We start from the raw sequence: 57,570 nt of genomic DNA on the forward strand, positions 1-57,570 counted from the left end.
GACGGTCCGTCCCTCGGCGGTTTCGTCTGCCCCGCGGTGGTCGCCAGCGGCGAACTGTGGAAACTCGGCCAGCTCCGCCCCGGCGACACCGTCCGCTTCGTACCGGTCAGGGAAGCCGAGGCGGCCGCCCTCGATGCCCGCCGCTCCTCCCCCACGCTGATCAGCACGGGCGGAGACGGCGACGACGGCGTACTCGGCCGCCTGGAGGCCACCGATGCCCGCCCCGCCGTCACCTACCGCCGGGACGGCGACGACAACGTCCTGGTCGAGTACGGCCCCATGGTCCTCGACCTCGGCCTGAGGATGCGGGTCCACGCCCTGCAGGAGACTCTCGCCGGCCACGCGCCCGACGGCATCCTCGACGTCACCCCGGGCATCCGCTCCCTCCAGATCCACACCGATGCCCGGCGGCTGAAGGCCCGTGACCTCACCGCCCTGCTGCGCGAGCTGGAGGACGAAGTCCCGCCCAGCGACGAACTGGTGGTCCCCTCCCGCACGGTGCGGCTGCCGCTCAGCTGGGACGACCCGGCCACCCGGCTCGCCATCGAGCGGTACATGGCCGGGGTGCGCGACGACGCCCCGTGGTGCCCGTGGAACATCGAGTTCATCCGCCGCGTCAACGGCCTTCGGACCGCCGACGACGTCTACCGCACCGTTTTCGACGCCTCCTACCTGGTGCTCGGCCTCGGCGACGTCTATCTCGGCGCCCCCGTCGCCACCCCGCTCGACCCACGGCACCGCCTGGTGACCACCAAGTACAACCCGGCCCGCACCTGGACCGCGGAGAACTCCGTCGGCATCGGTGGCGCCTACCTCTGCATCTACGGCATGGAAGGTCCCGGCGGCTACCAGTTCGTCGGCCGCACCGTGCAGATCTGGAACCGGTTCCGCAAGGGCGGCCTGTTCCAGGACTCGCCGTGGGCGCTGCGCTTCTTCGACCGCATCGAGTGGTATCCCGTCACCGCGGAGGAACTGCTCGAACTGCGGGCCGAGACGGACGCCGGGCGCGGTGACTTCGCGACCGAGGAGGGCACCTTCTCGATCGCGGAGTACAACGCCTTCCTCGCCGCGGAGGCCGACTCGATCGCCGCGTTCCGCCGGCGGCAGAGCACCGCCTTCGAGGCCGAGAAGGAACGCTGGCGAGCCGCGGGAGAGTTCGACCGCGTCGACGATCCCGAACCCGTGACCGCCACTGCTGACGTCACCCTGCCGGACGGGGCGGTCCCCGTCACCGCGCCGTACACCGCCACCGTCTGGCAGATCGCCGCCGAGCCGGGCGCCACCATCGCGAGCGGCGATGCGATCCTCTCCCTGGAGGCGATGAAAATGGAGTCCAAGGTGAACGCCCCCACCGCCGGGACACTGCTGGAGATCTACGTCAAGCCCGGTGAACAGGTCGCCCCCGGCCAGGTCCTCGCGGCGGTGCGGGCATGAACGCCATGACACCGGCCGCACGCGTCCAGGCCGCCTACGACCGGATCAAGGACATCGGCCGGCCCGAGATCTGGATCCACCTCAGGCCGCGCGAGGAGGTGCTCGCCGAGGCGGCCGGTATCGACCCGGCGCTGCCGCTGGCCGGCCTGGTGGTGGCCGTCAAGGACAACATCGACGTCGCCGGGCTCCCCACCACCGCGGGCGCCCCGTCGTACGCCTACGAACCGCAGGCCGACGCGCCGGCGGTGGCGCGGCTGCGCGCGGCCGGCGCTGTGGTGCTCGGCAAGAGCAACCTGGACCAGTTCGCCACCGGCCTGGTCGGCACCCGCAGCCCCTACGGCGCGGTGCGCAACGCCTGGGACGCGGCCCGCATCTCCGGCGGGTCGTCCTCCGGATCCGCCGTCGCGGTGGCGCTGGGCATAGCTGACATCGCGCTCGGCACCGACACGGCCGGCTCCGGGCGGGTGCCCGCCGCCCTCAACGGCATCGTCGGCGTCAAGCCCACCAAGGGTCTAGTGCCCGTGACCGGGGTGGTCCCCGCCTGCTACACCCTCGACTGCGTGACCGTCTTCGCCCGCGACCTGCAACTCGCCCGCACCGCCGCGGAGTTCGTCGAGGGCCCCGACCCGGCCGACCCGCTCTCCCGCACCGGCACCCAGCTTCCGCCGCCCCCCGCGCGCCCGCGGATCGCCGTACCGGCCGGGGAGCATCTGAAGGGCATGGCCGGCGGCTGGCGCGAGGCCTTCGACGCCGCCGTCGCCCGCCTGGCGAGCACCGGGGCGGAGATCGTCGAAACCGACATCACCCCGCTGCTTCAGGCCGCGGAACTGCTGTACGGCGGCGCGTTCGTCGCCGAGCGGTACGCCGCCGTGGGCGCGCATCTGGAGAAGCACCGCGACCTGATCGGGGCGGACCTCGATCCGACCGTCGCCGCCATCGTGCTGGCAGGCCGGGAGAGGACCGCCGCCGACTGGGCCGCCGACGCCGCCAGGCTCGCCGCGCTCGGTGCCGCCGGACGCGCGGTGCTGGACGGCTGTGCAGCTCTCCTGACCCCGACCACCACCTGGCATCCCACCCTTGAGGAGGTGGCGGCCGACCCGGTCGGCGCCAACGCCCGGTTGGGGCGGTTCACCAACTTCGCCAACCTGCTGGACTGCGCCTCGATCGCCGTTCCCGCCGGGTTCGTGGACGGCCTGCCGTTCGGCGTGATGTTCACCGGACCGGCCTTCTCCGACCGCGCCCTGGCCGCGCTGGCCGAGCGGTTCGCCAACCCGCGGCTCGACCTGTTCGTGGTCGGCGCCCATCTCACCGGTCAGCCCCTCAATGCCCAGTTGGTGCAAGCCGGCGCCACACTGGTCGGCCCGGCCCGCACCGCAGGCGGCTACCGGCTGTACGCCCTGGCCACCGAGCCGCCCAAGCCCGGCTTGCTCCGGGTCACCGAGGGCGGCCGGGACGCCGGCGCCGGGGCGGGTCACGACACGGCGTCAGGCGGCGACGCGCGGCCGGGCGTCGAGGGCGAGATCTGGCGGCTGCCCGCCGCCGGTTTCGGGGCGTTCACCGCCGCCGTGCCCGCGCCGATGACCATCGGCACCGTCGAACTGGCCGACGGGCGGCACGTCTGCGGCTTCCTCGTCGAGCCGTACGCCGTCGAGGGCGCGCCCGACATCACCCGCTTCGGTGGCTGGCGGGCGTACACGGCGTCCGCGTGACCGAAGGCCGCAGGGCGGACACCTGGTGGCAGGATGGGGTCATGACGACGACGCGTCCCCGTCAAGGCAGGCCCCGGCACACGCCGCCGTCCGACCCCGGCACCTCCGCCCGGGAACAGATCCTCGACGCCGCCGGGGCGCTCTTCGTCGACCATGGGATCACCAGCACCAGCACCCGCATGATCGCCGAGCGGGTCGGCATCAGGCAGGCCTCGCTCTACTACCACTTCGCCACCAAGGAGGAGATCCTCGCCGAGCTGCTGGCGACGTCCGTGCGGCCCAGTCTGCAGATGGTGGACCGGATCCGGGCACTGGTGCCCGAGCGGGCGAATCCGGCCGCCGCGCTGTACGCCGTGGCCGCGATGGACGTACGCACCCTCTCCCGCACTCCGTACAACATCGGCACGCTCTATCTGCTGCCGGAGGTGCAGGCCGAGCGGTTCGACGCCTTCCGGGCCGAGCGGGGCCGTCTGCAGTCGAGCTACGGCGCGCTGGGCGCCCTGGCGGCGACCGAGGACGTCGCACGCGGCCTGCCCGCCGAGCGGCTCGGTGAACTGCTGATCCAGCTGGTGGAGGTCGTGATCCAGATACGGCGGTCCCGTGAGCCGGATGCGGCGGACACCGAGGCCATCGCGTCGTCGTGCCTGCGCCTGTGCGGGCTAGGAGAGCCGGCGGTGGCCGCCGCCCGGGAGGAGGGCCGAACGCTGCTGAGCAGCCTGGACTGACTGCCGGCCCACCGCACACCCTCCAGCGCCGCCATGCAGCACCCTCGATGCCCTCCGCGTCCACGACGGTCACACCGCCGACGCGGCCGCTTCCTGACGCGCCGCTGGAAAAAGGTTGCGGGCCGCTGTCGATTCGGCCACGTCCCGTTCGACGTCATGATGTGCGGCGCCTCGCCACACGATGACGCGACGGGACCTGAGGAGGACACACGTGGATCAACTGCTGAGAGTCATGAACTTCAACGTCTCGTGTGACGGAATCGGTGCCGGTGAGCACCAGAGTCTCGAGCGGCCGTTCGGCCTCGACCATCCCGAGAGGCTGTTCGCCTGGGCCGGGGCCACGGCGAGCTGGCCCATGCGCACGGATCCCGGGGGTAGCCGGGGCCTGGACGACTACTTCACGCGCGACTTCGCACACAACATCGGTGCCGAGATCATGGGCCGCAACAAGTTCGGGCCCCAGCGCGGGCCCTGGCACGATCATGAGTGGCGCGGCTGGTGGGGGGAGGAGCCGCCGTTCCGCACTCCGGTGTTCGTCATGACCCACCACACGCGTCCTTCGTTCACGCTCTCCGACACCACGTTCCACTTCGTCGACAGCGATCCGGCCACCGTCCTCGAACGGGCGCGGGAAACGGCGCAGGGCAAGGACGTCCGGCTCGGCGGCGGGGTCACCACCATCCGGCAGTTCCTTGACGCCGGCCTTGTCGACACCATGCATGTGGCGGTCTCGCCGGTAAAGCTCGGGTCCGGGCTACGGCTCTGGGAGGCCCCCGATGAGCTGCTCGACCGGTTCCACCTGGAGGTCGTGCCCAGCCCGAGCGGCGTGACGCACCACCTGTTCTGGCGAAGGTGAGGCGAGGGGCCCAGTTGAGTTCAGGCTGCGGCTGGGAGGGGGCGTCCGCCCCATCGGATGCCCTTCTCGCTGCGGATGCGCCGCGTTCCTTGCGCTGGGCGGCGAGTGTGGCGGGGCGGCGGCCGTTGGCGTTGCGCCAGCGCAGGCAGCGGTGCAGGCCCTGGGTCTGTGCGGGGGTGGCGGGGGTGGTGAGAGTTGGCCAGGGTGAACTGGCGCAGCGGGCCGAAGTGGGCCTCGATCGGGTTGGTCCAGGAGGCGTAGGTCGGGGTGAAGCACAGCTCGACCTTGTTCTTCTTCGCCCAACGGCGGATGTCGGCGCCGGTGTCGGCGGAGAGGTTGTCCAGGATGATGTAGATCGCGGCGCCGTCGGGTCGGGCGGCACGAATCGACTTCAGCGCGGCCAGGGTGGTGGCGGTGCCCTTGCGGCGGCGGCTGACGCCCCACAGACCGTCGTCGCCGACGGAGCAGCAGCCGTGGAAGTAGGTGACGCCGTGGATGCGCTGGTAGGTCACCGGCAGGCGGTTGTGTTTGCCCTGCTTCGCCCAGCAGGAGCCCGCGGTGGGCCGGATCCCCAGCGGCCCGAACGCGTCGAAGTCGAAGACGGGGTCGGGGAACGCGGTCCGGCACTTGCTCAATCTGGTCGAGCTTCGCGCAGCGTTCGGGCTCGGGGGATTCGTTCCAGGTCTTGGTGTGCTGGAAGGTGATGCCGCGGCGCGACAGCAGGCATCGCGGCGAGTGTGCCACCGTGCACGACCGCGACCACAACGCAGCACGTAACGTCCTGTTCGAAGGACGGCGAATCGTCGCCACCGGACGGGTGGAGACGCCGAACGCCTGTGGAGCCGGTAAGACGGGCACACGTGCCCACCCAGCGCGTCGAAGCAGGAAGCCCCCGGAAGGGCACACGACTCAGGCCCCGCCGCACCACATCGGCGACGGCCATCCGCACACTCGGACCAGGAGGCACCGCGGCCTCGGACACCTGCGCACGCATCGGCCAGCCCCGCCCGCCTCTGCCCAGCGACAGGCCGCAGATGGCGACCGTGACCGGGACGCCGGTGTCGATCGAGCTCACCCTGCCCCGGTGGCTCGGGCCCGGTCGAAGGCCATGTCAACCCGATCGCGATGCTCAAGAGCCAGATGTTCGGGCGCGTCGGCTTCCAGCTCCTCCGCGAGCGCGTGGTGGTGCACTCGTAGCGCCCAGGGGAACCGCCCGGTGCGTCGCCGCGGAAACGAGCCGGCAGGCATCGAAGAGCTCTTGGGTCTGCTCGGCCAGGCGCTGGTCTAGGTGGTGGAACTCGCCTGGCGCTTGCACGTACTGGGCGGGCGGGTACGCCTTCGCTGGGTGAAGCTGAAAGCGTGAGCATCAGTAGCGAGCGCCCGGTAAGTACTGAGCAGATCTACGCAGCGCTGGCCGCTCTGGCGGCTGAGCCGGTCGCGGATCAGGAGAAGCGACCCGAGGGGCCGCAGGAAGAAGACCGCCTGCACCTGCTGGGCAGTCTGCTGGCGAAGACGGAGCTCGAGATCACCGCCGCAACCCGCCTGACCGAGGAAGGGGAGATCGAGGACGTGCTTGAGACGTTGCTCGGCTGGGGGGAGCAGGTAGGAGATCCCGGCCTCGCGGTCAACGTCCTGACGAACCGGCTGCAGCGCACGGCGGTGCAGGTCTCCGAACCCGAGGCGGAAGAACTGCCACCCGGCCGGGAGGCCGCCTTCGCTGCCGTCATGACTGCGGTGTACACCCTCAGCGCTCAGCTGCACGCCGAGCGCGGCGATACGGAGGGAACACGAAGCGCTCTGAGCGGGGCGGAAGAAGCCCTCATCGACATCCTGCAAGGCATGCATGACCTGCGCGTCGCCATCGGCGACGCGGCCGGACCGGAGGACCAGGCCGACGACTGATCCGCAAAAGCGTGCGCCACAGTGGTAGGAAGACTGCCGCTACCTGGCTTGTGAAGTGGCCTCGCTCCTGGTCGTGGGCGCCAATCGTGAGGACGACTGACCCACAAGAGCCGCCTCACCCGCGACGTCAAGAGGCGGGCCGACGATGACGGAGTCGCTCGAGCCGGCTCCTTACCAGTCGCTGACGTGCCGGTCATCGGCCGGCCCTGCGCTGTACGCGCCTGCCATAGTGGTGCAGTGCCGGGCCGTCCTGCCACGGCACATCCGCCGCTTCCCGCGTGAACACAAGGCCGGGTCCAGGCTGGTCTCGGCAGCAAGGATTGTCGGCGTGGGCCGGGACGGGGTGGTCAGTGGTCCTGCGGTCCGCCTGGCCGGACAAGAAGCCGTCGCTGCGGCACAGGAGAAGCGGCTGCTGCAGTGACAGGGCGCCCCGGGCTGCTGCCCGGGGCGCCCGCATCGCCAGCGGCATCCCCTCAATTTTAGGCAGCGTTGCCCTATCTGCACCTGGGATGGAGAAGGGCCTGGGAGCGGGCAGCGCCGGGGCTGGGCCGTGTCTGATGGTTCGAGTCGCTCGACCTGGCACCCCAGGCGCCGGCAGCGAGGCGCCGGCGTGCTCGGTTGCCGAGCAACTGAACCGGGTGAACCATGACATAGGTACTGTTTCTCACCCTTTGAGCAATAGGGATGGGACTTTCGTCGGGGCTTGCACGTGCGACCCGTGGAGGATTCATGGACACGACTCGATCCGCTGCCCGTTTCACCGTCGTTTGCGCCGCCGCTTTGTCCCTCATGGGCGCCGCGTCGCTCCCGGCTCTCGCTTCGTCGACGGCCTCGCCGTCAGCGGTCTCCGCTCTGGACAGGCAACTCCTCACAGCAGCCCACCAGGGCAACCTGTGGGAGATCGCCGCCAGTCAGCAAGCTCAGAGCGCCGCGACCACCGCCTGCGTCAAGCGGGTCGCCGCCGACTTCATCCGCGACCACCGCGCCCTCGATGCCGGTGTCGTCAAGACCGCGAGACAACTCGGGGTGACACTGCCGTCCGGGCAGACGGCCGCGCAGCTGAGGCAAACCGCCGCCCTCAAGTCCCTCGCCGGGACGCGCGCGTACGATGCCGCGTGGCTCAAGGCCCAGTACCCCGCCCACGTACAGACCCTCGCGCTCATCGACAAGGAGATCGCCTCGGGCACCAACCCGCTCGTCAAGTCCCTGGCGAAGAGCGCGCGCCCGGTCGTGGCACGCCACACCCAGATGGTCAACCACGGCGTGTGCCACGCATAGCGCCCGCCGACTCACGAACGTGATCCCGGCCCACTGATGTGTGCCTTGTGGAGCGTGCCGGTTGGAGCGGCTCGTCCGCAGCCACTTGCCCCTCCACGTCGGTCTCGGAATCGCTGTGCATGATCCGGGACGCTATGGAGGGCGCGCTGCGCTGCCGTTACTGCGGCACGACCGAGACGTGACATCGACTCGTCCTCCTCCCCGGGGTGTGTCTGATGTGTGACTGCGCATCAACCGGCATGCGTCCAAGGGGCGTTGGAGGCCCTGTTGCCCATCGGCGACAGGGCCTCCGGCCTACCTGCACACCGCTCAGTGACCGGCAGAACCCTCGGGGCGCGCGTGCCGCGGCAGGAGGAAGGAGAGCAGGAACGTCAGGGCCAGCATGCCGTCGACGATCCACAGCACCGTCTTCATCACGGCGCCGAAACCGCTGCGGAAGGCCGACGTCGCGGTGGTCTCCAGCGCGCCGGGTATCCGGGCGCCGGCCTGCGGCGATGTCACGGCGGACCGAGTGTCCTTCTCCAAGCGGGCGCAGGTCGCCGGGGTGGCGGCAGGATCCTTGGCCACGGCACGGTCGGAGGCGCACCTCCGCAGGTCTGCCACGACGCGGTCCTGGGCGGCCGGTGCCACGTGCGCGGCGCTCAGCTGACCCCGCAGGCCGGCCGAGTGGTGGTCGACGGCGGTGGCGATACCACCGCCCAGCAAGCCGAAGAACACGGTGCCGAGGAGCGCCACGCCGAAGGCGCCGCCGAGCTGCTGCATCGCGGTCATCGTGCCGGACGCCGAGCCCGTCTCGTGCTGCTCGACGCTGGCGAGCACGATGTCGAAGAAGGGGGCCATGAGCAGGCCCATCCCGATGCCGGTGAAGAGCAGGGCCGGCACGAGCTGCCAGGGGCCGACGCCGCTGCCCACCGTCTCGAGGGTCAGCCACACGCCGAACACGCCGAGCGCCATGACCACCGTGCCCGCCTGGAGCACGGCCCGGCCGAACCGGGCGACAGCCTGAGCGACACCGAAACCGACGATCATGCCGGCCGACCAGGGCACCATCACCAGGCCTGCCTTCAGCGGCGAATAGCCGAGGCCGATCTGGGTGTAGAGGTTGAAGACCAGCATGAAGCCCTGCATGGTCGAGAAGAAGACCAGTCCGAGCGTCATGCCTCCGCTGAACCCGCGCTTGCGGAAGAGGCTGGGCACGACCAGCGGGTCCCGGCCTGCCTTGCTGCGGCGCGACTCGTAGATGGCGAAGGCGACGAAGACGGCCACCGAAGCGGCCATCATCGCGAACGTCCACCCGGGCCAGTCGTACTCACGGCCCTGCACCAGCGGGAAGATGATGAGCAGCGCGGCCAGCGAGACCAGAAGCATGCCGGGTATGTCGAGGCGCGGCCTGTCGCCGGACCGGCCCCTGGGCAGGTAGCGCAGGGCCCCGAGGAAGGCCGCGGCACCCAGCGGCAGGTTGATCAGGAAGATCATCCGCCAGCCGGTGCCGAAATAGTCGGCGTCCACGAGCCAGCCCGCCAGGATCGGCCCGCACACCGCGGACAGCCCCATGATCGGGCCGAACATGCCGAAGGCTTTCTGTGACTCCTTCGGCGGGAACATCTCCTTGATCATGCCTAGGCCCTGCGGCAGCATCACCGCGCCGAACAGGCCCTGCACGACACGTGCGGCGATCAGCATCTCGGGCGACACGGCGACCGCGCACAGCAGCGAGCCCAGGGTGAAGCCGGCGGCACCCACCAGGAACATCCGGCGTCGCCCGTGGATGTCCCCGAGCCGGCCGCCGGTGACGAGGCCGACGGCCATCGAGAGGGTGTACGCGGCGGCGAGCCACTGGAGGGTGGAGGCGCCGCCACCGAGGTCGGCCCGCATGGAGGGGCCGGCGATGTTCGTGACGACCGCGTCGAGGAGATCCATCACCTCGGCCGCGAGGATCACGAAGAGCGCAGCCCAGCGCCACCGGTAGGGCGCTGGCGAGTCGGTGGGCGTCTCGGCGGACGCTACACCGGTGGTGGACATCGGAAACTCCTCGCAGAAGGCCGCGTCGCGTCGATGTTCCGCGGGCGCGGTGGATGGCTGGACGAAAACTGCCGGGCTCGCTGGTGCGGTCCAGAAAGACAGGCGGCCGGACGCCTGGAGAACGATGTTCAACCTAGCAGAACACTGCTCACCACGAGAACGGCGTTCATTAAGATATAGCGCAATTCCTCGACATCTACAAGATATATCGCGTCTGAGCCAGTGAGAGGCCCTGACCCCAGCAGAACGCTGTTCTCCGTATCCCTAAACTGGTCCCATGAGCGACGCGGCCGCCGGTCCCCCAGCACCCCCTCCGCCATCCCCGTGGCAGCGCGAGCGTCCCGCTCGCAGCCACATCGCGCCCGTACGCACGCCGCTGTCGCGCGAGCGCGTCGCCGAGGCCGCCCTCACCGTGCTGGACCGGCACGGGCTCGACGGCCTTTCGATGCGTCAGGTGGCGGGCGAACTGGGGGTCGCGGTGTCCGCCCTCTACGCCCACGTCAGCTCCAAGGACGACCTCCTGGAGCTCATGTACACGCGGCTCTTCGACGACTACGCATTGCCCGCGCCCGATCCGGAGCACTGGCAGGAGCAGCTGCGGGACTTCGCCCGCGCCTGGCGTCGACGTCTGCTGTCCCACCGGGACATGGCCAGGATCTCCATGGGGCACGTCCCCTTCACCGCCGAACTGCTGCCGCATGTCGAGGCGTTGGTCGCCATCTTCCGCACCGCCGGGCTGCCCGACCGCATTGCTGCGGAGGCCGGTGACCTCATCTCCACCTACATCGACGGGTTCGTCCTGGAGGAGGGCATGTGGCGAGACCGGGCCGCTCAGCACGGCGGTCACGATGCCTCGCCGGCCCGGCCCGACTGGCGCGAGATGACCGACGAGATGCAGAACTACTTCGCGTCCCTGCCCGCGCAGGACTTCCCCCACCTGCGCGCCCTGGCCGGGCTGATGGTGACGGACTCCTCCGACGAGCGGTTCGGCATCGGCCTGGAGATCATCCTGCGCGGCCTGGCGAGTTACCTGCCGGACCCTGCGGCCGGCCCGGTCGCGGAAGCCGACTGAGTCCGGAAGCCGAACGAGTCCCGGGGTCCGGCGCAGCCCGGGAAGCCGACGTCACACGTGGCACGGCCGGATCTGATCGCAGGGGACGGCTCAGCCGCTCGTGACCAGACGCCACTGGCGTTCCAAAAGGCATTCGCCGCACGCTGGGCGACCGCAGCAGCCGACCGCACCATCCGAACCCTGGAGGGCCGGCGACGGAATGCAGCGTGTCCAGCGACGGAATGCGTTCGAGGAGCACCCCACCTGCCGAGGCGAGAACCAAGGCCACCAGCAGGTCAACGAATTGGCCACCACGAGACTGCCATCACCGCCAGTACCCGCCGCCTGCAACCGGACCGCAGGCCGGTACGGGGCCACCGCAACACAGACCTTGACCGGCGGCTGCCACTTCGTGAGCCGCTACGCGGCGATCATGCTCCCGCAGGAGCACCTCACCCCTGCGGACACGGCATCCCCGGCAACAGTGCGGGGTACGTGCGGCCGAGCCTCGTTCGCCCTGCTCCGTGCACCTTTCGCCAGGGTAGGAAAGAACGTACTGAGTACGAGAACTCATGTGCGTCAGGACGCGGGCTGGCAGGCTCCGCGGCATGACAAGCGGCAGACGGGCGCTGACTGCCCTGCATCTCTTCTTGGTATGGGCGACGATGGCGGCCGCACTGCCGGCGCTCGGCTTCGAGTTGGTGGTGACGGCCTGGAGCGGTGGCGCCGGGGCGGCGGTGCCGGTCCTCGGGTTGGGCGTGCCGCTGATGGTGGGCCTATTGGCGTTGGCGGGCATACCGGCGAAGACCGTGGTGCCGCTGTGCGGCTCTGTGCGCCGGCGGCTCGGTTGGGCGGCCCTGGTCTTCGTCCTCGGCACGCTCGGCGTGCTGGCGGGCCTGGCCGCGTACGACGGGAACGTCTACCTGGGGAGCGCCGGCACACGGGTCGCGCTGACCGGTGTGCCGTACGCCGTCGCCGCAGCGCTCTTCGTGCCGAGCCGGTGGGTACGGCTGGGGGCGGTGGCCGTGCTGGCGGCCGGTGTGGGCTACGGGGGCTTCATCGGCCCGGCGCAGGCGCAGCAGGGCCGGCACGCGGCGGAGATCGCGCGGTACCGGGAGCATCCGGAACTGCTCTATCTGGGCGCTGCGCCACCTGGAATGCACGTATCCCGTGCCGTGGTCGGGCCCGCCTACTTCAGCGTCGACTACCGCCCCGTCCGGGAGGGATACGAGTTGGGGTACGTGGGCCTCGTGGTGCGTTCACCGCTCACACAGACGCCACGATGCCCGGAGCCCGCGGACAAGGGCGCGACCTGCACGGTGGACGTGCACGGCGAGATGCGCATGATCCGCCGCCTCCCCGGTGGCACCCGCGACATCACCCTCACCCGCCAACACCACGACGCGGAGGTGGAGGTCACCAGCCAGTCCCTCGGTGAACCCGGCCTGCGGCACCTCCTGAACACGCTGCACCCGCTGTCGAACACGGAGTTGGAAACGCTGATGCGGGAAAAGGCGATCGCCCAGGGCTACTGAGCCATGCCCGCTCGGGCCAGGTAGCCAACCCCTGCCCGGCGGGTTCTGGCCGCGACGCCGTGAAGGGTCCGCTCAGTGAGACCGGCGTACGAAGCATCGGTTGGCTGTGGTGTCTCGGACCTTGGTTATACGCGAAGTCCTGGAGGATGAGCTGCTGCGGGATGTCCGCGAGTGGTTGGGGCGGCTGGTCGAAGAGGATCCAGTAGTCGCTCCCGGCGGTCCGGCTGGTGGGCGGTCGGTCGCCGAGCGCGGCGTGCGGCCGCTGGTGGTTGTAGTTCACCAACTCCGCGAGTGCGACGCGGCGTTCACGCTCGGTTGTGTAGTCGCGGACGCACGCCGACTCGTGGGAGAGCATCCCGTTATACCTGTCCACCTCCCCGTTCGTGCGCGGCGGGTACGGCCTGGTTCGCGGGCGGACTCGGTGCCGACGCGGTGCATCCGCCAGCCGCCGCCGGTCGGGATGCGTCCGAGCTTCTTGGTGTCGACGTGGACCAGGTCGCCGACTCGGTCGTGCTCGTAGCGGATGACCTCGCGCAGCTGCTCGCCGGTCGGTGGGTCGAGGTCCCGGAGCCCGGGCCGGCCCATGCTTGGTCTGCCGCCGCAGCGCCTCCACCAGGTCAACGATGTCCTCGGGGGTGCGGGTGGGGCTGGTGGAGGGGCGGGAGGGGGGTCGAGCAGTGAGGCACAAGCGCAGACGTCCTTCGGGGGTCAGCGGTGCGTTCCCGTGTCCCCTGCTGGTGGCGCTCCTGGATCCGGCCGTCGCGTTCAGCGGGAGCCCTGGGATCTCAGGGCTCCCGCGTGAGCGGCTGTGCGTGGCGTCAGCGTGCGAACTTCGCGATGGCCGCTGGGGTGACGGGGGTGAAGAAGTTGACGAGGTTGCCGTCGGGGTCACGGAACAGCAGCGACCGGTTGCCCCAGGGCATCGTGGTGGGCTCGTTGACGAAGTCGGTGACGAAGCCGGTCAGGTTCTGGTGCACGCGGTCCACGTCGTCGACGAGGAACTCGGTGATCACGCTGTGGTTGTCCGCCGGGCGGGCAGATCCCGGGGCGAACAGCGGGACGGTGCGGGTGTCGGCGATGGCGAGGGTGGCGCCCGCGGTCTTGAGTTCGGCGAAGTCCTTGGTGGCCCAGGTCGCCCGCGCCCCTGTGGCCCGCTCGTAGAACTCGACGAGGCGTGCGACGTCGCTGGTGATGATGCGGATCGAGACGAAGTCCATGGAGATCTCCTTGGCTGTGCTGGAGGCGTGCGCGTCGCAGGCTAGGACAAATAGTGGACAGATTTGGTCCGGTATTCGCGTTAGGCTGCGAACATGCCTCGACCCACCGCCCGCGTGCTGACACTCCTGGAACTGCTGCAGTCGGGCGGCACCCGGACGGTGGCCGAACTCGCCGACCGGCTCGGCGTCGAAGGGCGCACCGTGCGGCGGTATGTGGACCAGCTGATCGACCTGGACGTGCCCGTGGAATCGGTGCGCGGCCGCTACGGCGGGTACCGGCTCGCCCCCGGGTACCGCTTGCCTCCGCTCATGCTCAGCGACGACGAGGCACTGGCCGTGCTGCTCGGCCTGGTCGCCGGCCGCCGAGCAGGCTTGACGACGACGGAGCACACGGCAAGCGAGACGGCATCGGCGAAGATCCGGCGGGTGCTCCCCAAGCGCATCGCCCGTCGGCTCGACACACTCCTGGAAGCTCTCGCCTTCACGGATCAGCCCGGCGAGTTCGACACCCCGGACGCCGAGGTCCTGCTCACCATCGCCGATGCGGTGCGCCACCGCCGACCGGTCTCGATCCGCTACAGCGACCGCGACGGACGGCGCAGCGAACGCACACTGCACGCGTACGGGATCGTCGCCCATGCGGGCCGGTGGTACGTCTCGGGCAAGGACGCCCGGATCGGCGAGGACCGAACCTTCCGGCTCGATCGCATCGCAGACGCGCGGACCCTGCCCGGCTCATTCGAACCGCCCGTGGGTACCAGTCCGGCACAGCGCCTGTTGTCAGCGTTCGCCACGGCCGAGTACCGGCACGAGGTGACCTTGCGGATCCACGGGACGGTCGGGCAGATCCGCGCCCACCTTCCCGCCAGCGTCGCGAGCCTGGGGGAGTACGAGCCCGTGGTAGGCGAGGACCGGGCGACCGAGCGCTGGCTGCGCGTCGAACTGCGGGCGGAGCGGCTCGATTGGTTGCCTCCGGTACTTGCGTCGCTTGACCGGCCGTTCGTCATCGAGCGCCCCGATGAGCTGCGCGACCTGGTCAACGCGCTCGCCGATCGCCTCGCGTCCTACGCCCGCCAAGTCTGACCGCCGCCCGCCAAGCCTGAACGCGAGGAACCAATGGCATGAGATGGCACAGTTAGCCATCGCGGATGCGCGGCTAGAACCTGTAGTCGGCCAGCGAGCGATTGACTTGGGCCGGCAGCGCGGTGTGGCTGGAGAAGCTGCTGGGCGAAGGCTCGCTCTGTCGGCCGAGCTGACGCATGCCCGGTCGAGGGAGTCCTGCTCACGATGAGCCTACCCAACGTCCACCTCGATGTCGTGGGGATCGGCACGAGGCACTTGCTGGACGAGGACGGGATGGAACCGTTCGATGACGACGAGATCTACGGGGAACGCTACCCCGACGACGCCTCTCCGCCTACGAACTTCTGCTTCACCGCGGCCAACCAGGTACGACCAGCACCTGATGCTCGACGCGGTGAACGAAGGCATCACCCACTACGCCCCCAACAGATGTGATCACGGGCCCGTTGGATCGTCACGCCTCGCGATCGAGTACGCCAAGCCGGACTTGGTCGTGATCGGCCCGCTGCTCAGTCCGTCCCGGCCTGCCGGGAGGGTTCCCGGCTTGGCCGTCCACCACCGGAACCGAGTCCACCGCCATTGGCACCTCCCCGTGCGCCCCCGAGCGCCGGGCCTGCCCAGGGGGCTCACGGCATGGCGGGTTATGCGTCCGTCCGGCACAGCGCGTACAGAACGGCCATGGTGTGCGTCGTCGTCCGGCAGGGCGTTTCGGCGGCAAGCGCACGGCCGGCTGCCAGCAGCAAGTCCGCCGCGTCGCGCACCGTGCAGCACGCCTGGAACTCCCCTGCGATGCCGAGCTGTTTCGCCAGGTGGCGGACCTCTTCCTCGTGCGTGACGAGCTGACTGCGGAGGGCTCCGGTATCGAGAGGCCGCAAACTCTCTGTATCCATCCGACCACGGTAGCGATCCGGCTGCGCCGATTGCGCCCCTTTCTAGATATATCTGGGAAGGTTTTTGGTCGCCGAAGACATGTGAACACCGGTCCAGTTGGGCCATGTACACATGTACGTGCAGATGACGACCACTGCAGGCATCCGGCGTCCAGCGTCCCGAAGGAGTGATCTGCGGCACCGGTGGCGGCTTGCGTGCGGTGTTGTTGACGGCGGCCAACGCCGATATCGGCTTCGCCTGTTTGACATCGGCCTCCTGCCCGGGCGAGACCGCGCCGACGACCTGGACGAAGGCGGGGCGCCTGGCCTGCGCTTCACCAGAACGAGGGCAGCTCAGCTCACGCAAGACCATGACCAGGCCGCCCCCACGCCGCTCACCCACCGCTAACTCAACGAGCAGCTAGGGGGCGACAGTCGCGCGGGCGCGCCGGCTGCCCCCGCAAGTACTGCACGAGTCCGTGACGGCGAGTGGTCGTTCGTCCAGGCCCTGCGCCGCCTCGCGTTCGCGACCGCTTCGGGGGTCGGGCGCTGCATCCTGGCAGATCCCAGTGCGTGGCACCCGCTGTCCCTGCCGTGGGACCACAAGGATCCTCGACAGGAACGCGCGGCCGTCACTCGACGAGGCACTCACCTTGCGGCCGGCTGCGATGGCGCTGATGCGACGGCGGTCGACGGCCTGACCGACGAGCAGATTGACAGCAGCACCGGACCACTGGGCGGCGGCTCATGGACCGACGGACAAGCGGACCAGACGGCCTACCTCCACATGCCTGCCACGCACGAAGACACCAGAGTGGGATACGACAGGCCTGTTGGAAGGGAGTGTCCGCCCGTGGGGATACCGAGATCGCTTCGCTTCCTGAGGACGGGCCCAGACACTGGGCGGCGCCGGTCAAGGCGCCCCCGATTGCGTGCCACAGCGGTCACCGTCGCGCTCGCCGCGGCAGCGGCGGGCTCTCCCGCCTCCCGTCCGTCGGACCGCACCGGGACTCTCCATGCGGCGGAGGACCGGCACCTGGATTCCGCTGTGATCACGCTGAATCACGCCTACCAGGTACCCGATCGGCTGCCGAGCGCAGAACCGGGCACGCTGATCGCGGCTACAGACCATGGTCCTGATGCGCGGATGGGGAGCGCGCGGCGCTGGACGGTGCTGTACCAGTCCACCAACGCACGCGGCGCGAACCTTGCCGTAAGCGGCACCGTGCTGCTGCCGTCGGGCCGCGCTCCGCAGGGAGGGTGGCCGGTGGTGTCCTGGGCGCATGGAACCACCGGCGTGGCCGACGCGTGCGCACCCTCGCAGTCGGCGAACCTGGGTTCGGAGGCCTTCGCTGAGGAGCTGCGGGCGCTCCTGCGCGCCGGGTACGCGGTCGCTGCCTCGGACTACCCCGGGCTGGGCACCCCGGGCCCGCACACCTACCTGGTCGGCGCGGACGAGGGCAACGCCGTGGCCGACATCGTCACCGCGGCTCGCCGACTGATACCCAGCCTGGCGCCGGTGTGGTTCGCGGTCGGGCACTCACAAGGGGGGCAGGCGGCGCTTTTCGCCACCCACACCAAGCGCCGGACGGGCGCCCAGCGGCTTGGTGCTGCGGTGGCCGTTGCGCCGGCCAGCCACCTGGAGGCCATGCTCGCGGGCGTGAAGGCCTCGCATGTGCCCAGCGAGCTGTCCTTCGCCTTCTACTCGCTCGTCGGCCTGGCCGCGACCGATCCCGGTGGCCCTGGGACGGATCTGCGTTCGTTGCTGGGCCCCTCGGCGGCCGCTACGGCCTCCCGGGTCATCGCCGACTGCGTGACGCACAGCCATCCCGTGCTCAAGGGGGTGAACACCGAGCGGATGCTGCCGCTGAAAGGGGACCAGCTGCGTCGCATGGGCGAGCGGATGGGCGCCTACGGCGATCCGGACCGCTCCGCCATCACCGTCCCCACCCTGGTCATCCAGGGTGACGCCGACCAGGATGTGCCGCCTGCCTGGACCGACGAGGTCGTGGCCCGCCTGCGTCTCCTGGGCTCCCCCTCGCTGGTCTATCGCGTCTATCCCGGTGCGGGCCACGATCAGGTCCTGGGCCAGTCCGTGTGCGATCTCCTGGCCTTCCTCAGCGCCCACGGCGGGGCCCGCCCCGGTGCCTGTACCCCGCCCCGGAGCGGCAGCCACGGTTGAACCGGTTGGGCAGGACGCCGAGCCCTGTTTCGGTGTCGAACCGACCGCAGCGTTCGACGGCGCCTTCGCCGCAGGCGCCTGACGACTGCGGCGTCATGGCTGGTCAGGGGCCTGTCACGCCAATTCATCGAGATGTGGCACGGGTACGGCAGCCGCCGCCTCGGTCCGCGGCGAGCGGCATTGAGGGTGACGGACGGGCGGTCGTGCCGGCCCCCTGCCTGCCACCGGCGGCAGAGGTACTCCGCGGCGAAGATTGCAGTGTCGTGCTCGCACGCGACGATGACCAACCGGTCTGCGGGGCGAGGTCGCGGGTTGAGCGGGTGGTCCTCGGCGAGGCCCGGGGTGTGCCGCCGTGATCGGCCCGGCTCCCTGCTGGAAACAGCGGAGACATGTGCCAGAGTGGAGGCACCGAAACGGCGCGGTCAGCGCGCGGACGGGACGGGAGAGGGCGCCTGTCATGTCCATCCATTTCGATCCCCGCAGTGCGGGGACGGCCCGCTCCGTCTCCGTCGACCGGCGGGGCGAGGAGTACGCGGACCTGTTCGGACAGGCCCCGGTGATCTTTGCTGCGCTCAGTGGGCCGGGACACCTGCTGGAAGCGGCGAACTCGGCATTCTTCGAGACGCTCGGGTGCGACCGCGGGCGCCTCGGCGAGCCGGTCGGAGAGGTGATTCCGGAACTGGCGCCGCAGGGCGTCCTCGACCGGCTCGATGCGGTCTACCGCACCGGTGTCGCGTACCGGGCCCGGGGCGGACGGCTTCTGCTGGGCAGGCCGGGCCTGCAGCGGGAAGGATTCTTCGACGTCACCTACGAGCCCCGCCGGGACACCGCCGGCCGGATCGACGGGATCGTGGTGATCGCCGTCGAAACCACCGCGTACCACCACGCTCATCTCCTGGCCGCCGAGCAGCGCGCGCTGCTGGAGCAGATCGCACGTGACGCCCCGCTGGACGAGATCCTCCGAGGAATGGCCACAGCGATCGAGGAGCTCTCCCCGGACATGCTCGTCTCGGTACTGCTCGTCGATCCCGACGGACAGCGCCTGCGGCACGGCACCGGCCCACGCCTGCCCGACTTCTACAACGAGGCGATCGACGGAGCACCCATCGGCGAAGGCGTCGGCTCGTGCGGCACGACCGCGTTCCGGCGTGAACCCGTGATCGTCACGGACATCGCCACCGATCCCCTGTGGAAGGACTACCGTGACCTGGCGCTGAGAGCCGGGGTCGCCGCGTGCTGGTCCACACCCATCCAGGACGCGGACGGCCGACTGCTGGGCACCTTCGCGATGTACCACCGCACCCCCAAGGCTCCCCAGGACAAGGACATGGCGCTCAGCGCCTCCTTCACCCGCATCGCCGCGCTGGCCATCGAACGCCATGCCGCGGTGGAGGCACGCCACGCCGCCCAGGAACGCGAGAAGGCCGCCCGAGAGGATCTGGCCTTCCTGCTGGAGGCCAGCACCGCCATCACGGCCGAGACACACTATTCGAACAGCCTCCAGCGCATGGCCCGGCTGACCGTCCCGACCCTGGCGCCGCTGTGCGCTGTCCACGTATGCGACTGCGGCCAGACTCAGCGCATCGCCGTCGCGGCGTCGACCCGGGAGGAGGAGAATCTCCTCTCCTCCCCCGCGCTGTGCGACGAGGTGGACGCCGCTGTCGCCCGCGTGCTTGCCTCCGGCGCCACCGAGTCCGCCCACGCGAGCGGCCCGCGCGGCCGGCTCGGTGCCAGGGACTACGTGTGCGTGCCGCTGACCACTCGGGGCCGCACCTTCGGAGCGCTGACGCTCCTGGCCACCGACCTGCCCCTGGACGAACGCAAGGTCGCCCTGGCCGAGGAACTCGCCCGCCGGGCCGCTTCGAGTGCCGACAACGCCCATCAGTTCACCGACCGCGTCCAGCTTTCCCACGATCTTCAGGCAGGCCTGTTGCCTCCCGAGTTGCCCAGGATTCCCGGCGCCGCCCTGGCTGCTTCGTACCATCCCGCCGGTGAGGGCCTCGAGGTCGGCGGCGACTTCTACGACGTCTTCCCGCTGCCCGCCGACCGCTGGGCCCTCATGATCGGCGACGTCTCCGGACGCGGCGCTCTGGCAGCCACCACCACCGGAATGGTCCGCCACACCGCACGCGCCGCCGCCCGCCTCCTCAACGAACCGGCGGCCGTGGTCACCGCCATCAACGACGCCTTGATGGGCAACACCGCCGATGACGACCAGTTCGTTTCACTCGTCTACGGCGAGCTGCGGCACAGCGCGTCCCACCTCGCGCTCAACCTGATCCGAGCAGGCCACGTACCGCCTCTCATGCGCCGCGCCGACGGCACGGTCGTAGAACTCACGGAGTCGGGCCTGCTGTTGGGTATCGGTCCTGACCCCGGCTTCTGCCCGTGCCGCATCGACCTGTATCCCGGTGACAGCCTCGTCCTGGTCACGGACGGCATCACCGAGGCCCGTTCCGCCGACGGCGAGTTCTTCGGCGAGGAGCGCCTGGCCGACGCGCTCGTCGCCGTCCGGACCACGACGTCCTCAGCCACCGCCGTCGTCGAGTCCATCACCACCGCAGTCACCGCGTTCGCAGGCAGTGCCACCCTCGACGACCAGGCGGCACTGGTGATCACCGCCGTCTGAGGGGCCGAATGGCGCGGCATCCGTTCCGCCGCCTCGTTCGCACCGCCGGCAGGGGCCGCCCCCAGCGGTGCGGCGACTCACCGAATCCGAGACCTCTTCGAGTTCCCACTCGGAGCAGGTCTCGGCGCGGTGGCGCACTTTGCGCATCCGAATGCACCTGCCCGAGGACTTCGGTGTGCGCGACTGGACCTACAGCAAGGTCGCGGGGAGAACCCCGTAGAGGTCTCCGCCAGCGTCCGGCCCCGCTCGCCGATCTGCACCATGACCGGTACGGGCACTCGTGCAAGGACGGGGCGCGCCAACCGGCCTCCTCCGGTGCGGGCCGACTCGCCCCGTCATCCTTCGTCCGGAGGGTTCTTCTGCCAGCGGCCTCATTGCGATCGTTTCTCGGCCGGGTGTGAGCGATTGCGGTCTTGGTTACACCAACTTAACGTCCGAGGAGTCGGGTTCTTCCGATAAGGCCGATATCAACTTATATGTCGGCTTCCCGTCGTGCCATCGAACGGAGCATTCATGTCGGTGATGACCGGTACTCCGCCCCTGCAGCAGTTCGGCCAGCAGATGGGCGGCCCGCAACAGCAGATCGCCCAGGTCGTCCAGCAGGCCATCCAGCAGGCGTGTCAGCAGGCGAGCCAGCAGATCGCGCAGCGGATGCAGCAGACGCTGCAGCAGATCCAGCAGGTCCAGCAGCAGCTTCAGCAGCAGGGCCTCGCCCATCAGGCGCACCCCTACCTGGCTCTCGCGCTGCACCACACGCTGCAGCAGGGCGTCCGAAGCGCGGTGGAGCACTCCGTGCAGCAGGCGCTGCCGACCGCGATCGTGACGCTGCTCCAGCAGAGCCAGCAGGGCCAGCAGGGCCAGCAGGGCCAGCAGGGCCAGCAGCCGTGGGGCGGTGGGTTCGGCCAGCAGCCGTTCGGCCAGCAGTTCCCGCAGTACCAGCAGCCCAGCTTCGGCTACGGCCAGATGGGTCAGCCCTTCGGTATGGGCTGACCTGAGGCGGCAGCGCGATGCGGTGTGTCCCGGAGTCGTTCCCGGGCACACCGCATCACCGTGGAAGCACGGGCCGCCCGTTGCCCACAGGAGCACACACACAGGACGTAGGCGTGGTGAAGGTGGAGGCAATGGTCAAGGAAAGGCCCGGGAACAACCGGGAGAGCGGATCCGAAGGCACACAGCCGAATGGGTCGGTGCCCGAGGGCAAAGCGGCGGGGCCAGGCAAGGAAGGTGCTCGCTCACCGCGGACGGTTCAGCCGCGCCGGGAACGGTACCTGGTGGCACCGCTTCCGCAGCATCTGCTCCCGCCAGGGGTGCCCGAACTCGGCATGGACGCGCTTTGTGACCGGCTGGAGCAGATGCCCGAGGTCAAGGTGATCCGCAGGCTGCGGCCCTCTGCAAAGGCCCAGCCGTCCGGCCTTCACCCCTCCTGCCCGGAGATCGCAGTCGTAGAGGCAGCCGAGGCCCGGATCCCGGTGATGCAGTCGCTGCACGTACACATCGAGCCGGACCTGCCATTGGCCGGAACCGGACTGGCCACCATGCCTACCGCGGGAATTCTGCCGCTGCGCGACCCGGGGCTGGTCATGCACATGGAGCAACCCGAGGACATCTCCCTGCGCGTGTGTGGCCCGGAAGGCGAACCCTTGGCCAGCGCCGGGGTGTTCCTGATCGGAACGACCTGGCCGAGCCAGGGCGTCACCGGGGCGGACGGGACGGTCACCCTCACGCCGGCCACGGAGACCGCCCGCTCCATCGGGTCCCTGTACGTCCGGCCTGCAGGCGGATACATGGACCGCTGGATTCATCGGCCCGACCTGTCCGCGGGCAGGGAGAACGTCGTCACTCTCACTCCACTGACGCAGGTGTACCCGGAGTTGGAGGAACGGCAAGGTTACGGCTGGGGCCAGCAGGCCATGCGGCTGGACCGGCTGCCCCCCACGTTCCGCGCCTTCGGCGTCAAGGTCGCCCTCATCGGCTCGGGTGTCAGTGCCGACCATCCCGACCTGAACCAACCCGTGCGCTCCGGGGTCGATCTGGTACGCGGCACGGACGACGGCTGGGCACGCGACGTGACCGGCTCCGGCACACATGCGGCAGGGATCGTCGTCGGGGCGGACACCGGCAAAGGCGTCATCGGCATCGCGGTCGACGCCGAGATCGAGGTCTGCAAGGTCATGCCGGACGGGCATTTCAGCGACCTCATCGCGGCCCTCGACCACTGCATGGAACGCGAGATCGACATCGCCCACATCGCGGTGGCCGTCCCGTACCCGTCGGCGCTGGTCTCCCGCAAACTCGCCGACGCCCACGCGGCCGGGATCGCCTGCGTCGCCCCGGCGGGCGACACGGCCGGGCCGGTGGCCTTCCCGGGCTCGCTGCCCACCGTGTTCACCGTGGGCGCGCTGGGAGTCTTCGGCTCGTATCCACAGGAGACGTCCCAAGCCTGCCATTCAGGGGCTCAGTTGACACCGGAAGGGCTGTTCGCCGCGCCGTTCAGCTGCCATGGCCCGGGAGTGGACGCCGCCGCCCCCGGTGTGGCTGTCCTCTCCTGCTCGCCGCAAGGCGGCTACACGGCCCTCGACGGAACCGCCACCGCGTCGGCCCACGTCGCCGGCCTTGCCGCTCTCGTTCTCGCTCACCACGAGGACTTCCACGGCCAGTTGCTGCCCCGCGGCCCCGGCCGGGTCCACCATCTGTTCGAGATCATCGCCGCCAGCTGCCGCCAACTCGCCGCCCCGGGCACCGCGGAGGCGGCCCGAGTCGGACACGGCCTGCCCGACGCCCTGGTCGCCCTCGGCCTGGCCCCCGGAGTGCAACTTGCTCCTGCGATGTCGCCCTACGCTCCGTCCATGGCCGGTTGAACCAGCCCGCGCGGCACGCTCACACAACGGCACCCGCCTTGAAGGACGGGTGCCGTTCGGCTTGTCGCTGTGAGGTCCCTTCCAACAGACAGCGGCGACCGTCCGGGCGATACGGATGTGTCCCATCCCGGTCCGCCTGGCGTCGTCGGCGACACGGAACCACGCCACGAAGTCCCTCCGCGACGGTGGACACGATGTACCGCGGGCCCGTGTCCGGAAGAGAATGAATCGCTTCCGCATCGAAGTGCTGATCCGGGCCCGCCGTACTCGCGGCGCCTCCGGGCAAGTGAGGTCGCGCTCACCGCCGCTGGCGAGAATCCGGGCCGGCTGCGCCTCGCCACGGCCGGGTCTCGGCGTGGCGGGCGACCGCGGCGCGACGTTCGGATACCCCTGTTTCAACCCACGAGGCAGAGTGCCCTCAGTTCGCCGGAGCACGCCGGGCCGGCCAGGCCCCGGAGAACTTCAGGGATCCTGAAGCATGCGCCCGGACAACTGGCACCTCACCGAAGACATCGACGACTTTCTCGCCCGAGCCGGAGACTTCCTGTGCTCGCGCCCCGTCATGCACAACACGCCGCTGACCACGCTCGAGAAACTGCGCACACGCGGGGCGAACGCAGACGGTGCCGAAGCCCCCGTCTTCGGCCGACTGGAGTCAGGGGGCGAGGTCCGCGCCATCTTCTACCGCACTCCGCGCGGACGCCTGACCCTCACCACCCTCTCCCCCGAGCAGGCAGAAACTCTCGCCGCCCACCTGACCATCTCGGCCACCCCTATCTCCGGTGTCACCGCGGACCACGACACCGCCACCGCCTTCGCCCAGGCCTGGCAGCGGCACACGGGCGCAGCGCCGGTACGCGACTGGCGGGGCCTTCTCCACCGACTCGGCACGCTCACCCCGCCGGAGCCGGTCCCAGCGGGCCGGAGCCGACTCGTGGACGAGCGCGACCACGAGCACCTCATGTGCTGGTGCCGAGAGTTCGCCGCGGACGTCGGGGAGGTCGTCTCCATCGACGCCGCTTCCTGGGCCGGCACACGCTTCGCCGAGAAACGCTACACGTATTGGGAGACCCCGGACGGCACGCCCGTCTCCATGGCGGGTGCGAATCCGATGGTCGCAGGCCAGGTCCGGGTGGACCCCGTCTACACGCCGGCCCACCTCCGCGATCGCGGCTACGCGGGCGCGGTGACGGTCGAGGTGAGCCGGGCCGCGCTGGCCGCAGGCGCCACGGATGTCGTCCTGTTCACGGACCCGGCCAACCCCACCAGCAACGCCCTGTACCAGCGCATCGGATACGTCCCCGTTGCCGACTTCACCGGATACAGCTTCTAGGTCCGCATCGGCGACCGGCACTGTGTAGAGCCCCCTGGACGCGCCGGGCTGCCGCCACCTCCTGTTCGAAACGCTAATGGAAGGACCGATCGCCCGCGTACGCGATGGACGACCTTGACCGCCATCGCACGACCCCCACCGCAGCCGGTTGCAGCTGGCCTCGGCCGGTCACCTGCCGCCGGTCCTCATCCGGGCCGGCAGACCACCCGAACTCCTCGATCTGCCCACCGGCACTCCGCTCGGAGTCGGCGGCGTTCCCTTCGAGACGACCGCCCTCGACCTGGAGCCCGGTGACCGGCTCGTCCTGTACACCGACGGGCTGGTCGAAACCCGCGATGATCCCATCGACGAGCGCCTCAGCGACCTGCTGCGCCAGTTGTCCCTTCCGTACCCCTCCGCGGAGGAGACCTGCGGCCGGCTCCTGCGGCAGCTCCGGCACCCCGCCAGCCACGACGACGTCGCCCTGCTCATCGCCCAAGTACAGACCGGTTGATCGGCGACGGACCGCGGACTGCCGGGTGGCCCGGGGCGTCACACATGCGGCTTGGTCTCTTGGAGCCGGAGGAACAGCGGGGTCGCGGGCGGCAGGCTCCCGTCCACGGGCGTCACCTGCGCCGCGATCCGGGCCGCGGCGTCGGGGATGAAGGGCAGCAGCTCCTCTGCGAGGACACGACACGCCGCAACCAGGGCGGACAGGACCGCGTCGAGGCGTTCGCCCGCAGCGGCATTGCCGTGGCGTTCCGCTCGGGCCAGCTCCCAGGGCCGCGTGACATCGATGCACCGGTTGGCCTCCTCCACGATGTCCCAGGTGGCGCCCGTGGCGCGGCGGAAGTCGAAGTCGGCCAGCGCCGCGTCGATCCGGGCGGGAGCCTTCGCGCACACGTCCAGCAGCGTCGTCACAGTGAACCGGTCGGTGCCGAGCGAGGGCACCGTCCCCCCGCGGTAGCGGTGGACCATGGTCACGATGCGGTGGACGAGGTTGCCGAGGCCCCCGGCGAAGTCCGCGTCGGCACGCGCGATCAGCCGGTCGGGGGTGAAGTCGGCGTCCCCGACGCGGGGCACCTCACGCAACAGCCACCAGCGCACCGCGTCGGTGCCGTACGTGTCGGCGAGGGCGACCGGGTCGACGGTGGTCCCGCCGGATTTGCTGATCTTGCGGCCGTCGACGGTGAGGTAGTCGTGGACGAGGATGTCGTTGGGCAGCGGCAGACCGGCCGACAGCAGCATCGCCGGCCAGTACACGGCGTGAAAGCGCACCACTCCCTTGCCGATCAGATGGGTACGGCGTTCGCTCGTCACCCACCACTGCTCGTAGGCGGGGTCGTCGGCGCCGTAGCCAAGGCTGGTGACGTAGTTGCCCAGCGCGTCCCACCACACGTAGACGACCTGGGTGGGGTCGCCGGGCACAGGGATGCCCCAGCCGCGGGCACGGGTGTGGGAGCGGGAGACGGAGAAGTCGTGCAGGCCTCCCGCGATCAGGGACAGGACCTCGTTGCGGCGGGCGGCGGGTTCGATGCACAGGGTGCCGCCGGCGATCAGCTCGTGCAGCCGGTCGGCATAACGGGACAGCCGGAAGAACCAGTTCTCCTCCGCCACGAGCTGCGGCTCGGTGCCGTGCTCGGAGCAACGCCCGTCGACCAGTTCGGCCTCGGCGTAGAACTGCTCGCAGCCGACGCAGTACAGGCCTTCGTAGTGCTTGCGGTACAGGTCTCCCGCCGCGGCGCACCGGCGCCACAGCCGCTCGACGCCGACGCGGTGGCGCGGGTCGCGGCTGGTACGGATGAAGTCGTCGAGCGACAGCGCGAGCGGGCCCCGCAGGGCGGCGAACGCCTCGGCGTTGCGGTCGACCAGCGACTGTACGTCGATGCCCTCGGCCTCGGCGGCCAGCACGTTCTTGAGGGAGTTGTCGTCTGTCCCGCTCAACAGGCGTACGTCGGCGCCCCGTTGGCGGCGGTGCCGGGCCAGGGTGTCCGCCTGGACGAGTTCCAGGGCGAAGCCCAGGTGCGGGCGCGCGTTGACGTACGGGATCGTCGTGGTGATGTAGTGGCGAGGTGCGGTCATCGGAACCTCCTGTCAGGGAGACGAGGCCCGGTCCGCACAACCGCGTCGAGGCCCCGTCCCCGGGGCCTCGGATTCGTCACGCGTCCATGCTCAGCAGCCCCGTCGACGGGGCATCATCCGATGCTGAGGCCAAGGCGTGATCATGAGGCAGACGCTAGCAGCCGGGCCTGCGGGACGGCATTCGGTTTTCGCGCGGCCACGGCCTTGCCGACGAGGCAGCCCGGACGGTGCGGTGGCCGGCTCTTCAAAGGCCGGACACAGGTTCGAGTCCTGCGCCGGGCCGCGCCCATGGACAACGGGAGGCTGTGCGGCGGAGCAGGTCCAGAGCGCACAATGGGTGCATGACCGGTCGCTGGCAGTTCTGGATCGACCGTGGTGGCACCTTCACCGATGTCGTGGCGGTGACACCGGATTCCGAGCTGGTCAGCCGCAAGCTGCTGTCCGAGCAGCCGGAGGCGTACCGGGACGCGGCGGTCGCCGGTATCCGCCAGATGCTGGACCTGGAGGCGGACGAGCCGATTCCGGGCGACCGGATCGAGGTGGTGAAGATGGGCACCACCGTCGCCACCAACGCGCTGCTGACACACACCGGTGAGCCGACCGTCCTGGTCGTCACCCGGGGCTTCAGGGACGCCCTGCGCATCGCCTACCAGAACCGCCCCCGCATCTTCGACCGGCGCATCCTGCTTCCGGAGGCCCTGTACGACCGGGTGATCGAGGTGGAGGAGCGGGTGGGCGCACACGGCGAACTCGTCCGTCCGCTCGACCTGGACGCCGCGCGCGAGGCGCTGGCCGCGGCGTACGCGGACGGATTCCGCAGCGCCGCGGTCGTCTTCCTGCACGGCTACCGCCATTCCTCGCACGAGGCGGCCGTCGCGGAGGCGGCTCGCGCCATCGGCTATCAGCAGGTCAGCTGCTCGCACGAGGTCAGCCCGCTGATCAAGCTGGTACCGCGAGGCGACACGACCGTGGTCGACGCCTACCTCTCCCCTATCCTGCGCCGCTATGTGGACCAGGTTGCCGCCGAGCTGAACGGCGTACGGCTGATGTTCATGCAGTCCGGGGGCGGCCTGCGCGAGGCGGGCCGCTTCCGGGGCAAGGACGCCGTGCTGTCCGGACCGGCGGGTGGGGTCGTGGGCATGGCGCGCGCCGCCACCGGAGCGGGCCACGTCAGGGCGATCGGCTTCGACATGGGCGGCACCTCTACCGATGTGTCCCACTACGCGGGCGAGATCGAACGGGTCCTGGGCACGCAGGTGGCCGGAGTGCGGATGCGGGCGCCGATGACGGACATCCACACCGTCGCCGCGGGCGGTGGCTCGATCCTGCACTTCGACGGGATGCGCTACCGCGTCGGTCCGGACTCGGCCGGCGCCGACCCCGGACCGGTCTGCTACCGGCGCGGCGGTCCGCTGACCGTCACCGACGCCAACGTCATGGTCGGCCGCATCCAACCCGCCTTCTTCCCCCGGGTGTTCGGCAAGGACGGCAACCAGCCGCTGGACGAGGCCGCGGTCCGTGCCCGGTTCACCGAGCTGGCCGAGCAGACCGCCGCAGCGACCGGAAAGCGCCGCAGCCCGGAGGAGGTCGCTGCGGGATTCCTCGACATCGCCGTGCTCAACATCGCGAACGCGGTGAAGACGATCTCCGTACAGCGCGGCCGCGACATCACCCGCTACGCGCTGGTCGCCTTCGGCGGCGCGGGCGGCCAGCACGCCTGCGCGGTCGCCGACCGGCTCGGCATCGACACCGTTCTGGTCCCGCCGCTCGCCGGAGTGCTGTCCGCATACGGCATCGGGGTGGCGGACGCGGTCGCGCTGCGCGAAGCCTCGGTCGAGGCCGCCCTCGACCGGCCGGAGACGGCAGCCCGCGTCCAGGCCGTCCGCACGGAGCTGGAGGAACAGGCACGCACCCAACTGCGCGAGGACGGTGTGCCGGACGCCACCGTCCGCACGGCCGCCCGCGCCCTGCTGCGCTACGAGGGCACCGACTTCTCGCTGCCCGTGCCGCTGGCCCCGGCCGACGACATGCGGGCCCGCTTCGAACACGACCACCGCGACCGCTACGGCTTCACCATGAGCAAGCCGCTGGTCGTCGAGGCCATCGAGGTCGAGGCCACCGGTTCCTCCGGACCGCGCACCGCCACGCCGACCGTCCCGCCGCCGCAGACAGGCGCACTGCAAGCGGCCGAAACGGTACGGATGTTCACCGAGGACCGCTGGCAGCCCACCCGGCTGTACCGACGCCGGGACCTGCGCCTCGGTGACAGCGTCGAGGGCCCGGCGATCATCGCCGAGGCGGACGCGACCACCGTCGTCGACCCCGGCTGGCGGGCCGCGGCCGACGAGCACGGCGACCTGGTCCTCACCCGCTCCCGTCCCCGCCCGTCCCGTACGGCCGTCGGCACCACCGTCGACCCGGTGATGCTGGAGGTCTTCAACAACCTGTTCATGTCCATCGCCGAGCAGATGGGTGTACGGCTGGAGAGCACCGCCCACTCGGTCAACATCAAGGAACGCCTCGACTTCTCCTGCGCACTCTTCGCCCCCGACGGCAGCCTCATCGCCAACGCGCCCCACATCCCCGTACACCTGGGCTCCATGGGTGAGTCCATCAAGGAGGTCCTGCGCCGCAACCAGGGATCGATCCGGCCCGGCGACGTCTACGCCATCAACGACCCGTACCACGGCGGCACCCACCTGCCCGACATCACCGTCGTCACCCCGGTCTTCGACGAGGCGGGCGAACAGCTCCTCTTCCTGGTGGCCTCGCGCGGCCACCACGCCGAGATCGGCGGCATCAGCCCCGGCTCCATGCCCGCGTTCAGCACCGTCATCGACGAGGAGGGCGTGCTCTTCGACAACTGGCTGCTGGTGCGCGACGGACACTTCCGCGAGGACGAGACCCGCCACCTGGTCACCAGCGCCCGCTTCCCCTCACGCGACCCGGACACCAACCTCGCCGACCTGCGCGCCCAGATCGCCGCCAACGAGAAGGGTATCCACGAACTACGCCGGGTCATCGACCAGTTCGGCCTCGACGTCGTCCACGCCTACATGCGCCACGTCCAGGACAACGCCGAGGAATGCGTACGCCGCATCATCGCCACCCTCGACGACGGCGAGCACCGCTACGAGACCGACAACGGCGCCGTCATCCAGGTCGCCCTGCACATCGACCGCGAACAGCGCAGCGCCCTACTGGACTTCACCGGCACCTCACCCCAGCAGCCCGGCAACCTGAACGCACCCACCTCCGTCGTCATGGCAGCGGTGCTGTACGTTTTCCGCACCCTCGTCGCCGACGACATCCCGCTCAACAGCGGCTGCCTGAAGCCCCTCGACGTCCGCATCCCCGCCGGCTCCATGCTCTCCCCCGCCTATCCGGCCGCGACCGTCGCCGGAAACGTCGAGACCTCCCAGGCCGTCACCGGTGCCCTGTACGCCGTGCTGGGCGCCCAGGCCGAGGGCTCCGGCACGATGAACAACGTCTCCTTCGGCAACGATCGCTTCCAGTACTACGAGACCGTCGCCTCCGGCGCCGGCGCGGGCGAGGACTTCGACGGCGCGGATGCCGTGCAGACCCACATGACCAACTCCCGCCTGACCGACCCCGAGATCCTGGAGTGGCGCTACCCGGTGCGTGTGGAGGAGTTCCGCATCCGCGAGGGCAGCGGCGGCGACGGCCGCCGGCACGGCGGGTGCGGGGTGGAGCGCCGGATCCGATTCGCCGAGCCGATGACGGTCGCGGTCGTCTCCGGTCACCGCCGCATCCCGCCCTACGGCATGGCCGGCGGCGAACCCGGCGCCCTCGGCGAGAACCTGATCGAACGCGCCGACGGCAGCACCCATCGACTGCGCGGCTGCGACACGGCGGACGTCGCGAGCGGCGATCTCCTGGTGATCCGCACCCCCGGCGGGGGCGGATACGGACCCACCGACGGCATCGCGCCCGCTCAGTGACGATCGGATGCTCGGGACCGCCGCGAGGAGGAGGTTCAGGTCGCCCGCGCGCCCCGGGCCTTTCGGGATCGGAGCGCATGCCGATCACCTGTCTGGCCTATATCGTGAAGCGAAGTGGTCAATCTTCCCAAAAGCTGTCGAATCGGCTCACCGGGTCTGCGCCGCGGGTGGAGCTGGAGCCGTGTGCGACCCGTCCGGAGGAGGACGCGATGACGGACGTGGTGAGCAGGCGGGACGCGGGTGAGCGGCCCGTGGCCCCGGAGCGGGTCATGACGCTCACGGTGAACGGACGGTCGTACGCACTGCGGATGGACACGCGGGTCACCTTGCTGGACGCCCTGCGGGACCGGCTGGGCCTGGTGGGTACCAAGAAGGGCTGTGACCAGGGCGCCTGCGGCGCATGCACCGTCCACGTGGACGGCCGCAGGGTGCTGGCCTGTCTGATCCTGGCGGCGCAGGCGGAGGGCCGGGCGATCACCACCATCGAGGGCATCGCCGGCGCCGACGGCCCGCACCCGGTGCAGCAGGCGTTCATGGAGCACGACGCCTTCCAGTGCGGCTTCTGTACGCCGGGGCAGATCATGTCCGCGATGGCGCTCCTGGCCGAAGGCCGGGCCGGCTCGGACGAGGAGATCCGGGAGTTCATGAGCGGAAATCTGTGCCGGTGCGGTGCCTATCCGAACATCGTCGCCGCGATACGCGATGCGGCCTCCCGGGAAGGTCGCGATGCGCGCCTTTGACTACGTCAGGGCCACCGACACCCGCGAGGCGGTGCGGTTGCTGGCGGAGGATCCCGCGGCATCCTGCCTCGCAGGCGGCACGACACAGCTCGACCTGATGAAGGACGGAGTGCTGGAGCCGCCGCGGCTGATCGACATCACCCGGCTCCCGCTGCACGGCATCGAACGACGCGGCGAGACCCTCCACGTGGGCGCCCTGGCCACCATGGAGGAACTGGCCGCCGAGGCCACGGTGACCGAGCGCCTGCCCATGGTGCGCGAGTCCCTCCTGCTGGGCGCATCGGTGCAGCTGCGCAACATGGCCACCATCGGCGGCAACCTGCTGCAGCGCACCCGCTGCCGCTACTTCCGCGACCCCACGGTCGGCGCATGCAACAAGCGCACGCCGGGTTCCGGCTGTGCCGCGGTGCAGGGCGCGGCACGGATGCACGCCGTGCTCGGCGCGAGCGAGCAGTGCATCGCGCTGCATGCGTCCGACCTGGCCGTCGCCCTGGTGGCGCTCGACGCGGTCGTGCACATCCAGGGGCTGTCGCAGGCCCGCACCGTGCCGCTGACGGACTTCTACCTGACGGCCGACGACAGCCCCCAGCGCGAGAACGTCCTGGAGCACGCCGAGCTGATCACCGAGGTCGAGATCCCGCTCCCGCCGCCGGCCGCTCGGTCGGGCTATCTCAAGGTCCGCGACCGGGCATCGTACGAGTTCGCCCTCGCCTCGGCCGCGGTGCTGCTCGTCGTGGAGGACGGCACGATCCGTCAGGCCCGGGTGGGCCTCGGCGGCGTGGGCACGAAACCCTGGCGGGCCTACGAGGCCGAGCAGGTGCTGACCGGCGCGTGCGCCACGACGGCCACGTTCCAGGATGCGGCCGAGGCGACGATGCACGATGCCTTCACCGTCCCCGGAACCGCGTTCAAGGTCCCGCTCGCCCGGCGCACCCTGGTGCGCGAGCTGCAGACCGTCTCAGGAGTGACCGCATGAGCACCGTGGAAAGCAGGGCGCGGGTCGGCGCGGGCGTCAACCGGGTCGACGGCCCGCGCAAGGTCACCGGCACCGCCCCGTACCCGATGGACTTCAGCGTCCCGGGCCAGGCCTACGGTGCCCTGGTGCAGAGCACCGTCGCCGCGGGCCGGATCGTCCGCATGCACACCGACGCGGCCGAGGGCGCCCCCGGGGTGATCACCGTACTGACCCACGAGAACGTGCCGAAGGTCGGGACGGGCCCAGTGACGGTCCTCGGAGCCTCGCCTCCCGCACCGCTGCGCAACGACCGGATCGTCCACCACGGGCAGCACATCGCCTTCGTGCTGGCCGACACCCCGGAGCAGGCGACCGCCGCGGCGCGGCTGGTGCGGGCCGACTACGACGCCACGGAGCCGCTGCTGGACCTCCAGGACCCGCGGGCCGAACAGCTCGTCGACCCGTGGGGTACGGACATCTCGCGCGGCGACACCGCCGCCGCGCTGGAGTCCGCGGAGGTGACCCTCCGGGCCACGTACACCACGGCGGACAACACCAACAACCCGCTCGGCCTGTTCGCCACCCTGGCCGTGTGGGAGGGCGACACCCTCACCGTCCACGACACCAGCCAGTGGCCGTCGATGGTGCGCACCACCCTGGCCACCGTCTTCGGTATCCCCGAGAGCGCGGTACGGGTCCTGGTCCCCTACGTCGGCGGGGGCTTCGGCGCCGGGCTGCGCGCGTGGCCGCATGTGGTCCTCACCGCGATGGCCGCCCGGATGATCAAACGACCGGTCAAACTGGTGCTGACCCGGCCGCAGATGTTCACCTCCATCGGGCACCGGCCCAGTGGGGTGCAGTGGCTGAATGTAGGTGCCACGCGCGATGGCGCACTGGTCGCCCTGGACCACCGCAGTCTCAGCTCCCTGAGCATGGAGGACACCGACTACGAGCCGTTCTCGTCGGGAAGCGCCTTCGCCTACCGGTGCCCCCACGTGATCACACAGGACCGGCAGGCCCGGCTCAACATCGCCGTGCCGACGTCCATGCGCGCCCCGGCCGAGGCGCAGGGCAACTTCGCACTGGAGTCCGCGCTCGATGAGCTGGCCCGCCAACTGCGCATGGATCCCCTGGAGCTGCGGCTGCGCAACCACACCGACGTCGACCCGCGCAACGGGCTGCCCTGGTCCGGCAAGTCGCTGCTGGAGTGCTACGAGGTCGGCGCGCGACGCTTCGGCTGGTTCGACCGCAATCCCGAGCCGTGCTCCATGCGCGACGGCAACTGGCTCGTCGGCTACGGCATGGCGAGCGCCTGGTTCCCCTATTTCGCCCAGCCCTGCGCGGCGCAGGCCACCGTCAACAGGGACGGCAGCGCTCTGGTACGCAGTGCGGCGACAGACATCGGCACCGGCACGTACACCGTCATGGCCCAACTCACCGCAGAGGAGCTGGGCCTGTCCCTGGACCGGGTCCGCTTCGACCTGGGCGACTCCGACATGCCCAACTCGATGATGGCGGGCGGCTCCGGCCTCACCGGCGCGCTGGGCAACGCGGTGCACGACGCCTGCCGGCGACTGGTCCGCTCGTTCGCCGAACTGGCCTGCGCCGACGCCGACTCGCCCCTGCTGGGCTGCTCCCCGGACGACGTGGAGTGCACCGACGGGAGGGTCCATCCCGCGGGCCGCCCCGACCTCGGGGAGCCGTACGCCGACATCCTCGCCCGGCACGGGCTGTCCGAGCTCACGGCGAACGGGAACAGCACGCCGCCGGTCCCCACCGAGCTGGGCATGTCCCTCGCCGGCGCGTACGGCGCGAAGTTCGTGGAGGTCCGGGTCGACGCGGACCTCGGCCTGATCCGGGTGGCGCGGGTGGTCTCCGCGATCGACGGTGGCCGCATCCTCAACGAGAAGACGGCGCGGAGCCAGATCATCGGCGGGACGGTCGGCGGCATCGGCATGGCCCTGTTCGAGGACACGGTCACCGACCCGCGCACCGGGCGCATCGCCAACGGCACGTTCGCCGACTACCTGGTCGCGGTCAACGCCGACGTCCCGGACCTGGACGTGGTCTTCGTCGGCGAGCCGGATCGCGGTACCGCCACCGGCACCAAAGGCGTCGGCGAGGTCGGCCTGGTCGGCATCGCACCCGCGATCGCCAACGCCGTGTACCACGCAACCGGCAAGCGCATCCGCGATCTGCCGATCACACTCGACGCCGTGCTGTGAGCGGCCGTCGATCAACAGGCGGCCGCCACCGACCACAGCGACGTCAAGGCGATCACCGAACTCGCGATGCTCGCCGACGAGGCCGGTGCCCATTCTCCGTCGTCGCGGCTGACCCGCCTGAAATCAACGGGAGCGCAGTCAACTTGACCCGGCCCTCAAGGACCGGGTTTGGAGGTAGTGCCCAGCTGGCTGCTGGGTTGGCTCCTCCGTCCAGACACCCCTATGGGGTGGCAGGGACGCGTGACTCACGCCCCGCGTTCCACACGGTCTCGCCACGGGTGGCGATGTTGTGGGAAGCATTCCGGTCGGCGTGGGCAACGACCCCGCACCCCCGGCAGATGAAAAGCCCCTGGTCGACACGGTTGCGCTTGTCGACGTGGCCGCACTCGGCGCACGTCTGCGACGTGTACGCGGGATCGACGAAGACCAGGGGCACGCCCGCCCGCTTGGCCTTGTAGACGATGAAGTCTCCCAGCTGGGCGAAGGCCCAGGAGCGGAGTGCGACCCGTTGGGGCTTGCGGAGCCGTACCCTCTGCCGGATTCCCTTGAGTTCTTCCAGGGAGATCCCGCACGAGGTGCGTTCAGCCTCGGTCACGATCGTCTTGGCGATGATGTGGTTGGTGTTCTTCACGTGCCGCTGTTCGCGGCGGGAGCGCTCCTTGAGCCGGCGCTTCGCGGACTTGGTGCGCTTCTTCTGGAGCTTGGCCCGCAGGGCAAGCTGACGCTTGCGGTAGCGGCCCAGACCGCGTCCGGCGGCCTGGTAGCCGGTGGACGTGGTGGCGATGTTGACGATGCCCAGGTCCACGCCGATGAACCGGTCCGGCTCGTACTGCTTGGCCTCGGGGACCTCGCAGGTGGCGATCAGGTAGAAGACGCCGTCACGCTGGATCAGATCCGACTCGCCCCTGCGGTACTCGCAAAGCGTCTTGAGCGCGTCGGCGGAGAAGACGAAGCGGACGTTCTTGAGGCGCCCGGCAGTTGTCCAGATGGACACGGTCCGTGCGTCGTACTGCCAGCTCAAACACCGGTCGTCGTATGGCTGCGCGGCCTCGGGCCGGAACGTGATCGGCTTCGATGCGGCCTTGATCCGGCGCTTCGACTTCGGCTTGCCGAGGTTTCCGGCGCGGATGTTGGCCTGCAGCGTCGTGTACGCATCGCGCACCTTCTTGATCACGTGTTGCGCCGCCTGGGCCCCCAGCCCGGAGGCTTTGAGACGGTCGTACGTGTACTTGCGCAGCTCGTACTCACGCGGCACACCATGGGCGAACGCCACCTCGGAGACCCAGCACGCCAGGCCGTTGACCGTGCGCAGGGTCGCCGACAGCGCGGACGCCTGAGCGGCATCCGGCATCAGTTTCACCTGCGTCACGATCTTCACGGTCCGTAATCATAACATTGATCTATGTCACCACGCTGGGAGCCAAACCCCACCATCCGCAGGGGCCGTACGGTCATCTACAGCCTCCATGCCCACTTGGTTTTCACGCCCAAGTACCGGCGCGGCCCGTTCACCGACGAGATCCTTCGACGCTGCGAAGAAATCATGCGCGCCGTCTGCGCCGACTTCGAAACCGAACTGGTCGAGTTCAACGGCGAGCGCGATCACGTCCACCTCCTGGTGCACTACCCGCCGAAGGTCGCCATCTCCCGGCTCGTCGGCTCCCTCAAGGGCGTCTCTGCCCGGCGTCTGCGGCAGGAGTTCCCCGACCACATCCGCACGTACCTGTGGGCCGACCACTTCTGGTCCCCGTCCTACTTCGCCGCGTCCTACGGCGGCGCACCCCTGGCGATCATCAAGGAGTACATCGAGAACCAGAAGCGTCCCGACTGAGGCCAACCGTGCGGACCCGTACACCCGTGCGGGTCACCCCTATCCAGAGAAGCGCCTCCTCCCGGGTCCGAAGACCCGGGGTTCCGCGCTAGATCATGCTGAAGTCGGGCGACACCTGTCGGGTGGGAATCCCCCCGACCGTGGTGCACGTCCTGGCGGTCCATCACTTCGATGCGCCTCTGGTGACCGGGATGCTGCCGCGGCCTGCGTCCTACCTGGAACTCCCGCGACAGGGCGAAACCCATGACCCCGAATTCGAGGACCAGGCTACGCACTCGACCCGGCGGGCGGTGAACCGATCCGCATCCAACTGCTCTTCCGCCCCTACGCCTTCCTCGAACCAGGCGATGAGGTCGCCGACCAGGACGGCCGTTCCTGGAGGTTCGACGCAGCCTGGGACTGGCACCCCTTCGACGAAGCGCAGCCCAGAACCCCGGCCTGGCCACTTGCGCTGCTCTCCCGCAACGGCGAGCCCACACCCGAGGACGCCGCTGCGGTCGCCCGGGCGACCGCAGCCGGCAGCCACGCCGAGGAACTGCAGCGGTGGACCGAACTCACTCTCGCGATGTCGGCCACCCGTCAGCAGTAACCTTGCCGAGACCGAACAAGATCAGGCGGCAAGGAGCCGCCTTCGGCGGTCAAGGGGGCAGTTACTCGGCCGAGGTCGGCGTGGCCGTCACCTCTTGACGGATGGCACTGGCTCTGGAGTTGGGCTGCGCATGCCCGCCCGGTCGGTGTCCTTGGCGAAGGCCAGATCTGTCGACGTCAGGGGCGCTTGGGCAGGCAGGTGAGGGCGGGGCAGGGCGGTGGGCGGGTCGGCGCCCAGGCGCTCGCAGGTCAGCGCGGAGACGAGGATCGCGTCGTCCACGGCGATCGTCAGTTCGTCCGGGGCGGCCGTGGCCAGCGTCTGCGGGGTGTGCAGGCCGTGGCGGAGCAGCGCGCCGAGCAGACCCGCGGTGAACGCGTCGCCCGCGCCGACGGTGTCCACCACCGCGACCTTCCGCCCGGGACGGCTCAGGCTTCCCCCAGTGGAGTGGAAGGCATGAGCGCCGTCGGGCCCGTCGGTGATGACGACGAGCAGCGCGCCCAACTCCAGCCAGTGGGCGGCGATCCGGTCGATCGGTGTGTCCGGGTAGAGCCACTCGATGTCCTCACGGCTGGCCTTGACCAGGTGGGCGATGCCGACGCTGCGTTCGACGGCCTGCCTGCCGCGCTCCGGGGCGCCAAGGAGGGCAGGTCGGACGTTGGGGTCGTAGCTGAGCAGCGTCGTGCCCCCGGCGCGCAGGCGCTGGGCGACGGAGTGGATGTGCTCGGCGGTCGGCGGGATCCAGGAGGCGACCGAGCCGAAGTGCAGTACGGCGGTGTCCTGCGGGACGAGGGCTGTCTCCGCCTCGGTCCACTGCCAGTCGGCGGTGCCGTCCAGGTAGAAGTCGTAACTCGCCCTTCCTTCCGCGTCCATGGAGACCACGGCGAGCGTGGTGGGCTCGGCGGCGACCGGGGCGTACGTCAGGTCGATGCCCTCGGCGGCGGCGTGGGTGCGCAGCATCCTGCCGAAGGTGTTGTCGGCCAGGCGTGCCATGAGCGCGGTGCGGTGTCCGAGCCGGGTCAGGCCGACAGCGACGTTGAACGGGCTGCCGCCGGGTCGGGCGCGGTAGTCGCCGGGTGCGTCGAGCTGGACCAGGTCGATGAGTGCTTCGCCGATCACGGTCACGGCCGCAAGTTGTGCGGTGGCTGGTACGGCTTCAGTCATGGCAGGGCCCTTCGGCTGTGATCTCGCCGGAGCCCCGCTCGATCAGCCGGGTCGGCACGGTGACGGTGCGGGTCGGCGACTCGTCGCCGTCCAGCCTGCGAAAGAGCATCTCGGCGGCCGTTCTGCCCACCTGCTCGACGTCCTGGGCGATGACGGTGATGCCCGGACTGAGGATGTCGGCCAGGGGGAAGTCGTCGAAGCCCACCTGGGCGGTGGTGTCCTGCCGCTCCATGGCGCGCAGCGCGCGGACGGCGCCTACGGTCACGAAGTTCTGGCTGGTGAACAGGGCCGTCGGCGGATCAGGCAGCGACAGGACCTGCTCGGTCGCCGCGATGGCCGCCTCCTCGCTCGACCCGACATGCCGCACGATCTCGTCGTCGTACTCGATGTGCGCGACCTCCAGGGCGTGCCGGTAGCCGGCGAAGCGCTGGGCGGCGGTGGGGATGGACGCCCGGTCGCCGAGGTAGGCGATGCGGCGATGGCCGGCCTTCAGCAGGTGGTTGACGGCCGTGATGGCACCCTGCCGGTTCTCGGAGACGACGGCGTCCGCGTCGAGCAGGCCGGCCTCGCGGTCGACGAAGACCATGCGCGTGCCGGAGCGCTGCTCGCTGATGAGATAGCTCTGGTCGCGTCCCGCTGGGACGATCACCAGGCCGTCGACCCGGCGGTCGATGAGCGCCTGGGCCAGTTCCCGTTCGCGGGTCGGGTCCTCGTCGAGGCTGCCGACCAGCACCAGCACTCCGCGTTCGCGGGCGACGTTCTCCACGGTGCGGGTCAGGACCGCGGAGAAGGGGTTGGCCGCGTCCTCGACGAGCATGCCGATGGTGGCGGTGCGGCCATCGCCGCGGCGCAGGCTGCTGGCCGTGAGGTTGGGACGGTAGCCCAGTTTGTCGGCGGCCTCCCGCACTCTTGCCACGATGGCCGGATCGACGGTGGGGACGTCGTTGAACACGCGCGAGACCGTCTTGATGGCCACTCCGGCCAGCGCCGCGACCTCACGCATGGTGGGGCGGCTACGGGTGGACCGGGGCGCGGCCTCGCCCTGAGTCATCGTTGTCTCCAACCGGTTGTGCGTTACCTACTCGTTGCGGACGCATGTCTATCAGCGTCTTGACGGGCTCGTCCATACAGGCCCAGTATCTCGCCCAGTCAACGTTGTCTCAGCGTCGGCCAAGAGACGGCTCCGAAAGGGATCAAGCCATGAACATCTCCACCAGCCAGGTGTCGAGTCGCCGTGGTCGGCGTGCCCGGGCGGCAGCGATCGGCGTCACCGTCTGCCTCGGCGCCACGCTCGTGGCCTGCGGTTCTTCGAACGGGAGCTCCTCCTCGTCCGCCTCGGGCGGCGGCGGCAAGGTGGGTGTGTCGCTGATCCTGAAGACGCTCACCAACCCGTACTTCGTGAGCATGGAGAAGGACGCCAAGACCCAGGCGGCCAAGGACAACGTGAGTCTCACCGTGGCGGCGGGCAACTCCGACGGTGACACCCAGACGCAGATCACGGCCATCGACAACGCCATCTCGCGCGGGGACAAGGGCATCCTGATCACGACGAACGGCGATGCCGTGAACGCCGCCCTGAACCGGGCCAAGCAGGCCGGTCTGTTCGTGATCGCCCTGGACACCGCGCCCAACCCGCCCAGCACCGCGGACATCACCTACGCCACCGACAACGAGCAGGCGGGCAAGCTCGACGGCCAGTACGCCGCGGCGGCCCTGAACGGCAAGCCGGCGGTCATCGCCATGCTCGACCTGTTCAACAACCAGGTCGTCTCCGTCGACATCAACCGCGACCACGGCTTCCTCGAGGGCATGGGCATCGACCCCGGCAGCAAGACCGAGAACGGCAAGGAAGCCAAGTCCGGCAAGTACACCGGCGGCAAGGGCGGCAGCTACACGATCGCCTGCCACCAGCCCACCCAGGGCGCCATCGACGGCGGCCGCACCGCGATGGAGAACTGTCTGTCGGCCAACCCGAACATCAACGTGGTCTACGCGATCAACGAGCCGGCGGGCGAGGGCGCGTACAACGCGCTGAAGGCGGCCGGCAAGGAGAAGAACGTCGCGATCTACGCGATCGACGGCAGCTGTGCCGGCCTGAAGAACGTCACCAGCGGCGAGTTCGCCGCCGACGCGGTGCAGTACCCGGGCAAGATGGCGTCCCTCGGCGTCAGCTCCATCGCCAAGCTGGCCCGTGGCGGCAGCAAGCCCAGCGTGACCAACGGCAAGTCCTTCTACGACACCGGCACCGCCCTTGCCGCCGCCAAGTCGCTGGGCGGCCTGACCGTGCAGTCCCCGTCGCAGGCCGCCTCCGCCTGCTGGGGCAGCTGACACCCCGAGCGGGTGCGACCGCCCCCGACCGGGCGACTGCCCCGAGCCGGGTGCGGCGCCGGAAGCCACCATGACGGTACCGGCGCCGCACCCGCACCACACGAGCCCATGAGCCCGTACCAGGGAAGACACCGGAAGGACCCCCTGTGACCACTCACGTGGACCCTCAAGCCGCACCGGCGCCGGCGGAGGAGTTCCTCAACCGGCCCGCCACCCTCAGCCAGCGCATCCACTCGGTGCTGCACCGTCAGCCGGCGCTCAGCCCGGCCATCGTCCTGGTGCTCGCCGCAGTGGTGTTCTCCCTGGTGAACGAACGCTTCTACGCGTTGCAGAACCTCTCGCTGGTCGCCCAGCAGGTGGCCGTCATCGGTTCGCTCGCCGTCGGACAGACCGTCATCATCCTCACCGCCGGCATCGACCTGTCGATCGGCGCCGTCATGGTGCTGGCCTCGCTGCTGATGTCGAAGCTCGTCGCGGACAACCACTGGCCCGGCTGGCTCGCCCTGCTGGCCGGCGCGGTCGTCGCGATAGCGGCCCAGGCCGTCAACGGCCTTTTGGTGACCAAGGTCAAGCTGCCGCCCTTCATCGTCACCCTCGGCACCCTCAGCGTCTTCACCGCGATCACCCTCATCTACGCCAAGGGCCAGACGGTGTCGCTGCAGCCGGGCAACATCCTCATGTGGAGCGGCCAGACGGTCTCCCTCGGCCAACTGAACCTGACCTACGGCGTCCTGCTCATGATCGCCCTCTACGCGGTGGTCGGCTACGCCCTGCGCTACACCGCCTGGGGACGCCACCTCTACGCGGTCGGCGACGACATCGAGGCGGCCCGTCTCGCCGGCATCTCCGTGAACCGGGTGCTGCTCAGCGCCTACATGCTGGCCGGTCTCACCATCGCCGTGGCGGCCTGGGTCCTCGTCGGCCGGGTCGGCGGCGGCGATCCCAACAGCGGGCTCAACGCCAACCTGCAGTCCATCACCGCCGTCGTCATCGGAGGCACCAGCCTGTTCGGCGGGCGCGGCGTGGTCTTCGGCTCGCTGATCGGTGCGCTGATCGTCCAGGTCTTCGTCAACGGCCTCGCCCTGGCCGGCATCGACCCGAACTACCAAGTCCTCGCAGTCGGCGTCCTCGTGATCGCGGCTGTCTCCGTCGACCAGTGGATCCGGAGTGTGAAGTCGTGACGACCGCCACCGCCCCCGTACTCGAGGCCAAGGGCCTGGTCAAGGTCTTCGGCCGGGTCGTCGGCCTGAACGACGTCGACCTCACCCTCCACCCCGGCGAGGTCCTCGCCGTCATCGGCGACAACGGCGCCGGCAAGTCCACCCTGATCAAGTGCCTGTCCGGCGCCCTCGTCCCCGACCAGGGCAGCATCCTCGTCGACGGCAAAGAGGTCCACTTCAAGCGGCCCCAGGACGCCCGCGACGCCGGCATCGAGACGGTCTACCAGACCCTCGCCGTGGCCCCCGCCCTGGACATCGCCAGCAACCTCTTCCTCGCCCGCGAGATCCGCCGCAAGGGCATCCTCGGCTCGGTGTTCCGCATGCTCGACACCGGCGAGATGAAGAAGCAGGCCGCCGACCACATCAAACGGCTCGGCATCGGCACGCTGCAGAACATCAACCAGGCCGTGGAAACGCTCTCCGGCGGCCAGCGCCAGTCCGTGGCCGTCGCCCGGACCGCGGCCTTCGGCGGTCGGGTGGTGATCCTCGACGAACCCACCGCCGCCCTCGGCGTCCGCGAGACCGGACAGGTCCTCAAACTCGTCCGCGACCTGCGCGACCAGGGCCTGGGCGTCATCCTCATCAGCCACAACATGCCCAACGTGTTCGAGGTCGCCGACCGCATCCACATCCAGCGGCTCGGCGGCTGCGCGGGCGTCATCACCCCGCAGTCGCACTCCATGGAGGACGCGGTGGCCATCATGACGGGCGCGAAGAAGCTCGCCCCCGAAGCGAGCTGAAGGGAACACCAGGGGACGTGACCGCCGAGTACCGGATCACCGAGAACCGCCTCGGCGGGGAACCCACCCTCGTCGTCTGCGCACCGGACGACTCGGCGCGCGTCGTCCTCGCCCTGCGGGGCGCAACGCTGCTGAGCTGGCAGGTCCGGCACGGCGCGGCAGGTCGGCTGAAGGAGCTGGCGGACGGCTACCGCGACGAAAAGGAACTCCTCTCCCAGGACGGCGTACGCGCCGGCCTGCTGGCCCCCTTCCCCAACCGCGTCGCCGACGGCCGCTACCGCTACGACGGCCACGACCACGACCTGCTGCCCGGCAGCCTCGGCGACCGCACGATCTACCACGGCTTCGCCCGCGAGACACCCTTCGAACTCGCCCACGCCACCACGACAGCCGATTCCGCCCGCCTGCTGCTGCACACCACGAGCATCAGACCGGACCGGCACCCCGGCTACCCCTTCGCACTCGACCTCGAAGCCCAATACACCATCACCGGCAGCGAGTTGAGCATCGTGATCCGGGCGACGAACGTGGGCGACACCACCGCCCCCTACGCGGCGGGCTGGCACCCCTACTTCACACTGTCGCGCCCCATCGACGACCTGCTCCTGCACATCCCCGCCCACACCCTCATCCGGACCGACGCCTCCCTCATCCCACTGACCGGCGATGCGGCCCTGCTTCCCCTGGACGACTGCCCTGACATGGACTTCCGGGCACCGAAGCGGCTCGCCGACGCGGTCATCGACGCCTGCTTCGCGGACCTGACGCCCGGCCCCGGCGGCCGGATCGACACGGTACTGACCAACCCGGCGACCGGCGAGGAACTGCGGGTCTGGCAGTACAGCGGGTACATGCACGTCTTCACCGGAGACACCCTGGCCCGCGACCGGCGCGCCTCCATCGCCCTGGAACCCGTCGAGACGATGACCAACGCCTTCAACCGCACCGAACACACCACGGCCCTTGCCCTTGAGCCCGGTCAGCGACGCGAGTTCAGCTTCGGGGCGCGGTACGGGGCTTCGGGAACCTGAGGCGGACGGTCGTCCCCGGCTGCGCCGATGAACTGCGCCACGGAGCACACCCGTGGGACGGATCTGCAGCAACGTACCGAGCCCACCTCGGTGTCCGCGTGATGGCTTGTGCCGCACCGTGTACGCGAAAGCCACGAGGAACGGCATCCCGGACTCGGACAAGACCAACTGATCGAGCCGCAGGCAGGCGGCGCGCTTGCCGATGGACCCTAGGGTGGGGGCGTCATCACCCGCGGGCGTCGGCCGGCGCCAGCAGGCTGGTGATCTCGGCGATCGCCTTCGGAGACGGCTTGAGCAGCGGCGGAAGTTCTCCGGCTTCCTGTGCCGGTACTTCGCCATCAGCATGAGGAGCGACGTGCCCTGCTCAGGCTTCGAGGGCTCCCCGCAGCTTCTGCGCGCAGTCCCGTGCGTGCCATATATGTGCCGCGAGTACGAAGGTCCTTCCGTCCACCGGACGGAAGGACCTGTGACCAGGTACTTCTCTGTGCCCCGGCAGGATTCGAACCTGCGACACCCGCTTCAGGAGTGGGATCGAATCCTTGCCGGGGGGTGTTCGACGATGCCGCGTGGGGCTGTTTCGCCTGATCGGGCGCCACGCGGCTGTGTGTTCCATCCCGCTCGTGACGCATCGTGCCGGTCAGTCCGCTCACGCATCGCGCACGCAAATGGACCTCGGTGACCAGTGCGTTCGCCTTCTTTGGGTGCTGCTCCGCCTCCGGGCATTCAGCGGTTGAGGCCACTGGCTCTGTTCACGAGATTCGCGTTCTGGCCCAGATCTTGGGGGGCGGTCGCAGTCCGGACACGCCGCGCTGGCCGCCCGGCCTCTCGCCACCACTTCGAGCGTGCCGAAGACGGCGGACACCGCCTCGACGTCCACGTCGTCGATCCTGTCGAACACCAGCGAGTCCCAAAACGATGCGTCGGCCTGTATGACGAGCACCGTCACCAGCAACAGCCCTCGCTGGCGGGAACAGCCGCAGACCTGTCGGAGCGTCACCCTCGCGTGCCGGACGGGGCGTACCCGGTCTCAGACGGACCCGGACCTCCGCGTTCGAACATCACACCAGCCCGGCGTGACGGCTCCCCAATGCCAGAACCCGCTTGAGACCTACGTAGTCGCCCCCCTTCTCCCTTGAATCGGCATCTGGGCCGATGACCGTACGCCTTGGGGCGGCGCACGGACGCCGGCCGGTTGTCCGGCCTCAGCTCAGCGGCGCTCCGGGGCGGTGATCTGGCGCTTGAGGATCTTGCCGGTGGGGCCCTTGGGTAGAGCGTCGACGAGCCAGACCTCACGCGGGTACTTGTACGCCGCCACCCGCTCGCGGACGAACTCCCGCAGCTCGTCCGGGCCAGCCGCGCTGCCGTGGCGCAGCGCGACCACGGCAGCGACCTCCTCGCCGAGCGTGACGTGTGGCATGCCGATCACTGCGGCCTCGGCCACGGCAGGGTGCTCGTACAGCACCTCCTCGATCTCGCGCGGGTAGACGTTGTAGCCGCCGCGGATGATGAGGTCCTTCTTGCGGTCGACGATGTAGTAGTAGCCGTCCGCGTCGACGCGGGCCAGGTCGCCGGTGCGCAGCCAGCCGTCGACGATGGTCTCGGCGGTCGCCTCGGGACGGTTCCAGTAGCCGGCCATCACGTTGTGCCCGCGGACGCGGAGCTCGCCGACACCGTCATGCGGGTCGAGGAGGCACATCTCGACGCCCTCGACGGGTGTGCCGACGGAGCCGGGCTTGCGGGGCCGGTCGGGGTGGTTGAAGGATGCGATCGGGGAGGTCTCGGACATGCCGAAGCCCTCCAGGACCGGGCATTCGAAGGCGGCCTCGAAGGCGTGGAGGACCTCCACCGGGAGTGAGGCTCCACCGGAGGCGCACAGCCGCAGCGAGCTGGTGCCGTGTTTCTCGGTGCCGCGCTCGTGTTCGGCGAGTATGGCGGCGTACATGGTCGGCACGCCCTCGAAGACGGTGACCCGCCGCTCGTCGATGGTGCGGAGGGCCTGGCCCGGGTCGAAGCGGGCGAGCAGGGTGAGTCTGGCACCCGTCGCCACAGCGGCGTTCATGGCGCAGGACTGTCCGAAGGCGTGGAAGAGCGGCAGACAGCCCATCACCACGTCGTCGGGGGTGAGCCGGAGCAGGGTGCGCCCGCCGATCTCGGCGTTGCAGGCCAGTCCGGCGTGGGTGAGCATGGCGCCCTTGGGCGCGCCCGTGGTGCCGGAGGTGTAGAGGATGACGGCGAGGTCGTCGTCCTTCCGCGGGGCGGCCGCTGCCGGGTCCGGGTGCTCGGCCAGCAGCGTCTGAAGCCCACCGGGCACGATCGGCACCACCGGGGTTCCGGTGTCGTCGGCGCTGGCCCGGGCCTGGTCGGCGACGCCGTCCCAGGCCAGGAGGAGCGCCAGGCCGGAGTCGCGCACCTGGTGGGCGATCTCGCGCGGCTTGAGCAGGGGGTTCATCGGCACCACGACCGCACCGGCGCCCAGCACGCCGTAGTAGAGGACGGGGAACTCGCACAGGTTGGGCAGCATCAGGCCGACCCGGTCGCCGGGGCCGACCCCATGGGCGGCGAGGAGTGCGGTGGTGCGACCGGCGAGGGTGGCCAGCTCGGCGTAGCTCAGCCCCTGGTCGCCGAGTTCGACCGCACGGCGGTGGCTGTGCTCGGCGGCGGCGCGGACGAGGAGGTCGTTGAGGTTCATGAGGGGGGTCGCTTCCGGTCAGCCGCGGAGGGCGGAGGCGAAGACGGCGGGCAGTCGGGTGATGCCGGGTGCGGTGGTGAAGCCGGCGACGCGTCGCAGGGTGGTGCGCCCGGTGCGGTTGGTGACGAAGTACGGGGGGCGGGGCGAGAGCGACGGCGAGCCGGTGAACAGGCCGCGCGGGGCGGGCGCGAAGGGCGCGCGCACCACGGTCTTCTCGACGTCCTCCAGCATGAAGGCGTTGTTGACGAAGCCGATGCCGCTGCCGATCGCCTGCCGGGTGTTGCCCGGGTAGGCGCCCCAGGGCGTGTAGCCGAGCAGGAAACCGACGGCGGACCAGCTGTTGACGCCGAGGGTGCCGTAGCGCAGCCCGGCGATGGCCGCCTCCACCACGGCCCGGTGGGCCCGCTCGGTGGCCGGGTGGACGATCAGGGTCGCGCCGAGCGTGCCGGGGAGGGTGTCGTTGGCGAAGTCGACGGCGGTGCCCAGGAACTCGGCCGGGGTCTCGCCGGGCAGGCGTACCACTCCGAGGGCGCTGGCGAACACCTCTCCGCTGAGCAGCACGTCATCGTGGTCGGCGATGTCCGGCACGAGCAGTCGGCAGCCGTCGCCGTAGCTCTCGGCCTCCGGATGTGCCGCGCGGACCGCGGTCAGCCTTCGGTCGGCGCCGGGGTAGTAGTCGCTGCGGGCGGGCAGTTCGCGCAGCACCTTGCGGATCTCATCGAGCAGCCGCTCGGTGCCGGCCCAGGAGCGGGGCAGCACCAGCACCTGGCTGGCGATGCAGTTGTGGCCGGAGTTGTTCATTTTGCTGGTGACGATGTGCTCGGCCTGGAAGCGGAAGTCGGCCGCGCTCCACTTCCCCGGCGCCACGATGCAGGGGCTGACTCCGCCCAGCTCGCTGGTGAACGGCTTGTCGATCAGTGGCTGGTCGTCGCGGCGGCGCTGCTCGGCCCGGTCGTCGGTGCCCCACATGATGGCGTCGTGGGTGCGATCGCTGCCGGTCACATGGATGGAGTCCACATCGTCGTGGGTGGTGAGGTACGCGCCCTCGGCCGGGCCGCCGTCGACGAACCGCAGCCAGCCGCGCTCGGTGAACTCGGCGAAGATCCGCTCGAAGTGGGGCCGCAGATAGGCGTTGACCGGGTTCATCTTGGCGACGACGACCTGACTCTCGGCGTACAGCTTGTGCAGTATGTCGACGGCGGTCAGGGCGGCGACGTTGCCCGCGCCGAGCACCAGTGCCACCCCGGCCGGCTCCGGACGGCCGCGGTACTGTCCGGCCGCCCGCTCGCGCACCTGCTCGGCTGTGGTGCCCGGCCGCATCCGGACCTGGGCCGAGTAGCCACTGAGCAGCAGCCGGTCCCAGCCGGTGGCGGGGAAGACGTCCACCCGGGTACGGCCGCCGTGTTCGTGGACCGCCCGCGCGGGCAGCGGGTCCTGACCGACGGCGAGCCGCCGCAGGACGTGCAGGCGGGCACTGACGTTCTGGGCCAGCGCCCACGGGCCGCCCGCCCAGTCCTCCGCGGCCCAGGGGGAGTCGGGGCCGTACCCCTTGGCGTGGGCGCCGGCCGCGGCCAGCTCGGCGGCTCCGTCGCGGATGCGCGGCATCAGCCGCTCCAGCAGGCCAATCCGCTCGGCGAGCGGTGCCGCGGCCCAGGACGCGGCGTTCTCCCGCAGTTCGTGCAGGGCGCGGTCGAGGGCGGCGGTGTCGAGGGGGGTGTTGTTCACGTCACTCCTTGGCGGTGCGAACAAGTGGGGTAGGAACTGGGGCGGCTCACTCGCCCGGAAGGCGCCCGTCACGGGCGGGGTCGGCCGGGACGACGGTGGCGGTCCCGCCGGGCAGCAGCAGAGCTGCGGTGAGTCGCACGGCGTGCGGGTAGCCGGTGGTGCCGTGAGTATCGGCCAGCGAGCAGGTCGGCGCCGGGGCGATCGGTCCGGCGGTGGTCATCAGGGCCCGGCCGCCACCGCGGCGCCGACCGGGGGCGAGTTCGGCGACGGTCGTCACGGCGTGCCGGTCATCACGCAGGCCAGATCGAACCCCGGTAGCAGGACCACGGTGAGGAGACCGTGCGGAAGTCCCGGCAGGGCCTGGCGGGACGGAACGCAGATGATCAGCGTGATGCCGCCCAGGCGGGCACGGGCCCAACGACTGCTCATACCGTGGCGCAGCCGCTGGCCGGATACTTGTCGCTGACCTACTGGAACGTGAGCTCGTTGGCGACGCTCTCGCGTCCGGCGAGCCACATGCTCAGCGCTTCGGTGGTACCGCGGACCACCTGGCCGCGACCGCGTGGCCTTCCGCCCGGTGTTGTGGGGAGGACGCGGTAGCGGGTGAGCTTGCGGCCGAACGGCCAGCTCCAGATGACTCCTTCACGGAACAGGGCGCGGGCCACCGTCTCGGGGATCTCACGGTTGCGCCCCAGGCCACGCAGAACGTCCTGGTGATGCATCGCCATGTCTCCGGTGAGCAGCCATGCCATGGCCTGTGCCTGACCGGATGGCTTGGTGGCGGACTTCCACCCGAGGTCGGTCAGCTCCGCACGGCTCAGCGTCCTGCCGTGCGCAACCATCCGTGCGTTGCCCCGGTTCACCGTCAGTGTCGACAGCCGGAGATAATGGGACGCCATTCGGTCCAGACCGACCACATGTGCCAGGACGTCCCGTGGGGCCCAATCCGCACACAGGGTTCTCGCGTTGTTGAACTCATCGTCGGTCAGCTCGCTCAGGGTCTCCATGAACCGAGTGCGTTCCCGACGCAGTTCCAAGTGCCATGCGGTGGACACAGCCTGCGGTTCCTTTCCTGGATGAATCTGCTCCACAACCACGGGCTGGACCCGCGCGGTTCGAAGCGGTGACTTGTGCAGTGCACGGACGGCAGCGCCGCTCGCCTGTCTTGCAGGTTGTGTGCCAGCACCGGAACGCCCGAGTGGCGAAACGTCCCGCGTGCAGCACGCTGTTGTTCACTGCGGCCGCTCGGGGGGGCCTTCTCCGGAGCGTCCTCGCACCTCTGTGCGACGACCGGGCGTTTCGTGCAGGCAGCCACGTGAGGGCACTGCTCCTGCGGCGTCCGGCCTTGTCGTGCACGGCGCCGTGCGGGACCGGCACCTTCCCGGTGGCGATCCGGTGCAGGGTCAGCAGCAACAAGCTGGCGTTCTGCGCCGTCGCCCAGGGACCGTCGGTCCGCTCCTCGGCGGCGACGGGCAGGCCGGATCGTAAGCCTTCGCGGCTGCGGTCGGCGTGTCCTTGGCCGACCGCGTGATCCGCAGCGTCAGCCGTTCCAGCAGCGCGATCCGTTGAGGTAGGTCGCCCGTGGCCACGCCGAACGCCTGGTCGATGGGGGCGGTGCCGAAGTCCGGTGGTGGGCTCACTGCCGCGGCTCCTGTTCGGCTTCCGGCATCTCTGCTCGCGTGGCCGAGGCGGTGCGGGCGGCGCCGCGGGCCGCGGCCCGGGCCGCGCGCCGGGCTGCGAGTTCCTCGGCTTCGCGCCGCTCCAGCCGTGGTACGTAGGTCCACACGTACACCGCCACCAGTCCGGCACAGGCCAGCAGCAGCACCAGCGGGGCCACGGTGAACTGCGGGCCGACGCTGACCGAGGCCAGCAACCCCATCAGGGCGAAGACCACCGTGAGCACGGCTGCCACGGGCACGCCGCCGCGCAGCCGGTAGGGGCGGTGCGTGCCGGGCTCGCGGCGCCGCAGCCTCCACACGCAGTACCCGGCGGCGCTGTACACCCCCATCTCCAAAGCCGCGCACAAAGAGACGATGACGGCGAAGGAGCCGGTGGCGGCCACGACCGCGGCCAGGACCAGGGAAGCGCCGCCCAGGATCCACACCGGGAGCACCGGCACCGCCTGCTCGTTGAGCCGGGTCAGCGGGCGGGGCAGCTTGCCTTCGCGGGCGACCGCGTACATGAACCGGGAGAGGGTGACGAACCCGCCGTTGAAGGTGTTGACCGCGGTCAGTGCCGTGACGGCGAGCATCACCAGCATCCCGGCCCGGCCGAGCGCCTGCTGGGCGACCAGTAGCTGTGGGTAGGCGGTGCCGAGCGAGGCGCCGTCGAGGGTGGCGCCCATCGCCACCGCGAACACCGCCTGGGAACCGGCCAGGACCAGCACGGCGACCAGCATCGCCCGCGGGATGATCCGCGGCTCGGTGACCTCCTCGGCGTTGGTGGTCACCCACTCGAAACCGGTGTAGACGAAGATGCCGAGGATCAGCGCCTGGATCGGCGAGCTCGACGAGCCCGCGCCGAGCGCGGCGTGGTGGCCCGGGTGCGCGATCGCCGCGACACCGATCGCGACGGTGGCCAGCACCACGACCGTGGTGACGATCCGCTCGGCCGCTCCGGCGAGCTTGATCCCGCGCAGGTTCAGCCAGGTCGCCAGGAGGAGCAGCGCGCCGACGTAGCCGACCGCGATCAGCCGGCCGTTGCCGAAGGCGTAGGCAAGCGCTTCGCCGATGATGTAAGCGTCGGCGGCGATCACCAGCACGATCGCGACCATGTAGGTCAACGTGACGGTCAGCGCCGCCTTGTCCGGCATGGCGCGGGCCAGCCACAGCCGGATGCCGGCCGCCGTCGGGTGCATGCCGTTCAGCTCGGCGAACACCGACCGCACCGCCAGCATGACCAGACCGCCGGCGGCGATGGCCAGCCAGGACATCGGCCCGCTGACATAGGTCAGCAGCTGCGCGAGACCCAGGAAATTGATCGCGGCGAACGCCAGTCCGGTGGATATCGCGGAGGCGCCGCCGAACGACAGCGCCCGCCGCAGCACCGGCTGCGGCGAAGGTTCGGCCATGGTGTTCCTATCTGATGCTCGGATACAAGATCACGGATGTCGCAAGGTGGCGTGGCGCGGCCTTCCCGGCCGGCCGCGCCGGAAGGGACTTGCCCCCGGCCGAGCCGCTGACGGGCGGCGGGAAGGCGGGCAAGCAAGCCGGGGCGTGGGGCCACGCCCCGGCACGAGCCTGTGCCGCGCGGTGTCGGCTACTGGCCCAGGAAGACGAACATCGCCATCGCGTCCAGGCGCATGACGTCCTCGGCCCGGCCCTGGGTGCGGATCGCTCCTTGCATGTAGTTGGACACCGGGTTCGCGTCGCCCCAGAAGATCTCGGCCAGGTCGAAGCTGTGGCCGCGCACCACCAGATCGGCCGCGCCGGACATGCCGGCCGTCGGCGTTGCGGGTTTTCCGCCGGAGATCACCAGGGTGAAGGCCGCGTCGTGGTCGGTGGCCAGGATGTGGATGCGGCAGTTCCAGCCGCCGAGCGTCTTGCCGACCCGGGGACTGGCCCCAGCCTTGGTCGCGTACTCGCTCAGCGCGTCCAACAGCTCGTCCGCCCCGACGCTCTCACGGATCGTTTCGCTCATCGGGCGGCCTCCACCGACTCGCTCAGCCCGGCGCCCATGTCCAGCTCGGCCGCCACCGCGGCGGCAGCCTGCTCGCCCGAGCGCACCGCGCCGTCCATGTAGCCGCTCCACACGGTGGCGTACTCGGTGCCGGCCCAGTGGATCCGGCCGACCGGCTCGCGCAGCGCCGGGCCCAGCGTGGACCAGGTGCCCGGGCTCAGGATTCCGGTGTAGCAGCCGCGCGACCACTCCTCCTCGAGCCACACCTTCTCGTAGGTCGCGATCGGCTGCGCGGCCTTGGGGCCGAAGACCGAGACCAGTTCGGCCACGACCTGCTGCTGCCGTTCTTCGGGGCTCATCCGCAGCGCGCGCCGGGCGGCGTCACAGTCGGTGAAACTGACCAGCACGCCCTCCGCACGGTCCGGGTGGCTCTGGTCGAAGGTCAAGGTGTTGTGTCCTGTGCTGTGCCCGGACAGGCCGTCGGCGCGCCAGAACGGCTCGGGATAGACCACGGTCGTCTTGATGGCCGAGCCCATGAACACCCGCTGGGTCAGCTGGTCGCGCAGGGCCGGCAGCGCCGGGCTGTAGCGCAGCCGGCCGGCCAGCGGCGGCGGGACCGCGACGACGGCGTAGCGTGCACGCACCCGCCCCTGCTCGTGGTGCACGACGACACCACTGTCGTCCTGGTCGATCCGGTGGACCGGGCAGGACAGGCGGACCCGGTCGCCGAGCACCTCGGCCAGGCCGAGCGAGACGCCCATCGCTCCGGCGCTCAGGCGGGTCTCCTGCGCGCTGTTGATCACCCCGATCATCCGCTCCACGCCGCCGCCGGAGGCGATGTAGAACAGCGCGTGCAGCAGCGACACCTCCCCCGGCTCGGCGGGGAACAGGGCGCGGGTGAAGGCGCGCAGCCACTCCTTCGCGCCCTCGCAGTACGGCTGCGCGCCGATCCAGCTCTCGACGGTGGTGGCGTCCAGCACTGCGGCCTGAGGGTGGGACCACGGGGCCTCGGCGCCGACCTCGGCGGCCAGCGCGGTCAGCTCGACCATGGCCTCCATGAGGTCCGCGGCCACCACCGGATCCCCGGTGGGGATCGCCCCGTGGTAGCGCAGCAGTCTGCCGTCCTCGGTGCGTTGCAGGTTGTCCCCGTCGCTGTACTGAGTGAACGTCGCCAGACCGAACTCCTCGACGAGCGCATTGATCCGGTCCTGGGTCGGGCCGATCCACTGCCCGCCGTACTCCACCAACCGCCCGTCGTCCTCGACAACGGAGCAGGTGCGCCCACCTACCCGGTCACGCGCCTCCAGAACAAGCACGTCCACGCCTTGAGTGTGCAGGGTGCGGCCGGCGGTCAGCCCGGCCAGTCCAGCGCCGACGATGACGACGTCGGTGTCGTAATTCTCGGGCACGGGGCCACCTTCCAGGTTTGATCAGATGAACAGGTCGGCTGAATTGGTCAGCTGACCAGGTCGGGTGGCCAGAGTGAAGTATGCTTCGGTGAAGGTGTCAAGAGGTGACCGGAAGACCCGGTCGCGGACCTGGGGAAGAAGGTGACGAACCTGCCTCGGATGAAGGTCGAAGAGCGCCGCGAGCAGTTCGTGAAGGCCGCCATCGAGGTCATGGCCCGCGAAGGTCTGGACCGTGCCACGACGCGCCGCATCGCCGAACATGCCGGAACAGCGCAGGCCGCGATCCACTACGCGTTCCGAGGCAAGGACGAACTGCTGACCGCCGTCATCGGCACGGTGACCGAGCAGGTCGAGCAGATCCTGCGCAATGCGGTTACGCCCGAAAAGGGACTGGCCACGGCGATCGGCGACGCAGCTCGCGCCTTCTGGGCCTTCGTGGTGGGCGACGACGGGCTCCAGCTGATGCAGTACGAGCTGATGATCTACTGCCGCCGCAACCCCGGCTTCGAGTGGCTCGCCGCCTGGCAGTACACCCGCTACTGCGCCTGCGTCGAAGACGTCTTCCGCTCCGCGCTGGCCCACGAGACCTCACCACCGCCGATGGACCTGGCGGCGCTGACGCGGTTCCTCGTCGCGGCGATCGACGGACTGATCATCCAGTACGAGGTACACCACGAGGACGAACAGTCCCGGCGCGACATCGAAAACGTGATCACCTGCGCCCTCTCGCTGGCCGGCCTCGCCCCCGCGCTTCCGTCCCCGGAAACTGATAGCCCCGCGTAGCCGCGACCGGCGACTACGCAACCACAGACTGGACCCCAGCACGCGCATCGATCAGGCCTCACGGTCCAGCGCGGCCCGTCTTCGCAGCCCAGGAACGATTGGCGGCCGTCCACTCGACCGGCTTCGGGCACACTTGCTGAACCAGACGTGAGGGAGGTCTTCGCACCTCCTCCGGGCAGGGCGGTGGCGCGGTCGGGGCCGGTGCGGAGCTTGGCGAGGATCCGCCATGCCTTGACGGCATCCAGCGGGAGGGATCGGCGAGCCGCCATCCACGCCGGGTAGCTACCCGACAGGATGGGGCCGGCCACCGCTTCCACCGTGCGCCCGAACGCACTGAATTGTGCTGAGGGCGCTTCGGTTCGACAGGCGGCTCACTCAGGCGGGCTCGATCAGCGACCCGGGGCGTGTCGAACCTAGAACGGTGGCCCGAAAGAGGTGGCGGGGAGATCCGAAGCCAGTCCCAGAGCCTTCCGGACGTCCCGCTGGTACTTGTAGGAAGGTTGGTTCCAGGCGTCGTCGGAACGAGCCCAGTAACTGTTGTCAGAACGTGCCGCCACGGCCTTGCGCCACAGCTCGGCGCTCCTTCGAAGCTCCCCGACGTAGGCGGTGACCTTGGGCCTCGCACCGGCCGACCAGTGGGCGGCTTCGAGGCCATCTGCTTCATGGTCCAGTGCGGCCGCCATTTTTGCAGCCCAGGCACGATTGGCAGCCGTGCTGCCCAGGTGCGGATAGGTCTTGAAGACGCGCGCGGAGGCCAACTCCAGCCTGAGGAAGGCAAGCTGGTCTGCTGCCAGGCTGGTCTCCTGCACGCGTACGCTGCCAGTGGTCCGGCCGTTCGTGTCGGCCGTAAAGCAGGTGGTGGTCCTGTTGCCCGCCTGCTGGACCTCACTGGTCGGGTAGTAGTAGTTGACGCCCGTCGTGTGGGGCAAGGACCAATCGTCCATGACGTAGTCGGTCAGCCGATCGCTGCACTGGTGGTACGACTGCTTTGCAAGGACATCGTCGGCGCCGCTGGACCCGGTGAGAGCGACCGTGGCGAACACTTCGCCGTCGTGTGGCCGGAAGCACGACACGGGTACCGCGGAGTAGACCTCATTGTGCTGCGAGCTGGTGAAGCAGTCGCCCACCGCGAGGCTCACGGCCGACCCGTCGCCTGCGCCGGACATCCGCTTGTCCGGATTTTCGTCGGCGTCACCGGAGAATGCCCTGCTGATCAGGCTCATCGCGAGCACGGCCCCACCGAGTGCCAGCACACCCACGATCGCTAGTCCGCGGCGCTTCTGGTGGCGCTTGGAGCCGGGCTCAGACGACGTGGGCAGCGGCATGGCGGACATGGATCTCCGGTCGACCTCGGCAAACACCTGTGCGGAGCCGGATCCTCGCACACCACCAGACATCTCTGACACCCCAGTGCGCACGTGACCCCCCGCACGCCGGGGCGCTGGACGCCGCGCATGCCCGTCATTCCCCGCAGGTTCCGCAGGGTCGCAGACGCCGTCGAGGGCCTCGACCCGAGGTTCCGGCCAGACCCGTATCGACTGGCCGCGCCGCGTGAGCCCTGCTAGACCGGAGAGGAGGGAGGTGCGCATGCCTCGTGGTCTCATCAGGGGGTTGGCCGCGCTCCTTGCGGCAGTGACAGTCCCGCTCGCCGTATGCGCGCTGCTGCTCCCCGTCCGAGCCACCCTGTCCCAGAACAACGTGGCTCTGATCCTGATGTTGGTCGTCGCGACGGTGGCTGCCCTCAGCTACCGCTGGGTCGCGGTCCTGACGGCCCTGTCCGCCGCCGTGTGGTTCGCCTTCTTCTTCACCGCTCCGTACGGAACCTTCATCCGCTTCAACCGCGCGGCCGACATCGTCACCGCCGGGCTGCTGCTCGGCGTCGGTCTCGCGGTCTCTCAGCTGGCTCGGCGCTACTCCCGTGAGCGCGCCATCGCCACCACCTTGCAGCGCAGCCTGCTGCCCCATGTGCTGCCGGACACCTGTGCCGTCCGGGCGGCGTGCCGCTACGTGCCGGCCGAGGCCGAGGTCGGTGGGGACTGGTTCGACGTGATCCCTCTCCCGGGCTTCCGCACCGCTCTGGTGGTCGGGGACGTGGTCGGCCACGGCCTGCGCTCCGCGGTCACCATGGGGCGGCTGCGCACCGCGGTCCTCAATTTCTCCACCCTCGACCTGCCGCCGGACGAACTACTGGCCCGCCTCGACGACGTGGTCAAGCAAATGGACGCCGAAGCGGGCGCCGGCCAAGAGGGAACCATCGCGGCCACGTGTCTGTATGCGATCTACGACCCGGTCTCCGGGAGCTGCACGATGGCAAGGGCCGGTCATTTCCCGCCTGCCATCGTCCGTCCAGACGGCCGCGTGGAGATTCTCGACCTGCCCGAAGGACCTCCGCTCGGCGTCGGCGGTCTGCGCTTCGAGGCTGTCGAGCAGCAACTGTCGGATAACACCCAGCTCGTGCTCTACACCGACGGGCTCATCAAGAACCGTTACCGTGATGTCGGGGCCGGCCTGAAGCTGCTGTGCGACACGCTCTCCGGTGCGGGGCTCGACCCGGAGAAGACGTGCCAGACGGTCCTGGAGGCGGTACTCCCCGCCCGTCCAGTCGATGACGTCGCTCTCCTGATCGCCCGCACCCGTACGTTTCCGCATGACCGTATCGCCGAATGGGACATCCCGGCCTTTCCCGCCGCAGTGCCCGACCTGCGCGCCGAGGTGTCCGCGAAGCTGGCCGACTGGAACCTGGGGGAGACGGCATTCACTACCAAACTGATCCTCAGCGAGCTGGTCACCAACGCCATCCGCTATGGGACACCCCCTGCCCACCTGCGCCTTCTGCTCGATACCACCCTGGTGGTGGAGGTCGGCGACAACAGCAGCACCTCCCCGCACCTGCGCTACGCAACGGACAGGGACGAAGGCGGCCGCGGAATCTTCATCGTCGCTCAGCTCGCCGAGCGATGGGGCACCCGCTTCGTCCCCACCGGGAAGATCGTCTGGGCCGAGCAGCCGGCCGCCCCATCAGTTCCCGTCACCCCCGACCTGGCACCGGTCGCGTGACCGGGCTGGACCGTCCGAAGCCCTCGACTTACATTCCGATTGGCACCTGTGAGCGTCGGAGATGACGAGCTGGACGCCGGTCAGACCGCGGGCGATCAGCGACCGCAGCAATGCCAGCCAGCCGGCGCCGTCCTCGGCAGTGGCGACGCCCAGGCCGAGGATCTCGCGGTGCCCGTCGGCGTTGACGCCGACCGCGATGCTGACCTGGCGATCGCCGAGGCCGCAGCCCGGCTCGTACCACGGGCCCGCGCTGTCTCCGAAAGAGCCGCTTCCGCAGCGGCGCCCGGGCGAGACAAGCCGAAAGAGTCCGTGCCGGTTGATGCTGGTCCGTCGGGCGATGTTCGGGAGATCAACTCTCCGTCCGCGCACGCACCGCTCACGCAAACGGCCCCGGACGAGGTGTCCGAGGCCGAATAGGCCCCTGCCTGGGGAGGGAACCCCAGGTCAGAGCGGTAATGCGTTGTGCCCCGGCAGGTTTCGAACCTGCGACACCCGTTTTTGGGAGTGCGGGTGTTCACCGGCGCGGCCATGGCTCGACCACGGGAGACGTACCCGAACTCGGCGCTCACCTTGAGACGTTGGGCGCTACGGCCAGGCCGTCAGTGCCTTGTCCACGGCGACCGGGGACCAGCGTGCACCCGGTAAACCCCGATCAGTACGCGGAGTTGACGTTGTCGATGGAGCCGTAGCGGTGGGCCGCGTAGTTGGCGGCCGCGGTGATGTTGGCCACCGGGTCGGTGACGCTCTTGGCGGTACCGGCGAC

At 70.1% G+C, this 57,570-nt stretch carries 42 protein-coding genes and 4 pseudogenes (1 of these 46 cut by a window edge); 27 read left to right on the forward strand and 19 right to left on the reverse strand.

Annotation, left to right across the window (positions count from 1 at the left end):
* The 4 genes from uca to ACFYOH_RS37625 all read left to right on the forward strand — a co-directional run.
* On the forward strand, positions 1–1,434 hold the 3' portion of the coding sequence (gene uca, locus ACFYOH_RS37610) for an urea carboxylase (protein ID WP_388635261.1). 2,160 nt of this gene lie to the left of the window's left edge; the window shows 1,434 of its 3,594 coding nt (coding positions 2,161–3,594); the start codon falls outside the window, past its left edge; it ends in the stop codon at positions 1,432–1,434.
* A 5-nt stretch (positions 1,435–1,439) separates the two neighbouring features.
* A complete protein-coding gene (locus tag ACFYOH_RS37615; protein ID WP_388635349.1) occupies positions 1,440–3,143 on the forward strand; it encodes an allophanate hydrolase in 1,704 nt (567 codons plus the stop codon).
* A gap of 41 nt (positions 3,144–3,184) precedes the next feature.
* Positions 3,185–3,868 carry a TetR/AcrR family transcriptional regulator gene (locus tag ACFYOH_RS37620; RefSeq protein ID WP_388635263.1) on the forward strand — a complete coding sequence of 228 codons (684 nt, stop codon included), beginning with the start codon at positions 3,185–3,187 and terminating at the stop codon, positions 3,866–3,868.
* Between the two features lie 211 nt (positions 3,869–4,079).
* Positions 4,080–4,724, forward strand: a complete 645-nt coding sequence (locus ACFYOH_RS37625) for a dihydrofolate reductase family protein (protein ID WP_388635265.1) — start codon at positions 4,080–4,082, stop codon at positions 4,722–4,724.
* A gap of 20 nt (positions 4,725–4,744) precedes the next feature.
* Here ACFYOH_RS37625 and ACFYOH_RS37630 read toward each other — a convergent pair.
* Positions 4,745–5,453 (reverse strand): annotated as a pseudogene (locus ACFYOH_RS37630) (transposase); the annotation flags it as partial.
* Between the two features lie 630 nt (positions 5,454–6,083).
* Here ACFYOH_RS37630 and ACFYOH_RS37635 point away from each other — a divergent pair.
* Both ACFYOH_RS37635 and ACFYOH_RS37640 read left to right on the forward strand, forming a co-directional pair.
* Positions 6,084–6,626: a hypothetical protein gene (locus tag ACFYOH_RS37635; protein WP_388635267.1), complete on the forward strand. Its 543-nt coding sequence runs from the start codon at positions 6,084–6,086 to the stop codon at positions 6,624–6,626.
* A 729-nt stretch (positions 6,627–7,355) separates the two neighbouring features.
* Positions 7,356–7,904, forward strand: coding sequence for a DUF4142 domain-containing protein (locus tag ACFYOH_RS37640; RefSeq protein WP_388635269.1), 549 nt, complete (start codon positions 7,356–7,358; stop codon positions 7,902–7,904).
* A 309-nt stretch (positions 7,905–8,213) separates the two neighbouring features.
* Here ACFYOH_RS37640 and ACFYOH_RS37645 read toward each other — a convergent pair whose 3' ends face one another.
* Positions 8,214–9,926 (reverse strand): MFS transporter, encoded by a 1,713-nt coding sequence (locus tag ACFYOH_RS37645; protein ID WP_388635271.1) that lies wholly within the window; start codon positions 9,924–9,926, stop codon positions 8,214–8,216.
* A 277-nt stretch (positions 9,927–10,203) separates the two neighbouring features.
* Between ACFYOH_RS37645 and ACFYOH_RS37650 the strand changes: the two genes are divergently transcribed.
* From ACFYOH_RS37650 to ACFYOH_RS37660, 3 genes are read left to right on the forward strand one after another with little or no spacing between them, the layout of a single operon-like run.
* Entirely contained in the window at positions 10,204–10,998 is a 795-nt protein-coding gene (locus ACFYOH_RS37650; RefSeq protein ID WP_388635273.1) for a TetR/AcrR family transcriptional regulator, read from the forward strand.
* Between the two features lie 57 nt (positions 10,999–11,055).
* The gene (locus ACFYOH_RS37655) at positions 11,056–11,589 is read left to right on the forward strand and encodes a DUF6207 family protein (protein WP_388635275.1); all 534 of its coding nucleotides are present in this window, start codon (positions 11,056–11,058) and stop codon (positions 11,587–11,589) included.
* Positions 11,586–12,512: a hypothetical protein gene (locus ACFYOH_RS37660; RefSeq protein ID WP_388635277.1), complete on the forward strand. Its 927-nt coding sequence runs from the start codon at positions 11,586–11,588 to the stop codon at positions 12,510–12,512. Before ACFYOH_RS37655 ends, ACFYOH_RS37660 begins: the two co-directional genes overlap by 4 nt.
* Before the next feature lie 217 nt (positions 12,513–12,729).
* On the opposite strand, the pseudogene ACFYOH_RS37665 reads toward ACFYOH_RS37660, so the two are convergent.
* Both ACFYOH_RS37665 and ACFYOH_RS37670 read right to left on the reverse strand, forming a co-directional pair.
* A pseudogene (locus ACFYOH_RS37665) lies at positions 12,730–13,281 on the reverse strand (integrase core domain-containing protein); the annotation flags it as partial.
* 49 nt (positions 13,282–13,330) lie between these two features.
* A complete protein-coding gene (locus tag ACFYOH_RS37670; protein WP_388635279.1) occupies positions 13,331–13,729 on the reverse strand; it encodes a VOC family protein in 399 nt (132 codons plus the stop codon).
* Positions 13,730–13,822: 93 nt separating this feature from the next.
* Between ACFYOH_RS37670 and ACFYOH_RS37675 the strand changes: the two genes are divergently transcribed.
* Complete coding sequence (locus ACFYOH_RS37675; RefSeq protein WP_388635281.1) at positions 13,823–14,812, forward strand: helix-turn-helix transcriptional regulator; 990 nt, start codon at positions 13,823–13,825, stop codon at positions 14,810–14,812.
* Between the two features lie 641 nt (positions 14,813–15,453).
* Here ACFYOH_RS37675 and ACFYOH_RS37680 read toward each other — a convergent pair.
* Positions 15,454–15,702, reverse strand: coding sequence for a hypothetical protein (locus ACFYOH_RS37680; RefSeq protein ID WP_388635283.1), 249 nt, complete (start codon positions 15,700–15,702; stop codon positions 15,454–15,456).
* Between the two features lie 1,027 nt (positions 15,703–16,729).
* Between ACFYOH_RS37680 and ACFYOH_RS37685 the strand changes: the two genes are divergently transcribed.
* From ACFYOH_RS37685 to ACFYOH_RS37710, 6 genes and pseudogenes are all read left to right on the forward strand, one after another.
* Positions 16,730–17,863, forward strand: a complete 1,134-nt coding sequence (locus ACFYOH_RS37685) for an alpha/beta hydrolase family protein (RefSeq protein WP_388635285.1) — start codon at positions 16,730–16,732, stop codon at positions 17,861–17,863.
* 457 nt (positions 17,864–18,320) lie between these two features.
* Positions 18,321–20,492: a SpoIIE family protein phosphatase gene (locus ACFYOH_RS37690; protein WP_388635287.1), complete on the forward strand. Its 2,172-nt coding sequence runs from the start codon at positions 18,321–18,323 to the stop codon at positions 20,490–20,492.
* A gap of 522 nt (positions 20,493–21,014) precedes the next feature.
* On the forward strand, positions 21,015–21,482 hold the full coding sequence (locus tag ACFYOH_RS37695; protein ID WP_388635289.1) for a hypothetical protein: 468 nt from the start codon (positions 21,015–21,017) through the stop codon (positions 21,480–21,482).
* A gap of 281 nt (positions 21,483–21,763) precedes the next feature.
* Positions 21,764–23,350 carry a S8 family serine peptidase gene (locus ACFYOH_RS37700; RefSeq protein WP_388635291.1) on the forward strand — a complete coding sequence of 529 codons (1,587 nt, stop codon included), beginning with the start codon at positions 21,764–21,766 and terminating at the stop codon, positions 23,348–23,350.
* 478 nt (positions 23,351–23,828) lie between these two features.
* Positions 23,829–24,683, forward strand: a complete 855-nt coding sequence (locus tag ACFYOH_RS37705) for a GNAT family N-acetyltransferase (RefSeq protein WP_388635293.1) — start codon at positions 23,829–23,831, stop codon at positions 24,681–24,683.
* Between the two features lie 127 nt (positions 24,684–24,810).
* A pseudogene (locus tag ACFYOH_RS37710) lies at positions 24,811–25,176 on the forward strand (PP2C family protein-serine/threonine phosphatase); the annotation flags it as partial.
* A gap of 38 nt (positions 25,177–25,214) precedes the next feature.
* Here the strand turns inward: ACFYOH_RS37710 and metG are convergent.
* On the reverse strand, positions 25,215–26,744 hold the full coding sequence (gene metG / locus ACFYOH_RS37715) for a methionine--tRNA ligase (RefSeq protein WP_388635295.1): 1,530 nt from the start codon (positions 26,742–26,744) through the stop codon (positions 25,215–25,217).
* Between the two features lie 341 nt (positions 26,745–27,085).
* On the opposite strand from metG, the gene ACFYOH_RS37720 reads away from it, so the two are divergent.
* From ACFYOH_RS37720 to ACFYOH_RS37735, 4 genes are all read left to right on the forward strand, one after another.
* On the forward strand, positions 27,086–30,706 hold the full coding sequence (locus tag ACFYOH_RS37720) for a hydantoinase B/oxoprolinase family protein (RefSeq protein WP_388635297.1): 3,621 nt from the start codon (positions 27,086–27,088) through the stop codon (positions 30,704–30,706).
* Between the two features lie 209 nt (positions 30,707–30,915).
* Positions 30,916–31,446 (forward strand): (2Fe-2S)-binding protein, encoded by a 531-nt coding sequence (locus ACFYOH_RS37725; protein WP_388635299.1) that lies wholly within the window; start codon positions 30,916–30,918, stop codon positions 31,444–31,446.
* Positions 31,433–32,422, forward strand: coding sequence for an FAD binding domain-containing protein (locus ACFYOH_RS37730; RefSeq protein WP_388635301.1), 990 nt, complete (start codon positions 31,433–31,435; stop codon positions 32,420–32,422). The genes ACFYOH_RS37725 and ACFYOH_RS37730 overlap by 14 nt, the downstream gene beginning before the upstream one ends.
* Complete coding sequence (locus ACFYOH_RS37735; protein WP_388635303.1) at positions 32,419–34,626, forward strand: xanthine dehydrogenase family protein molybdopterin-binding subunit; 2,208 nt, start codon at positions 32,419–32,421, stop codon at positions 34,624–34,626. The genes ACFYOH_RS37730 and ACFYOH_RS37735 overlap by 4 nt, the downstream gene beginning before the upstream one ends.
* Positions 34,627–34,846: 220 nt before the next feature.
* On the opposite strand, the gene ACFYOH_RS37740 is transcribed toward ACFYOH_RS37735, so the two are convergent.
* Positions 34,847–35,977, reverse strand: a complete 1,131-nt coding sequence (locus ACFYOH_RS37740) for an RNA-guided endonuclease InsQ/TnpB family protein (RefSeq protein WP_388635351.1) — start codon at positions 35,975–35,977, stop codon at positions 34,847–34,849.
* Positions 35,978–36,028: 51 nt separating this feature from the next.
* Between ACFYOH_RS37740 and tnpA the strand changes: the two genes are divergently transcribed.
* Positions 36,029–36,457 carry an IS200/IS605 family transposase gene (gene tnpA / locus ACFYOH_RS37745; protein ID WP_388635305.1) on the forward strand — a complete coding sequence of 143 codons (429 nt, stop codon included), beginning with the start codon at positions 36,029–36,031 and terminating at the stop codon, positions 36,455–36,457.
* 676 nt (positions 36,458–37,133) lie between these two features.
* On the opposite strand, the gene ACFYOH_RS37750 is transcribed toward tnpA, so the two are convergent.
* Both ACFYOH_RS37750 and ACFYOH_RS37755 read right to left on the reverse strand, forming a co-directional pair.
* Complete coding sequence (locus ACFYOH_RS37750) at positions 37,134–38,168, reverse strand: carbohydrate kinase (RefSeq protein ID WP_388635307.1); 1,035 nt, start codon at positions 38,166–38,168, stop codon at positions 37,134–37,136.
* A 31-nt stretch (positions 38,169–38,199) separates the two neighbouring features.
* On the reverse strand, positions 38,200–39,258 hold the full coding sequence (locus tag ACFYOH_RS37755; protein WP_388635309.1) for a LacI family DNA-binding transcriptional regulator: 1,059 nt from the start codon (positions 39,256–39,258) through the stop codon (positions 38,200–38,202).
* 149 nt (positions 39,259–39,407) lie between these two features.
* Here ACFYOH_RS37755 and ACFYOH_RS37760 point away from each other — a divergent pair, with 149 nt between their 5' ends.
* From ACFYOH_RS37760 to ACFYOH_RS37775, 4 genes are all read left to right on the forward strand, one after another.
* Entirely contained in the window at positions 39,408–40,535 is a 1,128-nt protein-coding gene (locus tag ACFYOH_RS37760) for a substrate-binding domain-containing protein (protein ID WP_388635311.1), read from the forward strand.
* A gap of 146 nt (positions 40,536–40,681) precedes the next feature.
* Positions 40,682–41,716, forward strand: a complete 1,035-nt coding sequence (locus ACFYOH_RS37765; RefSeq protein WP_388635313.1) for an ABC transporter permease — start codon at positions 40,682–40,684, stop codon at positions 41,714–41,716.
* Entirely contained in the window at positions 41,713–42,495 is a 783-nt protein-coding gene (locus tag ACFYOH_RS37770) for an ATP-binding cassette domain-containing protein (protein WP_388635315.1), read from the forward strand. Before ACFYOH_RS37765 ends, ACFYOH_RS37770 begins: the two co-directional genes overlap by 4 nt.
* A gap of 17 nt (positions 42,496–42,512) precedes the next feature.
* Positions 42,513–43,526 carry an aldose 1-epimerase gene (locus ACFYOH_RS37775; RefSeq protein ID WP_388635317.1) on the forward strand — a complete coding sequence of 338 codons (1,014 nt, stop codon included), beginning with the start codon at positions 42,513–42,515 and terminating at the stop codon, positions 43,524–43,526.
* Positions 43,527–44,733: 1,207 nt separating this feature from the next.
* Here ACFYOH_RS37775 and ACFYOH_RS37780 read toward each other — a convergent pair.
* The 8 genes from ACFYOH_RS37780 to ACFYOH_RS37815 form a co-directional block, all read right to left on the reverse strand.
* Positions 44,734–46,215, reverse strand: a complete 1,482-nt coding sequence (locus ACFYOH_RS37780) for a long-chain fatty acid--CoA ligase (protein ID WP_388635319.1) — start codon at positions 46,213–46,215, stop codon at positions 44,734–44,736.
* Between the two features lie 18 nt (positions 46,216–46,233).
* Complete coding sequence (locus ACFYOH_RS37785; protein ID WP_388635321.1) at positions 46,234–47,940, reverse strand: aldehyde dehydrogenase family protein; 1,707 nt, start codon at positions 47,938–47,940, stop codon at positions 46,234–46,236.
* 46 nt (positions 47,941–47,986) lie between these two features.
* Positions 47,987–48,217: a hypothetical protein gene (locus ACFYOH_RS37790; RefSeq protein WP_388635323.1), complete on the reverse strand. Its 231-nt coding sequence runs from the start codon at positions 48,215–48,217 to the stop codon at positions 47,987–47,989.
* Positions 48,214–48,369 carry a hypothetical protein gene (locus tag ACFYOH_RS37795; RefSeq protein ID WP_388635325.1) on the reverse strand — a complete coding sequence of 52 codons (156 nt, stop codon included), beginning with the start codon at positions 48,367–48,369 and terminating at the stop codon, positions 48,214–48,216. The genes ACFYOH_RS37790 and ACFYOH_RS37795 overlap by 4 nt, the downstream gene beginning before the upstream one ends.
* 38 nt (positions 48,370–48,407) lie before the next feature.
* The gene (locus ACFYOH_RS37800) at positions 48,408–49,031 is read right to left on the reverse strand and encodes a maleylpyruvate isomerase family mycothiol-dependent enzyme (RefSeq protein ID WP_388635327.1); all 624 of its coding nucleotides are present in this window, start codon (positions 49,029–49,031) and stop codon (positions 48,408–48,410) included.
* Between the two features lie 545 nt (positions 49,032–49,576).
* Complete coding sequence (locus ACFYOH_RS37805) at positions 49,577–51,010, reverse strand: APC family permease (RefSeq protein WP_388635329.1); 1,434 nt, start codon at positions 51,008–51,010, stop codon at positions 49,577–49,579.
* A 188-nt stretch (positions 51,011–51,198) separates the two neighbouring features.
* On the reverse strand, positions 51,199–51,579 hold the full coding sequence (locus ACFYOH_RS37810) for an SCP2 sterol-binding domain-containing protein (protein ID WP_388635331.1): 381 nt from the start codon (positions 51,577–51,579) through the stop codon (positions 51,199–51,201).
* Entirely contained in the window at positions 51,576–52,967 is a 1,392-nt protein-coding gene (locus tag ACFYOH_RS37815) for a flavin monoamine oxidase family protein (protein ID WP_388635333.1), read from the reverse strand. Before ACFYOH_RS37815 ends, ACFYOH_RS37810 begins: the two co-directional genes overlap by 4 nt.
* A 159-nt stretch (positions 52,968–53,126) precedes the next feature.
* Here ACFYOH_RS37815 and ACFYOH_RS37820 point away from each other — a divergent pair, with 159 nt between their 5' ends.
* Positions 53,127–53,750: a TetR/AcrR family transcriptional regulator gene (locus ACFYOH_RS37820; RefSeq protein WP_388635335.1), complete on the forward strand. Its 624-nt coding sequence runs from the start codon at positions 53,127–53,129 to the stop codon at positions 53,748–53,750.
* A 413-nt stretch (positions 53,751–54,163) separates the two neighbouring features.
* On the opposite strand, the gene ACFYOH_RS37825 is transcribed toward ACFYOH_RS37820, so the two are convergent.
* Positions 54,164–55,084: a septum formation family protein gene (locus ACFYOH_RS37825; protein ID WP_388635337.1), complete on the reverse strand. Its 921-nt coding sequence runs from the start codon at positions 55,082–55,084 to the stop codon at positions 54,164–54,166.
* 253 nt (positions 55,085–55,337) lie between these two features.
* On the opposite strand from ACFYOH_RS37825, the gene ACFYOH_RS37830 reads away from it, so the two are divergent.
* A complete protein-coding gene (locus tag ACFYOH_RS37830; RefSeq protein WP_388635339.1) occupies positions 55,338–56,807 on the forward strand; it encodes a SpoIIE family protein phosphatase in 1,470 nt (489 codons plus the stop codon).
* A 48-nt stretch (positions 56,808–56,855) separates the two neighbouring features.
* On the opposite strand, the pseudogene ACFYOH_RS37835 reads toward ACFYOH_RS37830, so the two are convergent.
* Positions 56,856–57,005, reverse strand: a pseudogene (locus ACFYOH_RS37835) (transposase); the annotation flags it as partial.
* Positions 57,006–57,570: the final 565 nt, after the last annotated feature.

It is taken from the genome of Streptomyces sp. NPDC007856 (assembly GCF_042868225.1).
Taxonomy (GTDB): domain Bacteria; phylum Actinomycetota; class Actinomycetes; order Streptomycetales; family Streptomycetaceae; genus Streptomyces.

Bases quoted from the DNA above. Each gene is read 5' to 3' on its own strand.
- ACFYOH_RS37670 (WP_388635279.1), bottom strand. From the start codon at position 13,729: ATGGACTTCGTCTCGATCCGCATCATCACCAGCGACGTCGCACGCCTC.
- ACFYOH_RS37825 (WP_388635337.1), bottom strand. From the start codon at position 55,084: ATGTCCGCCATGCCGCTGCCCACGTCGTCTGAGCCCGGCTCCAAGCGC.
- ACFYOH_RS37810 (WP_388635331.1), bottom strand. From the start codon at position 51,579: ATGAGCGAAACGATCCGTGAGAGCGTCGGGGCGGACGAGCTGTTGGAC.
- ACFYOH_RS37760 (WP_388635311.1), top strand. From the start codon at position 39,408: ATGAACATCTCCACCAGCCAGGTGTCGAGTCGCCGTGGTCGGCGTGCC.
- ACFYOH_RS37820 (WP_388635335.1), top strand. From the start codon at position 53,127: ATGAAGGTCGAAGAGCGCCGCGAGCAGTTCGTGAAGGCCGCCATCGAG.
- ACFYOH_RS37740 (WP_388635351.1), bottom strand. From the start codon at position 35,977: ATGCCGGATGCCGCTCAGGCGTCCGCGCTGTCGGCGACCCTGCGCACG.
- ACFYOH_RS37640 (WP_388635269.1), top strand. From the start codon at position 7,356: ATGGACACGACTCGATCCGCTGCCCGTTTCACCGTCGTTTGCGCCGCC.
- ACFYOH_RS37780 (WP_388635319.1), bottom strand. From the start codon at position 46,215: ATGAACCTCAACGACCTCCTCGTCCGCGCCGCCGCCGAGCACAGCCAC.
- ACFYOH_RS37675 (WP_388635281.1), top strand. From the start codon at position 13,823: ATGCCTCGACCCACCGCCCGCGTGCTGACACTCCTGGAACTGCTGCAG.
- ACFYOH_RS37660 (WP_388635277.1), top strand. From the start codon at position 11,586: ATGACAAGCGGCAGACGGGCGCTGACTGCCCTGCATCTCTTCTTGGTA.
- ACFYOH_RS37690 (WP_388635287.1), top strand. From the start codon at position 18,321: ATGTCCATCCATTTCGATCCCCGCAGTGCGGGGACGGCCCGCTCCGTC.
- tnpA (WP_388635305.1), top strand. From the start codon at position 36,029: ATGTCACCACGCTGGGAGCCAAACCCCACCATCCGCAGGGGCCGTACG.
- ACFYOH_RS37695 (WP_388635289.1), top strand. From the start codon at position 21,015: ATGACCGGTACTCCGCCCCTGCAGCAGTTCGGCCAGCAGATGGGCGGC.
- ACFYOH_RS37705 (WP_388635293.1), top strand. From the start codon at position 23,829: ATGCGCCCGGACAACTGGCACCTCACCGAAGACATCGACGACTTTCTC.
- ACFYOH_RS37615 (WP_388635349.1), top strand. From the start codon at position 1,440: ATGACACCGGCCGCACGCGTCCAGGCCGCCTACGACCGGATCAAGGAC.
- ACFYOH_RS37645 (WP_388635271.1), bottom strand. From the start codon at position 9,926: ATGTCCACCACCGGTGTAGCGTCCGCCGAGACGCCCACCGACTCGCCA.
- ACFYOH_RS37735 (WP_388635303.1), top strand. From the start codon at position 32,419: ATGAGCACCGTGGAAAGCAGGGCGCGGGTCGGCGCGGGCGTCAACCGG.
- ACFYOH_RS37725 (WP_388635299.1), top strand. From the start codon at position 30,916: ATGACGGACGTGGTGAGCAGGCGGGACGCGGGTGAGCGGCCCGTGGCC.
- ACFYOH_RS37795 (WP_388635325.1), bottom strand. From the start codon at position 48,369: ATGAGCAGTCGTTGGGCCCGTGCCCGCCTGGGCGGCATCACGCTGATC.
- ACFYOH_RS37680 (WP_388635283.1), bottom strand. From the start codon at position 15,702: ATGGATACAGAGAGTTTGCGGCCTCTCGATACCGGAGCCCTCCGCAGT.
- ACFYOH_RS37830 (WP_388635339.1), top strand. From the start codon at position 55,338: ATGCCTCGTGGTCTCATCAGGGGGTTGGCCGCGCTCCTTGCGGCAGTG.
- ACFYOH_RS37720 (WP_388635297.1), top strand. From the start codon at position 27,086: ATGACCGGTCGCTGGCAGTTCTGGATCGACCGTGGTGGCACCTTCACC.
- ACFYOH_RS37620 (WP_388635263.1), top strand. From the start codon at position 3,185: ATGACGACGACGCGTCCCCGTCAAGGCAGGCCCCGGCACACGCCGCCG.
- ACFYOH_RS37805 (WP_388635329.1), bottom strand. From the start codon at position 51,010: ATGGCCGAACCTTCGCCGCAGCCGGTGCTGCGGCGGGCGCTGTCGTTC.
- ACFYOH_RS37730 (WP_388635301.1), top strand. From the start codon at position 31,433: ATGCGCGCCTTTGACTACGTCAGGGCCACCGACACCCGCGAGGCGGTG.
- ACFYOH_RS37650 (WP_388635273.1), top strand. From the start codon at position 10,204: ATGAGCGACGCGGCCGCCGGTCCCCCAGCACCCCCTCCGCCATCCCCG.
- metG (WP_388635295.1), bottom strand. From the start codon at position 26,744: ATGACCGCACCTCGCCACTACATCACCACGACGATCCCGTACGTCAAC.
- ACFYOH_RS37755 (WP_388635309.1), bottom strand. From the start codon at position 39,258: ATGACTCAGGGCGAGGCCGCGCCCCGGTCCACCCGTAGCCGCCCCACC.